General features: G+C 45.1%; 63 protein-coding genes, 1 tRNA gene and 1 pseudogene. 4 read left to right on the forward strand and 61 right to left on the reverse strand.

The window, feature by feature from the left end; translation table 11 throughout:
• Nucleotides 1-342: 342 nt before the first annotated feature.
• The gene (locus B3K42_RS05335; RefSeq protein WP_258367249.1) at nucleotides 343-990 is read right to left on the reverse strand and encodes a PD-(D/E)XK nuclease family protein; all 648 of its coding nucleotides are present in this window, start codon (nucleotides 988-990) and stop codon (nucleotides 343-345) included.
• 437 nt (nucleotides 991-1427) lie between these two features.
• Between B3K42_RS05335 and B3K42_RS13905 the strand changes: the two genes are divergently transcribed.
• Together B3K42_RS13905 and B3K42_RS05345 are read left to right on the forward strand one after the other, a co-directional pair.
• Nucleotides 1428-1544 (forward strand): four helix bundle protein, encoded by a 117-nt coding sequence (locus B3K42_RS13905; RefSeq protein ID WP_422655863.1) that lies wholly within the window; start codon nucleotides 1428-1430, stop codon nucleotides 1542-1544.
• A 734-nt stretch (nucleotides 1545-2278) separates the two neighbouring features.
• Nucleotides 2279-3310: a hypothetical protein gene (locus B3K42_RS05345; protein ID WP_258367250.1), complete on the forward strand. Its 1032-nt coding sequence runs from the start codon at nucleotides 2279-2281 to the stop codon at nucleotides 3308-3310.
• 18 nt (nucleotides 3311-3328) lie between these two features.
• Here the strand turns inward: B3K42_RS05345 and B3K42_RS05350 are convergent, their stop codons facing one another.
• The 7 genes from B3K42_RS05350 to B3K42_RS05380 form a co-directional block, all read right to left on the reverse strand.
• The gene (locus B3K42_RS05350; protein ID WP_110990445.1) at nucleotides 3329-4078 is read right to left on the reverse strand and encodes an alpha/beta hydrolase family protein; all 750 of its coding nucleotides are present in this window, start codon (nucleotides 4076-4078) and stop codon (nucleotides 3329-3331) included.
• 14 nt (nucleotides 4079-4092) lie between these two features.
• Nucleotides 4093-5883 carry a CehA/McbA family metallohydrolase gene (locus tag B3K42_RS05355; RefSeq protein ID WP_110990446.1) on the reverse strand — a complete coding sequence of 597 codons (1791 nt, stop codon included), beginning with the start codon at nucleotides 5881-5883 and terminating at the stop codon, nucleotides 4093-4095.
• Nucleotides 5884-5941: 58 nt separating this feature from the next.
• Nucleotides 5942-7192, reverse strand: a complete 1251-nt coding sequence (locus B3K42_RS05360; protein WP_110990447.1) for an ABC transporter substrate-binding protein — start codon at nucleotides 7190-7192, stop codon at nucleotides 5942-5944.
• A 28-nt stretch (nucleotides 7193-7220) separates the two neighbouring features.
• The gene (locus B3K42_RS05365; protein WP_110990448.1) at nucleotides 7221-8051 is read right to left on the reverse strand and encodes a carbohydrate ABC transporter permease; all 831 of its coding nucleotides are present in this window, start codon (nucleotides 8049-8051) and stop codon (nucleotides 7221-7223) included.
• Nucleotides 8048-8926 carry a carbohydrate ABC transporter permease gene (locus B3K42_RS05370; RefSeq protein ID WP_181419072.1) on the reverse strand — a complete coding sequence of 293 codons (879 nt, stop codon included), beginning with the start codon at nucleotides 8924-8926 and terminating at the stop codon, nucleotides 8048-8050. Before B3K42_RS05370 ends, B3K42_RS05365 begins: the two co-directional genes overlap by 4 nt.
• 238 nt (nucleotides 8927-9164) lie before the next feature.
• Entirely contained in the window at nucleotides 9165-11057 is a 1893-nt protein-coding gene (locus B3K42_RS05375) for a histidine kinase N-terminal 7TM domain-containing diguanylate cyclase (RefSeq protein ID WP_258367253.1), read from the reverse strand.
• A 1432-nt stretch (nucleotides 11058-12489) separates the two neighbouring features.
• Complete coding sequence (locus B3K42_RS05380) at nucleotides 12490-12702, reverse strand: transcriptional coactivator p15/PC4 family protein (protein ID WP_110990449.1); 213 nt, start codon at nucleotides 12700-12702, stop codon at nucleotides 12490-12492.
• A 123-nt stretch (nucleotides 12703-12825) separates the two neighbouring features.
• Between B3K42_RS05380 and B3K42_RS05385 the strand changes: the two genes are divergently transcribed.
• Nucleotides 12826-14058 carry a Gfo/Idh/MocA family protein gene (locus tag B3K42_RS05385; RefSeq protein WP_110990450.1) on the forward strand — a complete coding sequence of 411 codons (1233 nt, stop codon included), beginning with the start codon at nucleotides 12826-12828 and terminating at the stop codon, nucleotides 14056-14058.
• On the opposite strand, the gene B3K42_RS05390 is transcribed toward B3K42_RS05385, so the two are convergent.
• Nucleotides 14053-14967 (reverse strand): ABC transporter ATP-binding protein, encoded by a 915-nt coding sequence (locus tag B3K42_RS05390; RefSeq protein WP_110990451.1) that lies wholly within the window; start codon nucleotides 14965-14967, stop codon nucleotides 14053-14055. The two genes, B3K42_RS05385 and B3K42_RS05390, sit on opposite strands and share 6 nt — an antisense overlap.
• A gap of 220 nt (nucleotides 14968-15187) precedes the next feature.
• On the opposite strand from B3K42_RS05390, the gene B3K42_RS05395 reads away from it, so the two are divergent.
• Nucleotides 15188-15263 (forward strand) — tRNA-Pro (locus B3K42_RS05395).
• Between the two features lie 145 nt (nucleotides 15264-15408).
• On the opposite strand, the gene B3K42_RS05400 is transcribed toward B3K42_RS05395, so the two are convergent.
• The 52 genes and pseudogenes from B3K42_RS05400 to B3K42_RS05655 all read right to left on the reverse strand — a co-directional run.
• A complete protein-coding gene (locus B3K42_RS05400) occupies nucleotides 15409-15651 on the reverse strand; it encodes a hypothetical protein (protein WP_110990452.1) in 243 nt (80 codons plus the stop codon).
• Entirely contained in the window at nucleotides 15648-16103 is a 456-nt protein-coding gene (locus B3K42_RS05405; RefSeq protein ID WP_110990453.1) for a hypothetical protein, read from the reverse strand. Before B3K42_RS05405 ends, B3K42_RS05400 begins: the two co-directional genes overlap by 4 nt.
• The gene (locus B3K42_RS05410) at nucleotides 16096-16545 is read right to left on the reverse strand and encodes a glucosaminidase domain-containing protein (protein WP_110990454.1); all 450 of its coding nucleotides are present in this window, start codon (nucleotides 16543-16545) and stop codon (nucleotides 16096-16098) included. Before B3K42_RS05410 ends, B3K42_RS05405 begins: the two co-directional genes overlap by 8 nt.
• Complete coding sequence (locus tag B3K42_RS05415; protein WP_110990455.1) at nucleotides 16542-17015, reverse strand: hypothetical protein; 474 nt, start codon at nucleotides 17013-17015, stop codon at nucleotides 16542-16544. Before B3K42_RS05415 ends, B3K42_RS05410 begins: the two co-directional genes overlap by 4 nt.
• A gap of 20 nt (nucleotides 17016-17035) precedes the next feature.
• Nucleotides 17036-18130 carry a metallophosphoesterase gene (locus tag B3K42_RS05420; RefSeq protein ID WP_110990456.1) on the reverse strand — a complete coding sequence of 365 codons (1095 nt, stop codon included), beginning with the start codon at nucleotides 18128-18130 and terminating at the stop codon, nucleotides 17036-17038.
• Between the two features lie 23 nt (nucleotides 18131-18153).
• Nucleotides 18154-18405, reverse strand: a complete 252-nt coding sequence (locus B3K42_RS05425; protein WP_110990457.1) for a hypothetical protein — start codon at nucleotides 18403-18405, stop codon at nucleotides 18154-18156.
• 1 nt (nucleotide 18406) lies between these two features.
• Nucleotides 18407-18760, reverse strand: coding sequence for a hypothetical protein (locus B3K42_RS05430; protein WP_110990458.1), 354 nt, complete (start codon nucleotides 18758-18760; stop codon nucleotides 18407-18409).
• Nucleotides 18757-19071 (reverse strand): hypothetical protein, encoded by a 315-nt coding sequence (locus B3K42_RS05435; RefSeq protein WP_110990459.1) that lies wholly within the window; start codon nucleotides 19069-19071, stop codon nucleotides 18757-18759. The genes B3K42_RS05430 and B3K42_RS05435 overlap by 4 nt, the downstream gene beginning before the upstream one ends.
• Before the next feature lie 4 nt (nucleotides 19072-19075).
• Nucleotides 19076-19573: a hypothetical protein gene (locus tag B3K42_RS05440; RefSeq protein WP_110990460.1), complete on the reverse strand. Its 498-nt coding sequence runs from the start codon at nucleotides 19571-19573 to the stop codon at nucleotides 19076-19078.
• 40 nt (nucleotides 19574-19613) lie between these two features.
• Nucleotides 19614-20294 carry a hypothetical protein gene (locus B3K42_RS05445; RefSeq protein ID WP_110990461.1) on the reverse strand — a complete coding sequence of 227 codons (681 nt, stop codon included), beginning with the start codon at nucleotides 20292-20294 and terminating at the stop codon, nucleotides 19614-19616.
• 55 nt (nucleotides 20295-20349) lie between these two features.
• On the reverse strand, nucleotides 20350-20850 hold the full coding sequence (locus tag B3K42_RS05450; protein WP_110990462.1) for a hypothetical protein: 501 nt from the start codon (nucleotides 20848-20850) through the stop codon (nucleotides 20350-20352).
• Nucleotides 20851-20969: 119 nt separating this feature from the next.
• A complete protein-coding gene (locus B3K42_RS05455; RefSeq protein WP_110990463.1) occupies nucleotides 20970-22202 on the reverse strand; it encodes a hypothetical protein in 1233 nt (410 codons plus the stop codon).
• A 9-nt stretch (nucleotides 22203-22211) separates the two neighbouring features.
• Nucleotides 22212-22634, reverse strand: coding sequence for a hypothetical protein (locus tag B3K42_RS05460; protein ID WP_110990464.1), 423 nt, complete (start codon nucleotides 22632-22634; stop codon nucleotides 22212-22214).
• 4 nt (nucleotides 22635-22638) lie between these two features.
• Nucleotides 22639-23184: a hypothetical protein gene (locus tag B3K42_RS05465; RefSeq protein ID WP_110990465.1), complete on the reverse strand. Its 546-nt coding sequence runs from the start codon at nucleotides 23182-23184 to the stop codon at nucleotides 22639-22641.
• The gene (locus B3K42_RS05470; protein ID WP_110990466.1) at nucleotides 23181-24254 is read right to left on the reverse strand and encodes a baseplate J/gp47 family protein; all 1074 of its coding nucleotides are present in this window, start codon (nucleotides 24252-24254) and stop codon (nucleotides 23181-23183) included. Before B3K42_RS05470 ends, B3K42_RS05465 begins: the two co-directional genes overlap by 4 nt.
• The gene (locus tag B3K42_RS05475; RefSeq protein WP_110990467.1) at nucleotides 24251-24481 is read right to left on the reverse strand and encodes a hypothetical protein; all 231 of its coding nucleotides are present in this window, start codon (nucleotides 24479-24481) and stop codon (nucleotides 24251-24253) included. Before B3K42_RS05475 ends, B3K42_RS05470 begins: the two co-directional genes overlap by 4 nt.
• 1 nt (nucleotide 24482) lies before the next feature.
• Nucleotides 24483-24770 carry a hypothetical protein gene (locus tag B3K42_RS05480; protein WP_181419073.1) on the reverse strand — a complete coding sequence of 96 codons (288 nt, stop codon included), beginning with the start codon at nucleotides 24768-24770 and terminating at the stop codon, nucleotides 24483-24485.
• A complete protein-coding gene (locus B3K42_RS05485; RefSeq protein ID WP_110990469.1) occupies nucleotides 24758-25744 on the reverse strand; it encodes a hypothetical protein in 987 nt (328 codons plus the stop codon). The genes B3K42_RS05480 and B3K42_RS05485 overlap by 13 nt, the downstream gene beginning before the upstream one ends.
• The gene (locus B3K42_RS05490) at nucleotides 25741-26109 is read right to left on the reverse strand and encodes a hypothetical protein (protein ID WP_110990470.1); all 369 of its coding nucleotides are present in this window, start codon (nucleotides 26107-26109) and stop codon (nucleotides 25741-25743) included. The genes B3K42_RS05485 and B3K42_RS05490 overlap by 4 nt, the downstream gene beginning before the upstream one ends.
• 4 nt (nucleotides 26110-26113) lie before the next feature.
• Nucleotides 26114-30250, reverse strand: a complete 4137-nt coding sequence (locus tag B3K42_RS05495; RefSeq protein ID WP_110990471.1) for a phage tail tape measure protein — start codon at nucleotides 30248-30250, stop codon at nucleotides 26114-26116.
• Between the two features lie 154 nt (nucleotides 30251-30404).
• Nucleotides 30405-30701, reverse strand: a complete 297-nt coding sequence (locus B3K42_RS05500) for a hypothetical protein (protein WP_110990472.1) — start codon at nucleotides 30699-30701, stop codon at nucleotides 30405-30407.
• 81 nt (nucleotides 30702-30782) lie between these two features.
• Nucleotides 30783-31253 (reverse strand): hypothetical protein, encoded by a 471-nt coding sequence (locus B3K42_RS05505; protein WP_110990473.1) that lies wholly within the window; start codon nucleotides 31251-31253, stop codon nucleotides 30783-30785.
• A gap of 14 nt (nucleotides 31254-31267) precedes the next feature.
• A complete protein-coding gene (locus tag B3K42_RS05510; protein ID WP_110990474.1) occupies nucleotides 31268-32647 on the reverse strand; it encodes a phage tail sheath C-terminal domain-containing protein in 1380 nt (459 codons plus the stop codon).
• A gap of 12 nt (nucleotides 32648-32659) precedes the next feature.
• Entirely contained in the window at nucleotides 32660-33142 is a 483-nt protein-coding gene (locus tag B3K42_RS05515; RefSeq protein WP_110990475.1) for a hypothetical protein, read from the reverse strand.
• Between the two features lie 4 nt (nucleotides 33143-33146).
• Nucleotides 33147-33671 (reverse strand): hypothetical protein, encoded by a 525-nt coding sequence (locus B3K42_RS05520; protein WP_110990476.1) that lies wholly within the window; start codon nucleotides 33669-33671, stop codon nucleotides 33147-33149.
• Nucleotides 33668-33985: a hypothetical protein gene (locus B3K42_RS05525; RefSeq protein WP_110990477.1), complete on the reverse strand. Its 318-nt coding sequence runs from the start codon at nucleotides 33983-33985 to the stop codon at nucleotides 33668-33670. The genes B3K42_RS05520 and B3K42_RS05525 overlap by 4 nt, the downstream gene beginning before the upstream one ends.
• Nucleotides 33982-34464 carry a phage head-tail connector protein gene (locus B3K42_RS05530; protein WP_292597358.1) on the reverse strand — a complete coding sequence of 161 codons (483 nt, stop codon included), beginning with the start codon at nucleotides 34462-34464 and terminating at the stop codon, nucleotides 33982-33984. The genes B3K42_RS05525 and B3K42_RS05530 overlap by 4 nt, the downstream gene beginning before the upstream one ends.
• Nucleotides 34385-34609, reverse strand: coding sequence for a hypothetical protein (locus B3K42_RS05535; RefSeq protein ID WP_181419074.1), 225 nt, complete (start codon nucleotides 34607-34609; stop codon nucleotides 34385-34387). The genes B3K42_RS05530 and B3K42_RS05535 overlap by 80 nt, the downstream gene beginning before the upstream one ends.
• 11 nt (nucleotides 34610-34620) lie before the next feature.
• Nucleotides 34621-35043, reverse strand: coding sequence for a hypothetical protein (locus B3K42_RS05540; RefSeq protein ID WP_110990479.1), 423 nt, complete (start codon nucleotides 35041-35043; stop codon nucleotides 34621-34623).
• Between the two features lie 42 nt (nucleotides 35044-35085).
• Nucleotides 35086-36183, reverse strand: a complete 1098-nt coding sequence (locus B3K42_RS05545) for a phage major capsid protein (protein WP_110990480.1) — start codon at nucleotides 36181-36183, stop codon at nucleotides 35086-35088.
• A complete protein-coding gene (locus tag B3K42_RS05550; RefSeq protein ID WP_110990481.1) occupies nucleotides 36183-37070 on the reverse strand; it encodes a hypothetical protein in 888 nt (295 codons plus the stop codon). Before B3K42_RS05550 ends, B3K42_RS05545 begins: the two co-directional genes overlap by 1 nt.
• On the reverse strand, nucleotides 37067-38296 hold the full coding sequence (locus B3K42_RS05555) for a phage portal protein (RefSeq protein WP_110990482.1): 1230 nt from the start codon (nucleotides 38294-38296) through the stop codon (nucleotides 37067-37069). Before B3K42_RS05555 ends, B3K42_RS05550 begins: the two co-directional genes overlap by 4 nt.
• A 9-nt stretch (nucleotides 38297-38305) precedes the next feature.
• Nucleotides 38306-39583, reverse strand: coding sequence for a terminase large subunit domain-containing protein (locus B3K42_RS05560; RefSeq protein ID WP_110990483.1), 1278 nt, complete (start codon nucleotides 39581-39583; stop codon nucleotides 38306-38308).
• Nucleotides 39537-39935 (reverse strand): helix-turn-helix domain-containing protein, encoded by a 399-nt coding sequence (locus tag B3K42_RS05565; RefSeq protein ID WP_292597363.1) that lies wholly within the window; start codon nucleotides 39933-39935, stop codon nucleotides 39537-39539. The genes B3K42_RS05560 and B3K42_RS05565 overlap by 47 nt, the downstream gene beginning before the upstream one ends.
• 4 nt (nucleotides 39936-39939) lie before the next feature.
• Nucleotides 39940-41160 carry a site-specific DNA-methyltransferase gene (locus B3K42_RS05570; RefSeq protein WP_292597366.1) on the reverse strand — a complete coding sequence of 407 codons (1221 nt, stop codon included), beginning with the start codon at nucleotides 41158-41160 and terminating at the stop codon, nucleotides 39940-39942.
• Nucleotides 41126-41464 carry an HNH endonuclease gene (locus B3K42_RS05575; RefSeq protein ID WP_292597368.1) on the reverse strand — a complete coding sequence of 113 codons (339 nt, stop codon included), beginning with the start codon at nucleotides 41462-41464 and terminating at the stop codon, nucleotides 41126-41128. The genes B3K42_RS05570 and B3K42_RS05575 overlap by 35 nt, the downstream gene beginning before the upstream one ends.
• A 73-nt stretch (nucleotides 41465-41537) precedes the next feature.
• A complete protein-coding gene (locus tag B3K42_RS05580; RefSeq protein ID WP_292597370.1) occupies nucleotides 41538-42098 on the reverse strand; it encodes a hypothetical protein in 561 nt (186 codons plus the stop codon).
• Entirely contained in the window at nucleotides 42095-42463 is a 369-nt protein-coding gene (locus tag B3K42_RS05585) for a RusA family crossover junction endodeoxyribonuclease (protein WP_292597374.1), read from the reverse strand. The genes B3K42_RS05580 and B3K42_RS05585 overlap by 4 nt, the downstream gene beginning before the upstream one ends.
• A 163-nt stretch (nucleotides 42464-42626) precedes the next feature.
• Nucleotides 42627-43127 (reverse strand): hypothetical protein, encoded by a 501-nt coding sequence (locus tag B3K42_RS05590; protein ID WP_292597375.1) that lies wholly within the window; start codon nucleotides 43125-43127, stop codon nucleotides 42627-42629.
• A gap of 138 nt (nucleotides 43128-43265) precedes the next feature.
• Nucleotides 43266-43688 (reverse strand): single-stranded DNA-binding protein, encoded by a 423-nt coding sequence (locus B3K42_RS05595; protein ID WP_292597377.1) that lies wholly within the window; start codon nucleotides 43686-43688, stop codon nucleotides 43266-43268.
• On the reverse strand, nucleotides 43688-43882 hold the full coding sequence (locus B3K42_RS05600; RefSeq protein ID WP_292597380.1) for a hypothetical protein: 195 nt from the start codon (nucleotides 43880-43882) through the stop codon (nucleotides 43688-43690). Before B3K42_RS05600 ends, B3K42_RS05595 begins: the two co-directional genes overlap by 1 nt.
• Nucleotides 43883-43960: 78 nt before the next feature.
• Complete coding sequence (locus B3K42_RS05605) at nucleotides 43961-44149, reverse strand: hypothetical protein (RefSeq protein WP_292597383.1); 189 nt, start codon at nucleotides 44147-44149, stop codon at nucleotides 43961-43963.
• A 4-nt stretch (nucleotides 44150-44153) separates the two neighbouring features.
• The gene (locus B3K42_RS05610) at nucleotides 44154-44540 is read right to left on the reverse strand and encodes a helix-turn-helix transcriptional regulator (RefSeq protein ID WP_292597386.1); all 387 of its coding nucleotides are present in this window, start codon (nucleotides 44538-44540) and stop codon (nucleotides 44154-44156) included.
• On the reverse strand, nucleotides 44537-45052 hold the full coding sequence (locus B3K42_RS05615) for a hypothetical protein (RefSeq protein WP_292597388.1): 516 nt from the start codon (nucleotides 45050-45052) through the stop codon (nucleotides 44537-44539). Before B3K42_RS05615 ends, B3K42_RS05610 begins: the two co-directional genes overlap by 4 nt.
• Nucleotides 45052-45447, reverse strand: a complete 396-nt coding sequence (locus B3K42_RS05620; protein WP_292597391.1) for a YopX family protein — start codon at nucleotides 45445-45447, stop codon at nucleotides 45052-45054. The genes B3K42_RS05615 and B3K42_RS05620 overlap by 1 nt, the downstream gene beginning before the upstream one ends.
• A gap of 113 nt (nucleotides 45448-45560) precedes the next feature.
• Nucleotides 45561-46091: a hypothetical protein gene (locus B3K42_RS05625; RefSeq protein WP_110991279.1), complete on the reverse strand. Its 531-nt coding sequence runs from the start codon at nucleotides 46089-46091 to the stop codon at nucleotides 45561-45563.
• Between the two features lie 13 nt (nucleotides 46092-46104).
• The gene (locus tag B3K42_RS05630) at nucleotides 46105-46566 is read right to left on the reverse strand and encodes a hypothetical protein (RefSeq protein WP_110991280.1); all 462 of its coding nucleotides are present in this window, start codon (nucleotides 46564-46566) and stop codon (nucleotides 46105-46107) included.
• 10 nt (nucleotides 46567-46576) lie between these two features.
• Nucleotides 46577-46780 carry a hypothetical protein gene (locus B3K42_RS05635; RefSeq protein WP_110991281.1) on the reverse strand — a complete coding sequence of 68 codons (204 nt, stop codon included), beginning with the start codon at nucleotides 46778-46780 and terminating at the stop codon, nucleotides 46577-46579.
• Nucleotides 46777-47097 (reverse strand): nucleoside triphosphate pyrophosphohydrolase family protein, encoded by a 321-nt coding sequence (locus tag B3K42_RS05640; protein WP_110991282.1) that lies wholly within the window; start codon nucleotides 47095-47097, stop codon nucleotides 46777-46779. The genes B3K42_RS05635 and B3K42_RS05640 overlap by 4 nt, the downstream gene beginning before the upstream one ends.
• Nucleotides 47094-47273, reverse strand: a complete 180-nt coding sequence (locus B3K42_RS05645; protein ID WP_110991283.1) for a hypothetical protein — start codon at nucleotides 47271-47273, stop codon at nucleotides 47094-47096. The genes B3K42_RS05640 and B3K42_RS05645 overlap by 4 nt, the downstream gene beginning before the upstream one ends.
• 2 nt (nucleotides 47274-47275) lie before the next feature.
• A complete protein-coding gene (locus tag B3K42_RS05650) occupies nucleotides 47276-47794 on the reverse strand; it encodes a hypothetical protein (RefSeq protein WP_110991284.1) in 519 nt (172 codons plus the stop codon).
• 2 nt (nucleotides 47795-47796) lie between these two features.
• A pseudogene (locus B3K42_RS05655) lies at nucleotides 47797-48257 on the reverse strand (hypothetical protein); the annotation flags it as partial.

The following is a 48257-nucleotide window of genomic DNA, read 5'->3' on the forward strand; positions in this document are numbered from 1 at the left end:
TCCAATAACCAAGGGTCAGACCGAGTACGCGTTGCAAGTTCCACGATGCAAGTTGCAAGAAGAAGCCAGACCTCTATCTGAAAGAGCAATGATATGTGTCATCCCGCTCTCAAAGTCATCCTCTTGCTCCTGTTCAGGATCTGATCTTATGAAAAACCGCGGTTGGGGATAGCGGGTTGGGTGTCGGAAAAGCAGAGAATCAGTTGCAAGAATAAGAATCAAAACCAGAATGTAAGGACCTGGATGTTGAAACAAGTTCAGCATTATGATATCCTGGGCCTAGAACGAAGAACCTGGACACGTAGCGTTGGAACGAAGAACCGCTCTTCTCGGAGGACGGGATCATGATCTTAGCCGAACGAGGGACGTTTGTCCGCTCGTCTCCATGTGCGCCTGCGCTAAGTTCCTGAATACCACTTCCGGTTCGTCGAAGGGAATTGAATTCGAGAATCTATCCAGTGCGAAGGGGATGTTGAGAGCTACAACATCTTTGCTCTTGAGGAATTGGCCCCCGAATTCTATCTCGTCTAGGTCCCTCTTCAGGTTCTCTCCGAAGAGAAGAGGAGTAGGATAATTACCGAGGAAGGAATTGAACATCGCCCTTAAGATGAGGCCGTTGTGTTTTCTGCCCTCTCCATGAGCTTCAGGAAGTCCTTCGAAATAGCGGAGATAGAACCTGTGAGGACATTCTATGAAGGCCTTGATTCGGGAGTAGGACAGTGGGAACGGTTGACGGTTCTCCGTCAGCCGTTCTCTGTTTTGGGATTTCTGAAAAGCTAATTTCTCAGAGAATGCAGGCCCGGTTCTTCCCGACCCGCACTCTGTTGATACTGCTTTTCCTTCCGAAGTAATATCACTGTTGCAGAAACTGTAGACAGAATTAGTCACTTTCTGACTAGAAGTGCTAACATTGATTTGGTTTCTATTTTGTTTTTTTGAGAGCGGATCTCCTGCCAGAGGTCCGTTCTCGTTTTTTACTGCCGGATTCATGGCGAATCACCTTCCTTTCTTGAGTACAGTTCCAATGCCAGAGGAAGCCAGACCTCTATCTGAAAGAGCAATGATTAGTGTCATCCCCCTCTCAAACTTATCTTCCTTCAGCCTTTTATGTCATGTGACAAAGCTCCTGGTCAGAATCTCGGTTCTTGGCTCGAAGATCCGCTCTTCGCTGTATGCTGAACGCTTGGAAGAGCAAGGGCATTAAGAACAAAGTCAACCGTCAGCGGTCCACCGTCGGCGGAATTAGGAAGCTGTATCAGAATACTTAAGAATCATCGGGGTTTGAAATGTAATTTGGTTTCAAGAATCTGGAAGTCTGGAAAGTGGGCAAGTCCTTCGCGAAGGATGTGTATGAATTGACTTCTTTCTTCCCTTCAGATGAGAAATTCAGTCTTGTTTCTTAGTTAAGAAGGGCAGCGGTTTCAGTTGTGTCGAATATAGCCGAAGGAGCAGGGAAGAAACATAAGAAAGACTTTGACCTTTTTCTATATCTTGCCCGCGGTTCTTTGAACGAGACAGTGGTCCAGCTGGGGATTTCCTTTTAGTTTGGATATGAATCGAGATCAGCTTGATCTAATCGAGAACAGGGCTGAAAGCATTAGTAGAATGCTCTGGAAACTCTCCAAGTCTCTTGAAAAATCGGAGGACCGATGACGGCTGAAGGAGGACGGCACTTCACAGCGTTCAGCGATCAGCGAACAGCGGCTCTTCAGGTGCCTTCTCGTGAGGAAGCGAACCTCTCCAGCTATTCTATCTCGACTGATCCTAACGAAGGACGGGTCCATGATCTTGGACGGTCAACGAAGGACGGTTTTTCACAGCGATCAGCGTCCAGCGTTTCCTAGCAAGCGGCTCTTTCAGCGATTAGCGGGTTTTCGTTCTTCACCGTACAGCGGCTCTTAGGTGCGAGATCCTGTGCAGACCCCCCAAACAGGAGACCCTAAACAGGAGCATTCTGGGGCAGGCTTTCAGGGCAGGCTCATTGGGGCAGGCTATACGGGACGACAAAGTGAGGCACTTAAACAAGTCGCTTTGTTAAAACGATGCAAGGAGTCTTCGAAAAGCCGCTACCGAGATAATGTTTTCATCAGCACTGAGAGTGGTAAAGGGGTCAATCGCTTTTCTTCTCGACACCCGAGACCCCATGCTCGACACCCTACTTCACTCTAAATTCGCGTTTGAGGCATAATAGTATAAGGAAGATCTCTTAGCCTCTCCTCGATTCTTAACATTGTTTGTAAAGAACACGGATTTGCTGGGAGTTTTCGGAGGGTCTTTTGTGAATATATCAACCGTTGAAAGTAGTGGAATCGAACTGCTCATGTCTTTGTTCAGGCTCAACAACCACGAAAGAATGATCCATAACGATAGAAGATCTTCTGACTTTCTATCGGAATGGGTCTCGAAGTCACGCCTGTCTATGCCTGCAGATTATCGTGAATGGCTGGAAAGGTTTTTCGGCTGGGAAGCCTTCTTTGGTCTCAGAGTCGTTCCCTATCTCTTCCTTAAGGACTCCCCTTCTCCTTCAGATCTCCTTGGCTTGATCAAGAAGACTTCAGCGGAGAGATTGCTTCATATGTTCTTGAGCAGCGATTTCAAGGAGCCAGATGAATTAGACGATATGATTATTAAGTCTTTCAAACGCGATGAAAAGGCTGCTCTGGATTTTGCCTTCTCAAACCCTACTCTTACCAACCCGGGCAGATACGAAGCTATCGAAATGTTGAAGGATCAGTCAAGAACGCGCGACTCCTTCGTGAAGCTCCTTGAATTCGGTAGGGAAAATTTACTAGCATCTCCGGATTTTACCCTTTCCACTTCCCACTCACTTGGACTTCTCGAAGAAAATCTCAAACAGTTCGGGAGCAGTTTTTTGCACTTTCTACTTGATCCTGACGCTCTTGATCCATCTGTTGAAGAGTTGAGATTACTGGTTACATGGTTTCTTGGTGGTTCCTCTACCACAATCGAGGTCCCCGAAAAGAATTCGATTATCTCTGTTGTCGGCGCCGACAGGATAAGCGAGCGGAGTCTTACGGTCGAAAAGCAAGATGCTGCCTGCATAATGAGTACGATGTCAAAGGAAGAGGCAATTGTGATCCTTCGCAACGTTCTACACTCGAGTCAAACTCTCTCGAGTATCGTAGGTTTGTCTGGCCTACATCGCCATAATGCAATAAACACTCTCGCTGGATTGTCCAGACAGGGGTTGGTAATTTCTGAGACTCACGATGGAGAATTGACTTTCCGATCTGAGATAAAGCTGCTTGACGAAGCTCTTGAAGAGATAAGGAAGCAAATAACCGAATAGCGGGCGCCTTGACGCCCGCTACAAAAGTGTCTTAGCTAGAAAATCAGAGGAAACCGAAAAGAGTTCCTCTATCCAGTCTATCCTCTGATACTTGTGATTGGCTCCCTCTACAGTATGTATCTTCAACCCTCTCCCATCTGCATACTTCTTTACCGGAAGATATGGCACCGATTCATCGTCGGAACCATGGACAATCAAAAGATCTCCTTCATAGTTTCTGAGTTCCTCCGAAGCATCGACACTGCGACCGTCTTCTAAGAAGATCGATCCGAGCTTCAGTCCCAGAACGTCCTTATACTCCTCGCCGTCTTTCAAAGAGTAATCCTCGTGGTTGAAGAACTCCTGATTCATTATTACGGGCGACCACAGAAGCAGTGAACTAATCTCGGGATGTCTCCCGGCAAAAAGCGAAGCAACCATACCACCCAGGCTGTACCCGACAACAGCGATCCTTTCCGAACACCAGCTTCTCGATCTGACAAAAGAATAGACTTCCTCTGCGTCACAAAGCTCAGTCAACGGTGACATCTCGTAGAATTCACCCTCGCTGTCTCCGGAACCCCTGAAATCAAATCTCACCGTTGCTATTCCCTTCTTGACGAGTCTTCTCGAGAGACGGGGAAACTTGAATGTGGAGACTATATGCTCCCCCGTGAATCCGTGGAACATCAGGACGGTGGGGAAACTTTTCCCTGAGGAAGGATACTCACATATTCCGAATATTCTTTTTCCTTCTTCACCAAGTGTGAAACTCTCTAATCTAGACAAATCAATCCCTCACTTCATCTCAAACCTAACTTCATTTCTATATAGCCGATTGTTCCTTCAGATATCGGCTCCATTCCCGTCGCTTCCTCCCAGGTAAGGATTACCACTCCACCCCCATCTTCTATCTCAAGATTTCTGGTACCGGTACCAGAAACAGATCTTCCACCTTCTTCAATTTCGACCATCCAAGGGAGTTTCTCAAACAGAAGCTTATAGCTCTCGATCGCTGGGTGAGTGATCTCCTTCCTTGCAAGTACAATAACGAGGAGCCCGCCGTTCCTAACATAATCAACGATGAAGTCAACCTGTTCTTCAGAAATTTCCATGAAGTCCTTCATGAAAGTGTCGGCATCCGGTAGGGGAAGTATAAGGACTTGACCGCTGAAGGTCGTCTTCTTTATTAGCTCTCCAATTACGGGCTTCACCTCACCACCGAGATCCTCGAAAAGCTGAGTCAACGGCTTCAACTCTGTCAGAAAATAATTTTCATGAGAAGTGTCAAGATGAGCAGTGAAGCCGACATAATCGACGTTGACTCTGAATGCCAGTTCATCATCTACAAAGAAGTCAAGAGAGTCTTCTTCAGTTTTAGAGGTCTCGACGATCTCCTGACAGGTCATAGATGATATCTCGTAGTTCTTTGAGAATACGATAGTCTCTCCGCTCTTCACTTCAACTGAAATCAACTGATCTTCTCTCGAAGAGTTTATCAGGTCGAAACCGACATCAAATGGGAGTCCTTTAACCGGTCTTGGATCGATCGTCCTTGCATTTAGAAGGTATTTGTTCGTACTGCTCTGAAACCAGATTGGAGAAGAGACCAGCTCATTTCCATCGATCTGATCGATCTTGACGAAGTACCAGTTATATGAAAGAGGGTTTTCGACATCTATCTCGACTTCCCATTCATCACCGGAAACATCCAGTTCGATTATTCCGTTGTTGCTGTAGATCGCAGCTCTTCGAACACGCTCACCGGGGTCACTGTACTCAACTTTAAGAGTGGCCCTGGGAAAGTCATACAGTGTATCGCCCATCTTCGCGCCCTCAGCGGAGAATGCTATGAAAGCGTTACGGTCTTCAGTGGCGTATATATTCCTTGTCTTCAGCGCTTCATAGACCCTTTCCGTTGTCAGTTCATCAATTACGAAGGCGGTCCTTGCATCATTTACTGTCGCCCAGTTTTTCTGATGATTGTCTTGATTTGCGGATGCTCCAACATGCCAGCCGCGACTGAGAGCTCGCTGATACCTCTCGAAATATTCTTGCTTTATCACATTATTCGAATTCGATCCGGCACCATTTCCAACTTCAATCGTGTTTATATAAAGATCCACTTCGGGGAAGTATTCAAAATCGAGGAAATCACCGTACTTCCTTCCAGGGTGGCAGAACTGAGCCGTTGCCTGCTTATCCACGATCCACTTGTAGATGTCGTAGAGATCCGTTGTGCTTCTATCAATCCATTCCGAAGTGTCGTATATCGTTATGTGTCCCCGACTGGTCAGCGTCCACTCGAAGCCTGAAATTGCTATGAATTCGCCTTCAACAGTGAATCTCTCGGCCATTTCGATTATTCTGTCCAGTTTCCATGAGCCATCTGGAAGCGGATAGTTCAGATCGTGGTCATGGTCGGTTATTGCCTGTATGTCAACGACATTTGAATTTCTCGCGTGTTCGAAGGCCTCCTCCGGAGTCCCCAGTCCGTCTGAATAAGAAGTGTGGGCGTGAATGTTTCCAAAGAAAACCTGACCGAAAGAGAGCGATGAAACAACTACGAGAACCACTATCAAAATTTTTTTCACGAAATCACCTCTAAAAAAAGGGGCAGCCAACGACTGCCCCCATTTGTCTTGCTATCGATCAAAAGTAGTAATCATCGAGCACGTACTGAGCTTCCTTATGCAAATTCTTCAGAATTGCATCAACATCTTTAGTCGGGTTAGACATTGCATCTTCCCAGGCAGAAGTTATCATTGCATGTACTTCTGGATATGGTCCGTACCATGGTCTCCTCACAGCGCTGTCTCTCAGCTGTTGATAAGTAAGGGCAAATCTTGGATCATCTGTCATGATCTTCTGAATCTCCGGAGACTCGAAGGCGGAGATTCTGCTGGTCATGTAACCTGTTGCAAGTGACCATCTCTTTGTGTTCTCAGTAGAAGTTAGGAATTTCAGAAATTCCCATGCTGCCTGCTTCTCCGCTTGCGGTCTCGCAGAGAACATGAAGACATTCGCTCCACCTATCGGAACAACTTCCTTAACCTGACCGGGCATAGTGGTAGCACCGAGATCGAACTTCGCATTCTGCTTCAAATACCCAAGACTTCCGGTAGAACGGACAACCATCGCTATTCTTCCGGAGAGATCGAGTTCGTTTCCGCCGCTGACTCCGAATATGAATATTCCTTCTCTAACACCCTTCTGGAAGAAGTTCCATGCAGCCACTGTCTCAGGCGAGTAGATCAACATTTCTCGGCCGTCTTCGGAGATTATCTGCCCACCGAACTGCCAAATGTAAGCTTCGAGAAGCCAGTCATCGACACCGAATCTGTAACCGAAAATGTCTTCCCCCAGAGTCTTGATCTGCTTTGCAGCAGCATAGACCTCGGTCCAGGTCTTCGGAGGATTGTCGGGGTCAAGTCCGGCCTGCCTGAAAAGATCCCTGTTGATGTACATCAACGGGGTGCTACAGTTAAGAGGGAATCCAAGGAGACCCTGCTCATAGGTATTAGCCTGAATGAATCTCGGCCAGAAGTCATCGAGCGTTGCCTTGAACTCGGGATCCTTGTCAATGAAGTAGTTAAGATCCTGGAACGCACCGCCGTCGACAAACTGACCTATTCTCGACTGTTCAATCTGTGCGAGTGTAGGCATATCGCCGGCTACCATGGCTGCAAGAAGCTTCTGCATCGTGTCCTGGTAGTTCCCGGTATAGACGGCTTCCACTACGATTTCTCCCTCATGCAGCTTGTTGAACTCTGCCACAATGTCGAGGAGAGTCTGGGAGTATATGCCCGTCTGGGCATACCACATTGTTACCTTCACCGGTGCCGCGAACCCTATCGCAGCAACGGCTACTACTAGAAGTGTGATTAGAAATGTTCTTTTCATAAAAAAACCTCCCCTTTCAAGATTTGGGTCACTCTTTCAACCCTGAAATACTGATTCCTTCCACGAATTGTTTCTGAACAAAGAAGAAAAAGATTATTATTGGAATTACAGCCGTGGTTGAAGCGGCCATCCTAAGAGTCCATTGTGTCTCCCAACCGCTAACAAACTGGGAGATACCAACTTGAATCATCTGTTTCTTTGCATCATTGATTACAATCAACGGCCACATATATTCATTCCAGTGTGCGAGGAAAGTGTACAGGGCCATTGTGTATAATGCAGGTTTAGATAAAGGAAGAATGATCCTGAAGAAGATCTTCATTCTACTTGCGCCATCTATGATTGCAGCTTCTTCAAGCTCTTTAGGAATTCCCATGAAGAACTGGCGAAGCAGGAAAATCCCGAACGCAGAACTCATAAAGGGAATAATGAGAGCTTGATACTTGTCAATGAAGCCTAATTGCTTTACGATAACGTACAGCGGAACCATCGTTACTTCAGGAGGCACCATTAGTGTTCCAATAAGAATCATAAAGACCACGTTAGCACCTCTGAATTTGATTCTAGCGAGCCCGTAAGCGGCTAGTGAATTGAAGATCAACTGGAGCAGAGTTACGGTTAGCGCTACGAAAAGCGTGTTCCCTATGTATCTCGCAAGAGGAATTAGCTCAAAGGCTTTCACGAAATTCCTGAAGTCGAAAATTGTAGGAAGGAAGCTCGGGGGAATTGTGAAAGCCGCATCTTCCGTCTTGAAAGAGGTAACAAGCATCCAGAAAAATGGAAGATTGATAATTACAGCCACGAAAATAATCGCCAGATAGACAATGAGTCTAATAGGAAGGGCCGGTTTTCTTCTCATTGATAATGCACCCTCCTTTTGCTGAGTCTAAATTGGATCAGGGTTAATACAATCATCATCGCAAACATAACAACTGCAATTGCGGAAGCATATCCGAATTTCAAGTACTTGAATGCGTTTTCATACAGATAATAGGTGATAACCTGAGTACTCTTCGCCGGCCCGCCATTCGTCATGACAGATACCGAGACGAAGACCCTGAACGATGCGATGAATTGCATAATAAAGACGAAAAGTGTTGTTGGTGAAAGTAGAGGAAGCGTAATGTTTCTAAACTTATTCCAGGCCGTAGCCCCATCGATCTCGGCAGCTTCATAATATGTCTTTGGAATAGTCTGCAACCCAGCTAGGAAGAGAACCATGTTATAACCTATACGTTTCCAGACCCCGACGATGATCAAAGCAAGGAGTGCATAATTCGGATCACTTAGCCACTTGATGTTGTTAATGCCGAATATTGAGAGAAAGTAGTTAACCAATCCGAAATTAGGTTCATATAACCAGCCCCAAATTACAGCCGCAGCCGCCATAGAAGTGATAACCGGAATGTAGAATAGCGTTCTGAAGATGCCCCTACCCTTTATCCATTCAATATTGAGAAGAGCGGCGAGCAGCAACCCTATAACAACCGAAGGAATAACCGTACCAAGAATGTAGATCCCTGTTACACTCATAGAGTTCCAGAAGTCAGCAGATGAGAATAACCTCTCGTAATTCTGAAACCCTACATACCTCATTGGCCTAATCATATTCCAGTTAAAAAAGGAAATATAGAAAGCCCACGCGAGAGGCAAATAGATGAAGATCACCTGAACTATCAGAGCCGGTAAGACAGTTGCCCAACCGGTGAGAGCTTCCCTGGTTCGACGCCGCAAACGTATCACCCCACTGTTCACAAATGAAAGAATCAGTATCACAAAAATTATGACTCACAAATGTTAATGAAAGATCATCTCAAAACAAAAAAAGCCGCCGCCTAAAACAGGCACGACTTTCTCATCATCTCTGTCACGCTTAACATAGTCTAGCACAATCGGGAATGCAAAATCAACCTAAATGCCACTTACTCAAACCTAGCTTCATTTCTCTTCAATTTCAATACTAATGGTGCAATCAATCATATGATGTAACCCTGTTCTTACCCTTTCTCTTTGACTCATACAAAGCTATGTCGGCGCGGCGCAGCAAGGCATCGAAATCACTTTCATCCTTATGGAGAGTGGAAACCCCGATGCTGATGCTCAGCTTTCCAAAGTCTTTGTGCTCCTTCTCGTACAGCCCCGATCTGAGTTTTTCGGCCATCTTACTTGCGCCTTCCAGATTGGTGTTAGTTACGATAACTAGAAACTCATCCCCGCCCCATCTCCCCAGATAATCGCAACTTCTGATGCTTGACTGAATGTAAGAACACGTAATTTTGAGAGCTTCATCACCGGCTAGATGGCCATAATTATCGTTTATCATCTTGAGATTGTCAAGATCATACATCAGTAGTGAAAGTGGGCTTCCATAACGCCTTGATCTCTCCATTTCGGCTCTTAATAACTCGCTCAGTGAGTATCTATTCATTACACCGGTCAGCATGTCCGTAGTCGCCAGTTTCCTGTACCTCTCCTGGCTTTCACGAAGAGCCTCTTCAATCTGTTTGGTTGGGGAAATATCGATGTGGGTTCCAAGAATTCGCTTGGCCTTTCCATTCTTGTCTCTCTCTGCAGCTTCCCCCCTATCATGAACCCAGACCCACTCACCGCTTTTTGAAAGCATCCTATACTCTATGTCGAAGTAATCTTTCTCTCCGTTGTAACATCTCTCCATCTCTTCAAGCGAAGGAAGAAGATCTTCTGGATGCACAAATTCCTTCCAGTCCTGAAAGGTTATCAGCGAATCGCCGCCAGGATACCCCATGATCTGGTAGTATCGATCGTTTATCGAAAGCTCTCCCTTGTCTATATTGAAGTCCCAAAGACCAACATTCCCGCCCTTCACGGCAAGCGCAAGCCTCTCCTCACTCTGGCGCAGTGCGTCTTCGACCTGTTTTCTTTCTGTAATGTCAGTCAACAACGCGATATGCCCTCTGATCTCGCCTTTGTTGCTATAGATGGGACTCTGCTTTATCTCTATGACTCTCTCTCGCACGTTCAACTCCCTCTTTTCGGAGCCAGAAGTGAAGAAGCTTACAAGAGACTCGATATCGGTGAAGACCTCCTGAACTGAGCTTCCAATAGCATCTGAAGCATCTATGCCCAACATTTTGCAAGCCATCGGATTCAAATCGACTATTCTTCCGCCATCATCAAGAATGACTATCCCGTCTGGAAGCCTTTCTATTACAGTCTCTCTGGCTACGGGACGTATGTCGAACAATCTATATCTGAAAACTCCTGCGGCGGCAAAAACGCCGGCTACTGTAAAGGCAAAAGGAGTCAAATCCAAATATCCTATATCAACAAAGTCAAACAAGTAGTTAATGTTGACCAATATGGGGAATACCGTTCCCAGTAGAGTAATCCTCAACTGACCCTTATACAGACCCGTCGAACGGATATACTTCCTGAAGACAGCAACGATTCCTGATAAAAGCAAGAAATAATTGTACAACATGGCAACCCAGAACAGTGGCCCGTGAACCAATCTCTGCAGGGGGAAAGCCGAAGTTTGATCTAGCTCACTAAGGGAGTAAAATAGCCAGTGTTGTTCATTTGTCCACATCGCAATCAAAACGGCAATGGGCACAATAAATAGCATCACAATCCTCTTCCAGCCAAACCAATCTCTTTTGTCTACAAGCGCCATGGAGAAAAGAAAGTAGAAGACCGAAACGGACATTATTCCTGGATAAGAAATCTTGTTCAGAAGCCTCATACTTTCAAGATCATAAGAAAGCAACTCCAGCGCATAGAAAAGCGACCACCACGCTATAGACAGCATTAGTAGACCAAGAGTCCTGGCTTCCAAAAGACTCCTCTGCCTGAAACAAAGGAACACCATAAAAAAACAGATAGCCACTGGAAAGAACGTCAGAATCGCGTAAATATTCAAATCTCACACCCCGAAAATCTCCTGATAGTCAGATTATAAACGTTTTTTTACGGCTTGACAAAGAGAAGTAAATCATTACTGATGTGACAGGCATTGATCTTCAATGGACCAACGTTTTATGAGAAGAGTAAGAACAGAAGTGAGGCTGATAGCGTGGTAGCAGGTCCGGGTAGGGGGTTGGAAAGACCATCACAAATAATACCCATTTGCTGAACAAACCGGTACGGCTCGCTGACGCGAGGAAGCCTCTCAGGTCAACCGTCAACGGTCCACCGTCCGGGGTTGCAAGTTCCAAGATACAAGTTGCAAGAAGAAGCCAGACCTCTATCTGAAAGAGCAATGATAAGTGTCATCCCGCTCTCAAAGTCATCCTGACAATGCTCCTGGTCAGGATCTGGGCTTGGGTCTTGGCGAAGGACGGGTCCGTGATCTGGGACGGACAACGAAGGACGGGTCTTCTCAGCGTACAGCGGTTCCTAGGTGCGAGATCCCGTACAGGAACACTACGGGATGACAATCTTAGGTGATTCTGTAGGGGCGAACGGCCGTTCGCCCGAAGAGGGGAAGCCCTCTCACAGGCGCAAGACAGAAGCCAAAAAGTAGTCGGTCTGCTGTGCGGGCCAGTCACCTTCGGTGGCCTGTCAGGCTTCGCCTGGCCAGTCCCGGCTACGCAGAGCTAAAACAGCCGCTGGGATAAGAAAGGCTGAAGGCTGTACGCTGGAAAACGAAGGATCGGTTGGAAGAACGGGTCAGGAAATACGGGTTACTAGGAGCGGGTTACAGAGCGCGGGTTAGAAAGATCGGGTTACGAAGAACGGGTTAAGAAAACCGGGTTGATGAGAGCGGGTTTTGCTAGATAAAAGAAGTGTTTCAGGAAGTGATGCTACCAAGAATACTAGACGCGAGGCTGGGTGAGAACCTCTGAAGAAGTGATGCTGGGAAGTACATCCCAGGAAGTGAGGCTCGCTGCGCGAGGAAGAATAAAACAATGCACTGAAAAGCATCAGTGGACGCAAGGCCCGCTTCGCGGGGAAAGATCCTCAAAGCCAGTCTGCTACGCAGGTAGATCTTCTCTATCTGTGATCCCATTAAGAATCGCGAAATTCTTGTAGGGGCGAACGGCCGTTCGCCCGAAACACGTTCTCCCAAGCGTGAAAAGTTTTCTACCTTGACCAAGAACGAAAAACTTTCCTACTTGGCATGCTCCAACACACAACCGTACCTGTAGCCACGCTTAGGCTCTCTTATCCTATGCTCTCCGTTCGCAATGAGGGAAAAAAGTGCGGAGCTTATGAACAACCAGAGAGAAGTAAAGAGAAGCAAGAGTACAAGAAGGGAGGTGGAAGAAAAATGCAAACATCTTCTAACCTCCCACTCTTGCCTCAATTTGGCAAAAAGCTCACTCTTTTACAGGCGCCGAATCCTTCTCCTTATTGAGGGCGTCGATCAATTCATCGACGAGTTTGGGATTGATTGTAATTCCCTTTTTAGTTGGTTTGTAGTCGCCTTCATCATCTTGATAGTAGATCCTGAGATCAAGGAATTCGTGGCCTTTAAACTCTCTCTTCGAGACACGAACGATTTCAGTGTCATTTCTCTTTATGTCTGTCAAACTCTTCACTCCTTTCAAATTTAATCTTTCCTTTTATATCACATCAAGGAGAATTTGACTATCTTCCTCCATAAGAATTGAGTGATAGAATCGGTTCAGTGAAGATTAAGGTGGTCGATTCTCTTGATAGATCTAATAATGGTAGGCGCGGGAAATAGAGGGTATTTCGCGTATGGTCAGGCTGTCTTTTTAGTAGACGGTGCGCGCGTGGTTGCTGTGGCTGAGCCTGATGAGTTTAGAAGAGAGAGATTTGCAAAGGATCACTCTATTATTCCTCAAAATGCTGTGGCTGAATGGAAATCGCTCCTTTCACGACCCAAGTTTGCAGATGGTGTTATCGTTGCCTCACCTGAGGCTGTGCATGTAGAGCCGGCAATCGAAGCTCTTAAAAGTGGCTACGCAGTTCTACTCGAGAAACCGGTCTCTGCCGATTTGAACGGCATCAGGGATTTGATAAGCTCCGGCGCAGACACATCGAGGCTTTTTCTTGCCCACGTTTTGAGATACTCTGGCTTCTTCAAAATGATCAAGTCGCTTCTTGAATCGGAAGCTATCGGAAAGCTAATTGCAGTTGAGTACACGGAGCAGGTCGCCTTCTATCACTTCGCTCACTCCTACGTAAGGGGAAATTGGAGAGACTCGACACGTACAGGTCCTTCCATTCTCTCAAAGAGTTGTCACGACATGGACATCCTTACCTGGTTGCTTTCCTCTAGAGCACTCTCAGTCGTTTCCCACGGTGACCTCAAGTACTTCCGTAGAGAGAACGCGCCCGCAAGTTCTACAGAAAGATGCCTGGACTGTCCTCTCAAAGAAACCTGCCCGTATTCGGCCGTGACGCAGTATCTTTCGGATAATACCTGCTGGCCAGTGAATACGATTGGAAATGATATGTCACTCGAAAAGAGAAGGGATGTTCTTCGTACCGGCAGTTACGGCAAATGCGTTTTCAGAAGCGACAACAACGTTGCAGATTATCAGAATGTTCTAGTCTCGTTCGAAAACGGCGCGGAAGCTTCTTTCTCCATGAATGCCTTCACAAGTTCAAAGACAAGGAAGATCTTCATTAGCGGAAGCGACGGAGAGGTCTACGGAGACTTTGAAAGAGACAGAGTCAAGGTGAGACTCTTCTCAGGAGAGACGAAGATTTACAAGATATCACATGACGGGTCAAGGCACGGCGGCGGCGACATGGAGATTACTAGAGATTTCGTGAGATACCTGAAAGGCGAAACGGGAGGACTGTCAACTTCGTTCAAAGACTCGATTCAGAGTCACCTCATGTGCTGGGCTGCAGAAAAGTCAAGACTTGAAGGTGGTTCGAAAATCGATCCATGGAGTCTTCTTGCTCTATGATTTCTCTCCGGTAAGTTCGACGAATACATCTTCAAGAGAAGGTCTTTTGTGCTCAATATCAATCACTTCAAGTTTCATCCGCAAAACCGTTGGAAGGACATCCTCGATAGTCCACCCCGGCTGGAAGTTTATCTTCACTGCTCCATCAACCCTGATTTCGCTTTGATACCCCTCGATCTTTTCTAAGGAGAAATCAGGTGAACCCTTCACCGTAACGGTAACTCGATCTCTCTTCATAGAAGCAAGAATGTCTTCTAGTCTCCCACTAGAGATCAACTCTCCTCTGTGCATTATGCCAACTGACTTCGCAATGCTCTCAGCCTCACCCATTACGTGTGTAGTTAGGATTATTGTTATTCCCGATTCATTGAGCTCTCTCACCATGTTCCTAATAGTCCTCGTCGAATGGGGATCCAGTCCGAGGGTCGGTTCATCCATGAATAGTATCTCCGGATCATGAAGCAAAGCCCTTATAAAATTCACTCTCTGCTTCATCCCAGTCGAAAAGACTCTGACCGGCTTGTTTTTCCAATCAAGCATATCTACCTTCTCGAGGAGATCGTGGATCCTCTTCATCGCGTCCTTTCTGCCAACACGGAGCATCGAAGCAAAGAAAAGCAAATTTTCGATGGGAGTGAGTCGATCATAAAGAATAACCCGCTCCGAAACAAGTCCGACCTTCTTTCTAATCTCTCTTGCTTTACTGTTCAAATCCATTCCTGCGACTCTCACGTTGCCCGAAGTAGGCTTCATCAGACCTGTCAGGATCCTTATCAGGGTTGACTTGCCGGCCCCGTTCGGTCCGAGAAGGCAGTAGACATCACCACTCTCTATTGAAAGGGACACTTTGTTCAGAGCTTCAAAAGAACCAAACTTCTTCACGAGATTGGATGTAACAATCGCAGCCAACTATTACCACCTCAATAAATATTCTACTACATTTCCTGTAAATGGCTCTTGATGTTTCCCATGTTGAACCACATGATTGCCGTTCAGTCTAAATGATAGCCTAGATCTTTGACAAGCTACTGGGAGTGGATTTTTCTATCTCTATTCTCCGTTCAATTCATTACTCTGATTCTGTACTATTGACGGCATCCCTAAAATCTGATATATTTAGATTCGTGAGCGGGGAGTAGCGCAGTTGGAAGCGCGCCTGTCTTGGGCACAGGAGGTCGCAGGTTCAAATCCTGTCTTCCCGACCAGCAGTTAGTACCGCGATGATAGTTCTAATACCCTACCAAAGTCTATTAGACGCGATGAGAGTCGCGTCATTTTAATGAAAAAAGTCCCTCCCATATCGGGAGGGCTTTTTCATCAGGTCTAGGAGGTTTAGAATGAACGCGTCTATTAGAATCTCAATTCAAATCCTATGAGTAGATCGAAATATGTTATGCGAACGTTCCATGCTCCGCCGACGTGAAAGTAAAACGGCGGTTTGATTCGGAAACCTAACGTTCCCCTGAACTCTTTGGAATCGAGTGAAAGGTTTATGCTGAACCAGTCCTTCTCGTACACAGGGAGGAAGTTGTACTTGAAGTCCGTAGTCGTCAGCTCTGGCAGTTTTATCCTAACTCCTGTTACTTCGTTCATTTGTTAAATAAGAATTTTAACGCAGCCTCTACAATATCTGGCATCATCTCTTTCTGATCTGGAGCAAGCTCCTTCCCATCAGAGGTTGCCAGCTTCTCGGCCAGCTCAACGGCTTTAGTTTTAATTGAGTCGTTTAACGCGATAATATCTCCGCCGTTCTTTTTCAGCTCTGCCTTGAGGGTTTTGTACTGCTGTTCCATAGAAGCAACGCTAATAGTCGCGTATTTCATAAGCATATCTACTACGCTATCATTAGCAGGGTCTTTATCGAATTTCTTCACGATAGAGGCCACAACGTCTGTTATTACCTTCGTTCCTGTCGGTATCATGTCTATCATCATCTGATTGACAGCCGAAGTCTCTTTGTCTCTCGCCTGAAGCAATTTAACGATCACGAACGTGAATACTAGAACAATTGCAAGATAGATCAGAAAGCCTACAACATCAGTCATTATCTTCCCTCCATTTCGGAAGACTCTTATATACGCTTATGCAAAGCGCAGTATAGTTTGGGTCAGTTGCATAAGCGCCGAATCTTCCATATTTTAGGCTGTCGAAGTACAGTAGCGGATTGTACCTGTACGACCAAGCCACATCGTAGTGTAGTCGGATTTTCTCGCAGTACTTCAGCATACATACCAAAGGAGATGTGTAGGAAGCGAACCTTTGAACCTTGCTCACCATATGGCCCATCTCCCACTCTTTTGTCGTTTTCTCGAAGTACGGCTCGCCCTCTCTCGCCTTTATCCCAAACAGGTTGTTTCCATACACGTGTTCTCCCCAACCCGTCTCCAAAGCGCTCTGAGCAAGAATCAAGTCAGCTATAAGCCCTGTTGCCCCTTCTACGAGCAGTGCGTCCTTTCCATATATCATGCAGAAGTCGTTTTTTGTCATTTGAATAACCCCGCTATAAACTCAATCACTTTTACTCCAAAAGCTCCAAAGATAGCTACGAGAACGAATTGCCACATCTCTAATCTCTTAGTCTTTACCGACGTTGAGAGAGCCTCTTTCTTTGTGGCCTCCTCCATTTGCATCTTCTTTAGATCATAGTTACCGTTTATCACTTTCTCCACAAGACTTTTGTTCATCTCAAAGATTGCTTGCGTGAAATTTGGCTCGAACTTATCTCTGAAGTATGTTATAAGCTCCTCTCTGAACTCTTTGAGAGTCTCGTCTTGAATCTTCTTGAAACTCTCGATAGCCTTCGCCTGTTCCATCTTGTAATCATCGAACTGCGAAAACAGAGAGTCATATTCAAGACGCAACATCTGCTTCACCTTCTTTAAGATCGACTCTTCAAACATCTGCTTGTTCTTCTCGAAGTTGCAATCGGGTGGACAGCCTTCTTTGTTCTCGTCCATAGTCTTCTCCTTCTAAAGGCTTACCATTCTTTGCGGTAGTCGTTTTTGATTTCTTCGCACTCGATTAAAGTTACAGTCCTCATGAGAAGGTCTCCCTTGCGCTCCAACCTTACGATATGACCGCCTATAACAGGTTCAGCGAAAGCCTTTCTGGCAGCGTATGGTGTCCTTCCCTGAAAGCTGGCAGGGTGCGCGCAATAGATACCTCGTATCATCATTGATATTTCTGTGTGGTAGTGGCCTTGTATAATCACATCAGGAGTGTCTGGCCCTGTAAAAGTCTCTGCAAGTTTTTGCAATTTGTACGATTCCGCATACGCGTTGCCGTCTCCGTGGTGTAGGTAGAACTTGAAGCCATTCTTCTCTATAATTCCCGAGTGCCTTCCTATATAGATTACGTCGTCTCTTCTCATCGTCGCCTTTTTCAGGAAGTCAGTCCCCGAAAGTTTGAGGTAGGACTCAGGGTGATTACCGAGAATCATGATCGTCTTGACACCTTCACGCTTTGGATATTTCTCTACGAAGTAATCTTCTTGATCGTCCTCTGTTTGGAGGAATACTTCAGGCGTGTGGAGAGGATACACTTTGAAACCATCTACCCCGTCCCCACCGTGAAAGACGTACTTTATCCCTCGTCGCGCGACCTCATCATAGAAGAAGTTTAGAGCCGTCAATTGCTGATACTTTGAACACAAGTGAGTGTCTGCTATTTGAGCGTACTCAATATATCCGTCGTCTTCGCTCTCGAGTTGAAGGACTGAAAACTCTTCACCAGAATTGAAGAGTACGGCATTATTTGTTATCGAAATGTCCTTTCCCTGTTCCATCATCTTCTGAAGGAAGATAACGAGCTTGCTTCGAGTCGTCTTAGTCATATCGGCAAGCTCATTTATAGAAATAAATTGCCTCCTCTTGAGAATCTCGAAAATCCTTTTGAAATCGTCTTCATCTCTGTGCGGATTCTTGTTCAAGTACCTCCATCTGTTTCTGATGTTTTCCATGTTCCTGTTGTTACACTTAGGGTCGTTACGAAATTCTTCCTGAATCTGCGCGTAAGAGCGTTTATTCTTCTTTCCTTCAACTAATACCGTGTCTTCGTGAATCGTCCACTTCATTTCGCGCTCCTTGTGTTAGTGTATTAACCCCATGTTGCGCCTGAAGATGATGCCGAAATGGTTACCCAATCCGTGCCGTTCCACAACTTTAGCGTGTCGTCGTCCGTATCGTGCCAGAGAGTTTTTCCTGCTACCTTGTTTGTAGGTTCTGCTGACTGACTGTACAAAACAGGCATTGCGTCTATCTTGTCGAAATTTGTGTTGAGGACACTAACATCAACGTTGTCCGTTCCAGCAGGTTTAGTTAGTCCGTGATTTGTAGTAGTTGTCGGCATATTAACTCTCCCTCAATGACCAGTTTCCGCTCGTATCTTTCGCATAAACATTTATCGTGTTTGTGCCTAAATCAAGTTCGGCAGCGTTTATCTGTGCCACCACGTCCGTACCTGCGTCAAGTTTCAAAAGCTCGTTCCAGCTCTTCGTACTCTGCGCTCCCCACGTTTCATCTGAGAGGTTAGACCAGTCTTTGGTAAGCTCTTCTAAGAGCGTTCCTGTGTCGTATGAAGAACCGTCTTTCATTATTCGCCATGCGGTTAGGTCAGAATCAGACTCGAAAGTTACCAATGCGGAATCGAATCCGCTCATGTATGACAATCTGTATCTGTTAACAGAGAGTATCGAAACGCTCATACAAAGCTCACGTCCAGCTTCGCTCGCTTTAGAGAGACAGAACCTCTTATCTCCGCGTACCATTCATAGTAATACGAGTACATGGTGATAGGGTCTGTCGGGTATGCGCTTTCTGACTGAGCAGGAAGCTGGTAGATGTAGAAGTAACTTCCGGCAGCGAGCCTATGCTCAGCTCCGATAGTTATAGTGTCCAAAAGGGTCAAGTTGCTGTCATACACTTTCAGCCTGACGAGATCAGGGTCAACCGCATCGCCAGAATAGTCCTTGAACGTTGCATTTAGTTTTATAGAGTTACCTGATTGATAAGGCATTGTCTCACTCCCACTCAACAGAAAGTTCTATCTCTCTAGCACTTTCGCTTGCCTTAATGTCCTGAGTCTCTTCTGCCGAAACGAGAGCCATAACAGCCTCAGATAGTTGTATCGGCATAGTTGCCTCTGTGATTTGCAAGTCTGCTGTCTCTTCGCTAATAAGGATTTCAAGAAACACCTCGGCATCAGCCATAACCACAATGGATTTCTGAGCTATGTTGGATACGTTGAAGACCTCATCTCTCGTCCTAGCGAATATCGTAGCCACTCCGTGATGAACCTCGTTGAAGGAGATAAGACCTTCGAACCTGTCTCCGTTCAGGGTCAGTATCACGTTGTACCTAGCGCCTTGAGAGTCTATGATGAATACGTCGTGCCATGAATCGAGAGCTTCGTTAGCTTGAATGATGATCGGTAAAGGCTCTCTCTTTGTCGTGTAGTCAGGACACTTGATCTCTATTACAGGTGATGTGGTGTCCAGTTCCAATATGAAGTAATTCATACAATCACCCCAAAAGGAGAGAGGCTAACGCCCCTCCCCATTAAGCTGACCAGTTTCCAGCGTCATCTTTCACGAACACTTTTATGATCTTTGCTCCGTCTCCTCCGCTTGCAGCCTCGAGATCAGCTCCTTTTATGGTAACGGTTATTGGAGTGGCAGAAGGATAGTTGCCAGTACTTCCAGAGACGTTTACAGATCCTCCTGCTGTTCCAATCTGCGTACCTGTGTCGTGAGCAGCTCCAGACGTGGCAACGACTTTCACCTTGTACTCGTCAAATATCGAATCAGAAGAGAACTGGAAAGTCATACTGTTCTTTCCAGCAACCTTCGAAATTTTCGTGGCAGATACGTTGGATACAGTTACGACAGGCAGCGTCATATCCAGAATGATGGTGTCGCTTGCCTGAGAGCTTTCGTTGTAAACGTCGTCTCTTATCTTCAGATAGACGGTCTTGCTTCCGTCTCCAGAAGATAGCTTGACCTGTTGAGAAGTTGAGTATGAAATCCACGACGACGCGCCTTCTGTTGCTTGAATACTCGGGTTGTGGGTATCGTCCACATCTCCCCAAATCTTCATCTGATAGCCAGTAGTGGGGCTGTCAGTCGTTCCGATAGTTGCTGTTACAAGTTGAGCCGTCGCATACTCAGCACCGCTATCCAACGATATAGACGGACTCGCAGGGCCAGTAGTATCCAACGTTAACGTAAAATAACTAGCCATCTCTCCACCTCATTTGTGAACTGTTGCTTGAATTGTGTTTTAATGTTGAGAATTGTTAGAAGTAATAGCGGTTTCCACACGCGCCGAGAGAAAGTTTTTTTCTTATGCTCCTGTTAAAGAAATCTACGGAAGTCCACCATATTACATATGATGTTGTAAATTCGCTCAAAGGCACACTCCATATAACTTCGGATGTTCCAACTGGCGGATACTGAGCATAAGGGCCCGCATAAAGTGAAGGTCTTTTCGTCCTAGGATCTCTAGGGAGAGCATACTTATTGTCAGGCGTAGTGAAATAGATAGCCGCTTTGTGAATCTCCCATTCAGGTATTAGAGAAACTATCTTGATATAAAGGTTTACACCATCGTCCCAAATATAGGAGTTTCCTACGTGTCCTACGCCTCTAAACTGAATCTTTTTTACTATTGGTTTGTTCTCTGTTGCTCTCTGAACAGTGTATTCTTCGTTGATTGTAAGGGGCTCCTCCGAGAACAGACAGCCTGCAGTTGAAATTACAACAAGAACAATCAGAAGTGCCAAAACCATTTTCCTCATTTTTAACCTCCATCAAGAAGTTTCTTCTGCAATTACTCAGAAGTGTTCTTCACAATCATTTATTGCCTTTTTACAGCTGTTAATCAGTAGAATCAATGCCTGTAAAGCACAACAATACTTTACGAGATAGCAATTTCTGTCACGAACATACTGAAATACCCTCTCGCCTCAAACGACAAGTATTGGACATCAGTGTATCCAGAAAGATCTATGGTGATTTCTTTTCCAGTAGTGCCGTAGTAGTAAGTATCAGCTGTGTTGCTTTCATACAAAACTGTTGTGCCGTTTACTGTAATCCTTGCTGCGTTAGAAGAACTAGAAACGGATCGTATAAGTTTAACTCTGCAAGTCAAAGTATTGATGTTTGTCAAATCCCAAGTTGAAATCCTAAAGTAATTATAGGTGGTGTTTGTAGACTCAGGTATGAGAAATCCATAATAAGCATCTGCGTTACTTACAGATACAGCCCCATTCTTAGTCAATGAATCTAACCACAGTTGCAAAAACCCAGTTGGTCCAGAGTTTGACGACCGCCAAAATAAGTAAGGATAGTTTATCCAGTGTTTTACCCTAGACGAGTTATTAAACACCTCCCCTCTTGCTGTTGAGTTTGATTTATACACTTCTTTTATTTCATCGCAAAACAACACACTCGATATTAAGAGCGGAGAGTTATAAATAGCCGCGCGTCTGGCAGATGAGTTAAAGATGTGTGCTGCACCACTTGTAGAACTTAAAAGCGGGAGCCACAGTTCTATCGGAAGATCAGCAATAGAATTGTATAAATCGTCCAACGTATAGCCAGATATATCCGTCAATCTGCCATCTAATTTATTCCAATTAGCTCCGTCATAACTCTTCAGTTTATTCTCTGACTTGTCATACCAGAGTTTACCTTCTACTGGCGCTGACGGAGCTGTATCGTCTATTGTTGTAAGCCCATCATCATTTGAAGCTGCAGCGCCTACGTCAGCAGCCGAAAGGCTTACAGCTCCAGTTTCCCCGTTTACGCTTGATACTGATTCAAGTGCTGCTATGGCTTGTGAAGTCTTTAGCGGAGTCATGTACTTAACGTCGCTTGTACCAGCTTCAGCTTCAGCCTGTGAGGCTACTTCGTAAGTAGGCGGGAACTTTAACGTTACGTATGCTCCACTAATGCGCATTCTTATCTCTTGCTCTGTTTTTAGTATGAACCAGTCACCTTCGTCTAAGGTAGATACATCAGGAAGGTTAGCTGCAGATGCCACCACTCCTCTGTAAGCACCTAATCTTTCAAGATGAGACTCAACCTTGTCTCCCCAGCTTGCTTCTATTACAGATCCTGTAACTATGTCCACCGCTTCGTACGCCATAATTTCACCTCAACAATTTATTTCCCATTCTACGTAAAGCGACTCGTCAGATGCCTTAACTATTGCTGTGCCTAGAACTATCCTTGAGAATAGTGTTGTGCCTGCAAAAAGGCCTGCCTCGTTGAATGTCCCAGATATTTCTCCTGTCCGTATAAACAGTTTGCACAGAACCTGCTTTGATGACACAACTTTTTCTGTAATGTTCTTTATGAATGTCTGAGCCTCAAGCCCTGTATCTGCTGCCGTTGCTGCTGTTGTCCCTGTTCCTAATGCTATTCTGCTTAGCGAAAGACCAGAACCTGTATTTAGGAGATCCCTCACAACGTTCTTTCCAGCATCTACTATGAGATTCTTGTATTCATACTTTCTTATCCCTCTCGGGCTTAACACCACGAATCGTGCCGCTCCGCTCATTGAAAAATTATCATTCATTGCATCAGCTCCATTCAGCAAATTCCCATTCCGCTGTATCCCAAACGAAAGGAGGCATTATCTCAGATATACTCAAAGATTCCGTCATTGAGTAAGTGTCAATAAGACCAGTAAATTGTTCGTACAAGTCCTCTACCCCTGCCACCTTTGCCATTCTGATTCTTGTTTTGAGTATGTCTGCCTTCCCTGTCGTTGCGTTCGCCTTTGTATAAACCTTGATCTGCCCTGCTGCTGGTTCAGTTATGTATGCCTCGTTGTTTGTAACCTCTTTCGCTATTGCTTCGAGGGCACTCATAACACCTGCTATTCCGCTTATCCTAGAAAAGATAGCCGTTTTAAGATCCTCGTCAGTTTTTCCCTGCCGTATCTCTCCGCAAATAGTGGCAATGCGATCGAGATCGCTGCCAGAAGCTGTGTCGATGTACCATCTCAGAATTTCGGAGTCTCTGAATGTTTGGAATAGTTCCATCTCCGTTATGAAGGCGTTTAGGAGTGCTTCTATTTCTCTCGACTCTTCAAATATGAAGTTTGGAACGTATTCTTTTATCATGTAATCACCGTGCCTGTTACCGTCCCCGCAACAATCTTCTGAGTAGATGTGGCATCTATATCTGCTGTGCCTGAATCTATGAAAACGTTTTTTACATTCACAACGCCATCTACGTCTAGGAGCGCTTTTACTACTTGCGACCAGTAAGCCGTTCCACCAATCACGATTTTGTTAAGATACTCTTCTACCGCTGCCTCCGCTGCCGCTTTGACCGTTGCCTCAACAGCTTCTGGTTCTAGGTATAAGTCAAATGTGCAATCGACTGTCAAGTGTGTTGCTGCAGAGACCGTTACCTGTATCCCTGCTCCCTTGTAATCCTCTATTACGGCCTCCACTTCGTCTATTGTTTCCGAAGGGACTGTTCCGCTGGCGCTCGCAACTATGAGCGTTGCCGTTCCTGCAGTAGCTCCGTCCGTGCATACTGCGTCCATAATTCCGTCAACGGTCATTGCCGCGCTTTCCAAAGAGTCAGAGGTAGCCCTCTTTAATCCGCTCAGGTAAAGAGGTATTCTCGCCCTGTAATGATCGTCTGTCTCTTCCGATGTACCACCAGACGTGGCAGACTGGTTTGTGCATGAAGTTATTCCTGCTATCGGGGTCTCTATGATTATCAGGGAGCTTGCGGCGAGGTTGTATGCTTCTCCAACTTCTTCTGCTTCCACCGCAACGTCTATGTACGTTGTACCTGCAAGGAGTGCAGAGTCGGAAATAGTCAAGAACCTGTACCTGTTTCCGTTTCCATCGATTACGGTAGATACCACCGTGCCTTCTGGTATCGGAATGTCGGAAGCAGGAGCGTACTCTGCCGCAAACCTTACTGTCCCTGTTGACTTAACGCCTGATTTTCTTGTACAACCTATCAATGCGCCTATCTTTTCTAGGTAAGAACCTGTCGCAGTGCCACAGTACCCCTGATCTATGATTGTAGTCATGGTGTCATAAAGACTTTTGATCTCGATAGCGAGAGCTTCTATTATCGTTGAGAGTACCCCCGGCTCAGTGATTGAGGCAAGGCCAGAATTTGCAAGAAATGACGCTTTCATTCTGTCGTAAATTTCTTGAATTGTCATACGTACACCACCGTCACTTCGTCTATACGAACGGAGATCACATCATCTCTGTAGGTTATGAAATTCGGTATCCCATACTTTACAAGCTCCATCTTTAGCAGCCCACAGTATGTAGGAAGATGATCTCTGAATCCGATTCTCTTTGCGAGAAACCTTACTCTGTTCTCTACTGTGTCCTCCGTCGCTATGTCGTTCCCTAACATTTTGAATGGGATACTAATATCCATGTCAATCTCCTTCAAACACTGATAGGATAATCGGAGACGTTGCTGGATTCAGAACAACTGCGTATTCACCTATGAATCCCTCTATCTCTGATTGCGTGAATCTATCTACTGTGCTTCCACCTATCGTGATAGTTCCATTCATGTATGCTGGTATAGAACACACCGCTTTGCGCGATGTTTTCAAGAGATGAATCGAAAATGTTTTGTCTGTGCTGTCATATCCTTCTATAAGCCCAATGTCTATTGTTATTTGTGAATCGTTCTTGACTAAGAGCCTCATGCCTCGCATACAGTAATCACCGTTCTTTCGCCACCTGCTGCTATGTAGTGCTTGACAGCAACAACTTGATACAACGTTCCACCTATGTACGCTTTGTCAAGAGGGCCTATGTCTGTAAGACCCACAAGCTCAACCTCTTTAGTAAGCGACGCTTCCCTTATCTCCAATACTCTCTTGTGTACTGCGCTTCTTAGGCCGTCTGTAGTATTTACATATGCGTTGTCTTCTACCGTAAGAACGTCAACAAGCTCTACCGAAGACTCGAACACATCTTCTTCAACGGTCATCAGTTCTGCTTTCTTGCCGCCAAATTCGGAGTTATCTACTATCGCCCTTCCGAGAACTTTAGTGTAAACTTCCGAACCGCCATATAACTCATAGGTTATATTTCTCACTTCGTCGTCTGTGAATGAGTATGTTATTGAACCTTCTTCAGGAAACTCTTCGTCTATGTAAACTTTCCAGCCGTTAACGTACAATTTCAGTTTGAAATGCTCCGCTATCTCTTCGAGAGCTGACATAATCATTTTTCCTATGAAAGTGTCGCTCTTAAACATTTTGTCTGCAATGCTTGTGCTAAATGTGAATCCAGAAGGAAGAATAGCTTTTAGTACGTCAGATACCCTCGTGTTTTGAATAAACGCAACCTTGCACTCGTTCCTCGAAAGAAGAATGGAAGGAGACGCTATTGTATATTGAGCAAGGTTTCCTTGAATCTCTATCCGCGTGCAAACACCCTGAAAGTGTATGATTGGATTGTAAACAGGGTAGTCAACACAAGCTGGCATGAAAAGCTCGTAAGGCTGAAACGTTTTCTCGCAAGTTACTATGCAGGTATCATTACTCTTGTCCCTGCTTATATCAACCTCGATACTGCTTATCCTGTCCATAGCGTCTCTCTGCTCCATTGACTGAACCGCATAAGACGAGGCAAGAATGTTCTCTGCGCTTGCTACCGTCTTTGCCGTTGTATCCAAGCTCATTGCGTTACCTCGATAATTCCTTCGCATTCAACGAGACTCAAAGCACAGTTGAAAAACTCTCCGTCATCATCGTAAGAGTATTCTTCGATTACTACGCTGTATAATTCAGGCTGGCCCGAAATGTCTTCGATACTCAGGACACAGAGTCTCGCTTCGGTAAACCATTCATAAAGAGTGTCTGCAATGCTTTTTTCTGTAGTGTTTATATTCATTCCAAATGTCTTAGGCTCGTTTCCATCGTAAATGAAGTAATTCTTTCTCGATAACGATGTAAAACACTCTAAGCGCGGCTTGCCTCCACCGCGCTTGAGTGATTCAGTCTCTATCTTAATAGGAGTTTTGCCCTCTGGACAAAGTGTAATCATGCTATCACCTGCTCTTGAGTGCTTCTAGGTCGATCTTCCTTTGTATGAACCGCCATATTCTCTCGGGGTCATCTGATTGAATGTTGTATGTGTTGTTCTGATTTATAGTCTTCCCTGCGGAATCAACGTTTGGCGCGTTCTGCTGAACAACGTTCTTAAAGGAATCGAAGTTGTTCGTGCCATTCTCCATGATGCTTGCGCTTGCTGCTTCGGTCTCTTCTTTCGGCTGGAATATCTTTTGCCACCACGGAGTCCTGTCATTTACAAACTTATTTATAACCTGCTCTATGGTGCTTGTTATCCCTTTTATTAAGTCTGCAATCGCCTTGAAGAAACTGCTTAATTTCTCAACGATAAACGCGAGGAACTTTATTACTGGCGACAGAACAACAGCAATCATCTTTAGTGGGAACAGCACTACCCTAACAAGAGTGTCTAGTCCGAAATCGATGAGCGGTTGGAAAGCCTCCCATAGCTCTGCAAACGCCTCTCGTATTGGTGAAAATGCTAATTTGAAATCGTCTCTTATCTTTCTGAACTGCTTTGCAATAGGGTCGAATATCTCCTTAGCAACCTTTAGTATTCTGTCTAGCCATTTAGAAACGGTCTGCACTGTACGAGAAAGTCCACCGAGAATCGGATTTGCCATGATAAGAGCTTTCAAGAGTTTAGGTATCGCTTCTCCTATTGCAGGCGCTATATTTGAAAGAATGTCTCCAACTGGTTTGAAGATCGCGGTAAACATATCCCATATTTCACCGAGACTGTTTAAGATCGGGCCAGTCAAGTCTTGAAACCACTGCTGATCTCCGAACAGCGCAAAGGCCGCAGTTATTCCTGCAATAGCAATTCCTATTGGCCCGAGTGCGGCGGCAAGCCCTGTAAGGTCTGCCCCTATCGCTGCACCAAATGTTGTTATGATTCCTGAAAGATCACCTATCTTTCCTCCGAGAATCGCCTGTATTCCGCTAGTTATGTTTCCTAATAATCCACCAGTAACTTCATTTATGGAATTTCCTAACTCAGAGTTCTGCAGGTTATATACAGCAGCAAGCACTTTGTTTATTTCTGTGATAGCCTCGTCCATACCTAGACTCTTGAAGAACCTAGATAGAACGTCCGCAGTCCTCGAGTTAAGGGTATTATCAAGTGTAGTCATGATCGTGTTCCCTAGCGTTTCCATAGCGTCTTTAGCCTTGTTCTTTTCCTTCTCTATGTTCACGCTGAGAATCTCTACGATCTTTCTTCCTGCTTCGTCCAGCTTTGTCAACGGCCCTTTCTTAGCAGGAGACTGAGGGAGAAAGAGCATCATTTGCTCAGTTATATACTCCATTGCATCATCAGCTATTTTTTTCCCGTCTCGTATTTGGTCTGCGAGCACCGCCACTATTCTTGATTGTGCTAGGGCTTTTTCTGTCGGCGCAAGGTCTATCCATTTCTCGCTAGCGATTACAAACCTTTCTCCAAGCGCCTCAATGATCTGCTGAAGCTGGTCAGGCGTTTTAACGTTGGCCTCAAATATCTTATATAGGTCGCTCTGAACAGCCATAGTTCCTCTTACTGTATCTGTTTTTGCTTGCAACTTATCTAATTCGCCGTTCATTCTAGCAAAATGATCTTCAATCGGTTTGAATAGCATCTTGAAGAAGTCGGCAACTCCCCTGAATATGTTCTTCAGATTGTTGAACATTCTTCCTATCCACTCGGTAACCTTGCCCCAATTCTTAACTAAGGCAATAATCCCAATTATTGCCGCTGAGATAGCTGCGAATATAAGTACGGCAGGGTGCGCCATCATGAGGCCGAATACGTATGAAACGCCATTCCACATTCCCAACACTCCTGCCTTTATATACGCGAAGGCGGCCACTCCTAGAGCTTTGATCGGAGCAAATATCTTTCCGATGAGCGATGAGACTTTGGATAGGTACATTCCTATTCCCATAACATACATCTTGATCTTTCCGATAACGAGGTGCGTCATGTTGCTAAAGAACATTCCTATGCCCTTTAGATACATCTGAGCTTGAAACTTCAATCCGCTAAATAGTCCTTTGATTCCCTTTCCAACGGCTGAGGGTAGCTTGTGCATATTGTGCCAGACAACTTTCGCGCCAGTCGCAACGTCATTCCCGAATGTCTTAGCCCATTTGAACGCTCCACTTGCTTTATCTTTTATTACTTCAAACGCGTACTGTATTTTGAACAGGAGTCCGTCTTTCGCTCCTATCAGCTTGAGCCTTGTTGCCAGCTCTTTTGCCATTATGAGAGCTTTAATTCTCATAACGAGAGCTATGATCTTGATCGCCTGACCTCCGATAACTCCTAATACTGTTGTAAATATCAAACACCTTGCTATGAATCCTTGCATCATAGGAGTCAGTTTGGAGAACCATGTAGCAATCTTTGAAATAAACGCAGCAAGATCAACTACTAGAGGCTTGAGCGCAATACCTATCTGATAGAGTGCAGCGACGATCGCGTTCCTAGCCATAATCATCTGAGCAGCCATTGACTCGGTTCTTATGTTGTACTTCTCCTGCAGAAGGCTTATGTCGTATCTCTCGGCAATATCTAGCAATGATTGTTTTAGTGCCGTAGAGTCTATTGCAGGTATGCTTGCAACTTCAAATATCTCCTGCATTAAATCCGTGAATCCTTCTTTGGTCTTGAGCATTCCGCTTTGAAGGGCGTTGTTTAGAATCGTGTCAACATTATCTGCAAGCTCCGTAAGCTCATCTTCTGAAATCTTCGAGTGATCTATTGATATGCTTATCGCCCTGCTGATAGTCTCTGCTCTTGTCTTCTCCGTTGGCCACGCTTCATAAGCAAGCCCCCTAACTTTCTTAAGAGCATCTACCTGAGTCTTCAACTTCTGAACTGCTTCAGTACCTCTTATGTTGAATATGTCTCTCAAAACGCTCTCTATTGGCGCGCCTATGTCACCAGCAGAAATAATGTCTTGAAAGCTTTCGAAGAGTGTGCCTAGCTCGTCTAGCTCTCCTTCTTCGAAATACTTCGAGAAGTTAACTTCGCCGCCGAGCTTTGCCATCTGTTCTTCTGACTTCTTCGCAAACTGTCCTAGCACTTCAGCGAGAAGCAGCACAGGGTCTTGAATGAACATTGTCTGGTATTCTCTGAGTTTGTCTTCTGGTACTGCCGTACCGAGCGAATAAAGGCCCTTAGTAATTGCTCCAGCATCAGGAGCTGACTCTTTCAATGCGTCAAACGCAGCGAAGTCATAATCGTAGTCTAGGAAGGCGATAATCTTTCTCATCTTGTTTACATCGGCAAGGTCAATGAAGAGCCTTCTCGTAGCAGTACCTGCTCTCTCAGCAGTCATACCCACCTGTATAAGAGCCGTGTTGACAGCAGCAATATCTTGAGGCGAAAGTCCTTCTGCGATTTTACCTGTCCTGAACATTGCTTCAGCAATCTCGCCAGCATGAGCTGGTGTGCTTGTAGCCAAGTAAGTTAACATAGATGCGAAGTCGTCCATGTCTGCTGTCGTCAGCGCAAATGTCTGTCTGAATTTAGCGAGGTATTCGGCCCATCTTTCAGGAGAAAGGTTCTGGTCGATAGATGCAATCTTTGCTACCGTGTCCATGAAGGTCTCCATGTCGTTTCCAGTCAAACCCAACTGAGCAACGACAATAGCAAGATCAGCCAGCTCTTCCGTTTTTATAGGTGTTGTCAATCCTAAGTTCTTAACATATGCGTCTAGCTCGGCCATGTCCGCTTCGTATTGAATTTTGTATGCTTCGTCTCCAAACGGATTGTAGGAGATCGCTCTTACCCTCGCCATCTTGTCTTCTAAACTTGCTGAAAGGTTTACTATGCCAGCAGTGGCGACACCCGATGCAATCCCTATACGAGTCATCGTCGTGCCTATCATATCCAGCTTGCTTGCGTTAACCAGCAATCTGTTTATGTCATCGTGCATTTGTCTGAAAGACGCGCTGAACGTTTTGCCTGACTTAGCCGCTTCTCGTTCAAACCTAGCTATCGCTCTTCCAGCCTTGTTATTGAGCTGAAAGGCCATTGACTCTATTCGTCTGTTTATCGCGTCGAAGGTTCTACTGAACCTGTCAACTGTTGTTATCACTATTGATAGCTTCAGAGCGTCGCCTAGCGTTGGCATAAACTCACCTACTTTTTATTTTCCATTTCAACAATTCTCTTTGCAGCTTCGGTATAGATAGCAAGTTCTGTTGGACTCATCTCGATTACCTCTGTATAAGAAAAATGCAGGTATCGACAGATCATAGCGATCTGCAAATACACCGCATTTTTCCTTACGAGTTTTTTACCGCTGCTTCGTCAACGTTTACACCCGAGAAAGAGGTAACAGCTTCAGATACTTTTGTGAAGTCGTCCAAGTCCCAATTGGCAATGTCTTCAAGTGCGGATAGCTTTCTCTGTTCACCATCAACCTCGACTATCGCCATTGCAACAAGTTGCATACTCTTGAGCGTTGCGTCCTTTGCCGTTGCGTTCAAGAGATCGCGCATCTTTAGCTTTCTTGCTTTGATTACTGTACCGTCGCTTAACATGACTTCGATAAGAGCCTGATCTGGTGCTTTTTCCTTCATAAATACCTCCATAAGAAAACGACGGCAGGTTTCCCTGCCGTCTCAATGTTTATCTATAACTATTTATGATTCTGGAACTGCTTATGCTTTTGGAACTGGGCCTACTTTCTCCATTCCGTTTGCCGCAATATCCATTGAAACTACTATAACATCTTCCTGCGGATATGATAGTTTCAGTGTCTTCACTTTTACGTCTGTCAACTTCCACGACCCGCCACCACTAGGCTCATCGAAAGTTATGCTCAAGGCGGGCTGTTCTTGAACAGCAGTTATTAGCGTAGAGTCATCTATCTTTGTGAGCTTAGCTCCGCCAGAGGCAAACCAACTAATAACGTCGTCCCAAAGTGTCCCATTCCTTGACAATCCGTCAATACTGCCAGTTACGTTTACCACTTTTGAGAGAACGTGCTGTACAACCGCTTTGCCCCTAACTCTCTTCTCGACTTCGTTCTTTTCGACGTTGACTTCAATATCACCGTCTGAAAGTAATTCGAGGCCGCTAGAACTAATGGTTACCTGCACATTCTCGCCCAAAAATACTTGAGTGCCCATCTTCTACCTCCTTACTACGCAGTCCGTTCTTCAACTGTTATTGAGATTACTTTGTTAAGCTCGACCTCGATGTAGTGAGCAATGTATCTCGGCTTAACGTAAGACTGAGCAAGGAGTCTGCCAGTGCTTACCACTTCTGCCGTGTTAATGCTCGCGTCGCAAACGTTTGAAAATTCCTCTATCCAATCTGCTCTCTTCAACCCATTCAAGTATCCGTCGCAGGCGGTTGTTACTTTCTTCCAGAGGTCTGCCCCATTAGGCTCTCCTACGTAGGTATCAAGAATCCCGTCAAGGTCTCTTGCTATGATGTTGAATACTCTTCTGACTCCAATCTGTCTCCAATCCGGAGTTGAGCTGAGCATAAGTCCGTGCCTTACAGCATATCCAGTACCCTTTAGCGTAAGCGGATTGACGTAAGCCACGATAAGCTGTTCCATCTCAGCAGCCGTTAGCCCTCTGTCTGTGCCTACACAGCCAAAGACAAACTGGTTTGCCGTAGATCTGTGTGGGTCCATCCTTCCAGCGATACCAGCGTAAACCATACCGCCGTTTATCGTGTAGTATGTCCCATTGATCTCGAACTTTGGATTAGGATACATTGTTGTGTTCTGACCGTCTGCGCTAACATAACTTGACACTTCTGTTATTGCCGCTGCAAGTGTTGAAGCAATTATCGGAACAGCGGCTATCCTGTTGAGACTGGAACAATGTTCCATCAGAGCGGTGTTCTTCGCTGATGATGGAGTTCCACCAATTGTTACTATGTCAATGTCTGCGTCAGTCTCAAAGAGAGACAGCCCTGTCCTTGTGTCCGAACTAGAGTCGAACCCACCGATGTAGGAAGCATCATTTACAGTACCGTCCGATCCAAGAGTGAAAGCCGTCGGCGTAATGTCATCAGGAACGACAGACCCATCTTTGACAGCAGTAACGAGAGTGCTTGTTGCGTTTATGAGCTCGACAAGACCATCAAGAGTTGTGAATGAAAATGTCTCGGTAGTCGAACCGTAAACCAAAGTAAGGACTCCGTTTGCAACCGCCACGGTGATGTTGTTGCCGTATGCTCCTTTGTACTTTGCTGTAAGCGTGAGAGCTGTCTCGGCTCCAGCACCAAGCGCTTTGGACGCATACTCTGCAGCAGAGCCAACCACTCTTACAACTTTCAACGCTTTCGGTTTCTGAAGGAGAATCGCATACAACGCTCTTGCGTCAGCTTTTGTCAGACCTCCGAGCTTTGTATTTATCTCTCCTGATGTATTTATTGTAATGACTTCGTTTGTCGGGCCGAAAACGAAATCTCCGACAAATCCTACTGTTCCTCCGTTTCCAGACACATTCGGAGCGACTGGAAAGGTGTTAACTGATACGGTAACTCCGGGTATAATACTCGACATTGTTGTGCCTCCTTATGTCTTCGTTATGATTGAATCTGCGTCTAACACTAGCTTTGATTCTTCCTCGTACATATTGAATCCCCAAAACCTGCAATCAAGAGAAAAGCGATAGTAGTCCTCGTCGTTTTCAGTTTCGAAGTGTGTTATGTGCCTGAAGAATATCGGATCGAGAAAAGTTGCATCTCTTATCGTCTTCATAGCCGAGTGCAAACTGCTGAACAGAGAATCTCTTTCTCTCGATGATTTTGCGAATATGTCCAGTTGAAAGAGAATCGAGTAAGCATCTGTCGATCTAAGAAGCGTCGCAGCAGTCGCCGTCTTGCTTTCAATAGTTATGGTAATAAACTTGACAGGCTGACCAGAGACCCTCGTAACCACTATGCTAGGCATTGACTGCTGCGCTTTTGTGTAGTCGGTTATTACGTTCGCGGATACCGAGTAAGTTGTAAAGTATGCTTTGATTTGTCTAATGAGGCTATCAATGAACTTCTCCATACGATCACTCTCCGTAGTATCTTGTGAACGACCTTCCTCCTACACCAGAATCCTTAGAGAAGCGTCTTAGGTCTTTCTTCAGCTTCACTCTCATCTTTTCAAAAGCTGGTCTCATGAATGGATAAGGCTTCGTGCCTCTAGTACCTATTGTCTTTTGAATTTCTACCGCCACTGGCCATGCTTCTCTTTCTGATAAACCGTGTTTTCTGACAACAAAATCTATCAACGCTCTCAACGGAGGATAGTGAGGTCGCGTTCCCCTCTCAACATACGGAGCGTGTGGTGCTGTGTTAGTCAAGTACCAAGAGGTTGTCAAGTGGCCTCCTTTTGTCTTGACTATATCGAACGAGCTTTCATTTGCTAATTCGTGAGTAACAATGTTGTCGTTCTGCTTCAGCGTGTCGATGGCCTCATACTTTGCCTCATTTAGTCTGCCCACTATTATTGAGTCAACGTAAGTTTCAACCGCTGTAAGCGCCCTCGACTTCCAAGACGCGAGCATTCTGTGTCCAGAAAGGCTAACGCTCATCTCAGCACCTTCGCATAACATTTGGAGATTGATTCGCTTGGCTGCACTCTTACAATCGAGTACGTACTTCCTCTCCAAACAACACTGTCGTTCTCAAGAATCTCGTCGTCCGTGTACAAAACAATAGAGTCGTTCGGCACAAGTCCCTGTATGACTGAAAGTGTGTCTAGCGACGCGAGTCTGACTATGGCTTTTATGCGTCTCCTTGTCTGACCGACGACTCTAACTTCGCCCCTTATGGAGTCTTCTTCTACAACGTCTCTTAATACATCTACAAGTTCGCCTTCTCTTGCTACTCTCCATGCGAGGCTCATGTTCTCACAACCTTATAAAGATCGATCACAGATGTATCAAAATCCTCATAGTACGTTCTCAGCTCCGCTTCGCCAGTCCCATGAACACCCATCGGCTTGTTCCACATATACTCGCAATACTGCATGACTCCGAGTTTCAAATCTTCTGGAATTGTGTTGTATCCACCTTTGTATGCAACTGTGAGAATGTCGTTAGTCTTTGTTTCCAGCTTTATCATGCAGAGGTTTGTGGTGTACCATACCGTGTAAGTGTTATCCATAGAATCAACAACGGAGACGACTTCATCAATTGGAGATTCGTTGATGAACCCGACTCCGTTTACAAACTCTACCTGTTCCGTGTAAGTTCCATATGTGAATTGACGACCGCAGTAAGACTTTACAAACGCTATTGCTCCCCTAAGAAGCGCGTTTAGTCTTAGATCGTGCTTGTCGTCTTGAATCGCTAGGTGATTTTTCAGTTCCGTCAGCGTTACCATCTTTGTCATTCCCTTCTGTCGGTTCGACTACCTCAAGATATTCCTCTCCAAATGCCTTGTATATGTCGTCGTCTATGTTTAGAATCTCTCCAACACTTATTGTCGAACCCACAAAGATGGGTCTCTTTACCTTTACTGTCTTCATAAGATCTCCCCTTAGAATGGGGCTGAGTCTTTTCCATACAAGATTCCAACAACACCTACCGTTAAAGTTGCAGATGGAGTTAGTGTGAAGGTTATAAACGGATAGTTAATATCCTTTGCAATCTCAAGTTCAAACCAGCCAACGTTATCGGTAATAGCAGTTCCTGTATATGCCAATGTCTTCGTTCCAGCGGCTGTCTCTGATTTGTAATACTTGACGATTACGGTCGTTGTTGTTGCTGAAGCCGTTAACTGGCCTACAACGTGCATACGCTCATAACCGCGAAGGTCGACGGTCGTGGGAGTAGCAAGGGCTGTTATGCTTGTCAAAGGGTAAATCTCAAACGCCTTCGTATTATCGAGTATTGTGAACCCGAACAACGTAGCGAAAGTAACAACGAGAATCATTACAAGTGTCAGTTTGGTTCTCTTCATTTCATCACCTCATGAAAAGAGGGGCTTTCGCCCCTCGTATTATTAAGCAGCAGCGGTCTTCAGGACGGCAAATGCTTCTGGGAAGGCGATGGTGATTGCTACCCTTTCAATTGCTCTTATTGCCATCATGTTCGTTTCAAAGAGAGCGACTCCACCAACGGTTGCCTGATCTGCAATCTGAAGAGTAAGCTCCTTCTTCTTTCCAAAGTAAACGTAGCCGAGGTCTCCGTAGCACATGAACTTTGTGCTTATCGCACTTGCGGAAGCAGCAGGGAGCAATGAACTCTTGGAGTATGGATATTCCCAGATCGTGTTACCAGTGAAGAGATATGGGCCAGTAGCTCCGTTTGTCAGCTTCTTCACGATGTTAAGCACCGTTCTGTGCATGAAGTATCTTGCGTTCTCTTCTGCGGCTTCGTGTACAGCAGCGTTCAAGTCAAGAAGATTATTTGCTGTAATCTGAGTGAAAGATGTCTTAGTGTCTTCCATAGTAACTACTGGAACATCAGGGTGGTTCATTATGCCAGTAAAGACCGAGCCGTCTCCGTTGAATGTCTGATAATCTTCCCCTCTTGCGAACGCCCTTCCGAAGATTCTCCCGAGAATCGATGTTATGTCTATTTCCGAATCCTCAAGCAGATCGTTTGTTATCGGGACGATTATTGCAGCGTCCTTGATGTTGAGCTGAGTCAATCCGAAAGTTGGCTGACCTGTGGTTATTGTGCCGCCTTCAGTAACCCACGACACGGCAGGTTCAGATGTGAGTTTAGGAATCTTTGCTGACCTTCCACCCATTTTCATCTGATTTGCAAACTGTCTTGTCAGTCCGTATTTGTAGGCGAGTTCATCAACTCTCCACACGAAATCATCAGGAACAAGATACCCACCAGTCGCGTCGCCCTGACCAGTAAGCGCCTTAGCTACCACGTGATCTCTGTTAACTATTGCTTTGACGAGTTCTCGAAGTTCCTTCTCCGTTGACTTTGAAACTGGCGTTTCTGGAACAGGTGCGCCGAGAGCCTTCTCTTTGAGATAAGCGTCTATCTCGGCTCTAATAACTTCTGGCGTAACCGTTGCAATGGTTTTCACCTGATTTACAATGTCTGTTTTCATGTTTTCGAGAGCTTCTGTTATCTCCATTACCTTACCTCCTTAATGCTTCGTTTAATCTCGTCCAATGCGGACTTTAGCTTTTGCGACAACTCGAAATTCTGTATATACTGAAGTGCCTTGTTTATTTCATCTGCTTTCTCTTCTGTCCACTTTCGGTATTCTTCGATTGCGTTCTTTAACGGCTCGAGAGCCTCTTGCATTTTCTCTACATCTATCCCTATCTTCATAGCGGCAAACTGCGGATTGATTCCCTTTCCGTACAGACTCATAGCAAGAGCCGCAGGGTGAGCTGGAACGTTCACAAGAGAAAGTTCGAGAAGCTCTTGCTCAATGAAGTGTATCCCCCTGTAACGGCCATTCTCGTCTTCAATCCAATCGTATTTCAGAGGCAAGAACCCAACGGAAGACGCTCGCATGATCTTCAACTTGTAAAGGTTAAAGAGCTTGTCGGACAGATCGTTGACTCCTTCTGGAGGAAACTCTATAAGGAACGTGAGCTTATCATCTTCCTTCTTTACTTCCTTTGCTCTTGCAACAGCAGGTATCCACGTGTCGTGTCCGAACAGGATAACTGGATTCTTCCTGTAGTTAGTGAGCTTCCAGCCTTTAACATCTATGATGTCTCCCATTCTGTCAATTTCGCCTGTTGAGCCTACCATTCTGAGCGTCCGCTCTTCGTCGTTGGCCTTGTCAACCTCTGTTTCCATGTCGCTGATTACACGATCGATAGTTACTTCCTTTCCGATGAGGTCTTTCAAGTCTTTAGATTCGAGAGCCGTTTCATCTTCAACCGAAAACTTTATTGCTGTTCCGTATGAGAGAATCGAGAACGATTTGCCCTCTGAAACTACTTCAGCGTTTATATCTCCGAAGAGATGATCGATCTGCTGTTTTACAATCTCTTCGATCTTCAAAGCATCACCTTCTTTCCATCTTCAGCTTCTTTTGCTTCCTTCGGTTTTTCTCCATCTTCAGCTTTCTTGAATGGCTCGTTGCCCCACGGTACTGGCTGCAATCCCATTTCGTCTCTTACTTCGTTTATTGTCAAAACACCACGGTCAAGATATTGAGTATTCTTCGTTGTCTCAAGCATCATGTTCTTTGGAATAACGCTGTCGTAGAAAAATACTTTGTCTTTGATTCCGTTGTCTCTGAGAAGCGCTTTCGTAAGCGTCTCCGCTATCATCACGAGCTTCGGAGTAAGCGTGTCCTTCGCGTATGTATAATCTAATTGCTCCGCACTCGCTCTGTTAACGTCCTCGACGATACCGAGCTTCGCCAGAGGGAGACCGTATATCGCCGCTATCTCCTGCCTGTTGTACTGTTTAAGCTCAAGAAGCTGCATATCCTTCATAGGCATTGTTATAGGCTTGAACTCCAACTTGTTCTCAAACAGCATTACCTTATGCGCATTGGAGACACCGCGATATTTCTCGTCTATCTCAGCTTTCAACCTTTTGAACTGCGCATCTGACAACGTTCTCTCGGCTTGTATTACAGCGGACGGAACGGCTGAGTTCTTGAAGAAGTTCTTCTGCCATTTCTCAACGTAGTACGCTGTGTCAGTTGCGTCGGCAATAGCAGATATTGGAGAAAGACCTCTGAACACGTTGCTAGGATTCGGGTATTTGATTTGCAGAATATCTGAGTACTTGTATTCGGTTTCAAATGATTGGCCAGCCTTGTAAGACCTGTATATCCATTTGCTAGGCCAACCTCCTTCGAGTTTCAATTCCAAGCTGAGTGGGTTAAGAGGGTAGAGTCCAACCGTTCTTCCGAACAAGTCATTTATCCTCAACAGCGTTGCTTCACCTGTCAGCTCAAGGAATTGTCCTATGAGGAAGAACAGCTCTGTTCTTGACATATAAGGATTGGGACTGTTTATGAAATCGAGAACTGGATCGCTCGTAATCTCGTCCCAAGAGCCATCTTCTTTTGTCTTGTATAGCCTCAGATTCGCAGACAAAATGCTTGCGGATATGAATTTCACGCAAGCATATACCCAAGAGACTTTTTCATTAGCTCTCAACGGCCTTCTTGCAAATTCCTCATCTGATGAAATTGATTCGTACAGAGGAAGCCAGCCTTGCATTGAGAAGCTCTTTCGCAATCCTGTAAACATCTTCTGTAATATGTTCATGCTCAGCTCCTACAAGAGACGCACCGAAGGCTCGCCTTCCGAGGAGTTTCCCCATGCTGCCAAAGCCAAAGCTATAACGCAGTCGTCATGCTTTCCTGCTGGCGCGTTCATCTTCAGCTTCCCTGTCGGAGTCAAGTCGTACTGATAGAGCTTTAACTCATATATCAATTCAGGAATGTTTGGGTAGGTAATATCGTGTTGTTCTATTCGCATCGCCAAGTTGTTTATGATGTTAGTCTTCGATGACGAAGTGAACTTCACGCCCTCTACCCATATCTCCCTAGACAGGTCTTCGAATATAGGGTCTCCTATACCAGTCGAGTCAATAATCACCTTCGCGGCCATGCTTCGGGCAGCCTCTATGATTCTTCTTTTCTGTAAAGCCCAATCAATCTGATTGAACCTGTCGAAATACACAACCTTTCCAGAACCATCTATCCCGACAAGCACGGTAAAGTCTTCGTACTTAGCAAGGTCAACGCCAAGAGTTACAAGCCCTTCCGTTGTCGTTGGAAGCGAATACGGTCTTATGTTTTCGTCAACGTATCTGAAAACACCGCCAGTATCATCTAGGAACTCTGCCAGTATCTCCTGACGGAATACTCTTTCTGGTAGCGTCCTTTTCAAAGCGTCGATTTCGGCAGGGTCTATGTAAGGATTCTGGTAAGTTGACATTTGCCACGATTCAAAGTCTTCCTGCTCTCTGTCCTGACCGTTTATCCACAAGTGATAAAACCAGTTCTTGCCCTTCGGAGTTCCTATCGCAAGTAACTTTCCTTTTCTATCCGAAAGAGCTGGCCGAAGTGCTTCGTACCATGCCTCTTCTGACATGAAGGCAGCTTCGTCTATCGTTACCCAACCTAAGCCTTCTCCTCGCAAGTTGTCTGGTCGCTCGGCAGAACGAAACTCTATCGTTGCGTTGTTGTGAAGAATGATCTTGAGGCTCGCGCTGTTAGCGTTCTTGATGAGATCAGGAAAGCTGTTCTTTATCATCTTGAATCCGATAGCCGCTTGAGAATATACTGGCGCGACCCACCACGTCGTCTCTCTAGGATTCTCGTAAGCGTACTTCGTAGTCTCATTCGCGGCCATCAGAGACTTTCCGAACCTTCTTCCACAAGCTACTATCCTGAATCTCTTTTTTGACTTGTGTATCTTCCATTGAGCAGGGTGAGGCTCGTATAGCTTTATAAGCTCTTTCTCTAGCTTCTTGTTGACAGCTCCCTTTGGCCTTCCACCTTTATTCCTTTGGGGCTTTGCCCGCGAACTCTGCGACGTATTTGACATTCTTTCTCTCCTGTATATCGAGTCGTTCTTTTCTGGCGTAATCGTTCGGGTAACGTCTTTCTAAGAACCACGCTGCCGCTTGCCACACACCGTCTTGTGCCGCCCTCTGAATGATAGCGATGTTCCTCGCTATTGCCTCTCCCTCGGCTTTTATTATGCTGTCGTACAAGCGCCTCTCTAATGTTCCTTCTGGCGAGTTTTCTCCTAGCTCAAGCCATCGATAGTAGGTCGAAGGAGAGAGGCCCAACGCCCTTGCCGTATGCTCTCTCGTCATACCAGCCCTCGCCATGTTCTCGGCTTCAGTTACTGTCTGCTCTTTGAGCTTGTACGTTCTCTTTATCTTGCGTCCCATAAAATCACCTCTTAACTGCGGTTTTCCCTGTGAACTCCTCCCATCGCCTGATAATCACGTCGCAGTATGTTTCGCTTATCTCCATCATCATGCAGTCTCTCTTGAGCTGTTCGCACGCCATTAGCGTAGAGCCAGAACCTCCGAAAAGGTCAAGCACGCTGTCTCCCGAATTTGAACTGTTAGCTATACCTATCGCGCACAGCTCTATCGGCTTCATGGTAGGGTGAAGCTCCGATCTCATAGGTCTATCTACTTCCCAAACCTCTGTCTTGTTCCTTCCAGCAACAAAGCTGGATTTTTTCTTCCAGCCATAGAAACAAGGCTCGTACATTCTCTGATAGTTTCCTCTTGACATTACGAAGGCGTGCTTCTTCCACACGATAGTTGCAGACCAATGGAGGCCAGCATCTATGAAGGCAAGTCTTTGCCTCATACCATCAGGGCCGGGCGCACCCCACACGTACAAGTCTCCATCGCAGAACTCAATCATGATTTCAGCTAATGTCAAGTTGAATTTTCGCCACTCTTCTTGAGTCATCTCGTCGTTTATGATTGCTTTGTGTTTTCCTGACTGATGCGAAGTGTATTTCTTGTTGTTCGGGTTAACGTACCCAACATTGTAAGGAGGGTCAGTGAAAATCATGCTTGCCTTTCTTCCGTTCAGCAGCGTTCTCACATCTTCCTTGCTTGTTCCGTCTCCGCACATGAGCGTATGATTGCCGAGAATGTAAACGTCTCCCCTTACAGTCTTCGGCTCGTCTATCTGCTTCTCTGCCTCGTCAACATCGAAGCCGTCATCTGACGCGTCAGTGGTATAGTCAACAAAACTCTTTATCTCATCGAACGAGAACCCTGTAATCTCTATATCGAACGCTCCTGTATCTAATTCCACAAGAAGCTCTTTGAGCTTTGCAAAATCCCACTCACCGCCGATTTTGTTCAGCGCTACATTGAGTGCTTTCTCTCTGTCGTCGTCAAGGTCTTCCTCTACCATGTCGTACTTTATGTTCCATTTTTCGGGATCTTCCTTCGCAAGCTCTCGGAGGGCGGTGAGCCTCTGATTGCCACCGACGACAAACATATTTCTCTTGTTGTATATGATCGGGTCAACGTATCCGAACTCCGAAAGGCTTCTCTTGAGTTTTTCTTTTTCTTCGGGGCTTATTTTGCGAGGGTTATACGGAGCGAGCTTAACGTCCGAAAGTTTCCGCTGTACGATTTTCACGTTTAGTCCTCCTGAGATTCATAACGGCCATTGATTCTTTCCATTCCTTTATCTCCGTCTGAGATTCATCGTCTGGCGGTGCGTTGTGTACCTTCCAATGACACTCGGGGCAGAGATAAACGAGATTAGCTTCGTGGTTTGGGTCATCATCAGGAATTTTCAGCCATGCTGGCACTCGTACCCTTCCATAGAGATGATGAACGTGGCCACTATCCGTCCTTCTTCCGCATCTTCTGCACCTGCTGCTGTCGCGCTTTATGATTTCCTCTCTGTTCTTTATGGGTTTCAATCCAGACTTTTTCATTCGATCTCCAAAAAAGTGGAGCGTCAGCCTAAGCTACCGACGCTCCATAACTCACAACCATCTTTCGGGGGGTTCACTGCATAAGATTTCGTCCTATGTTTCGAGCCGAGTAGATCATGCAGTTTGTTGCCTTTATGTCATCGAATTTAACGTTGATCGCGCTTTGGTATTTATCCTCAAAGTAGGTTCTAGTGAATTTAATTGTGCCTGTCGCAATCCTCATCAGAAGCATGGGCACATTCACAACGACTATCTCAGTAAATATGTCAGTGTCGTCGTTGAAGTATCCATAAACGAAAAGGTTTGAATGAAGTTTGTACAATTCGCCCTCGAGTCCAGAAGCATTGTTCCATTCCGTTATACCTATGTCTCTGAACTTCGCGTGGCTCGGTTTCCTGAATCTTTCCTGAACCGTCAGCTTTATCGTGCTGTTCAGAGTTTCGCAAGGAACGTTGATTATCCTGTCTATCGCTAGCTGTCCGTCGAGAATCGTCTCGACCTTGCCTGTTCCAAGAATCGTGTCTCTTATCGTTATTCCGCTATTCCTGAAAACCCTCGGATATACGTATCTCTTAGCCGCATCATGAGCCTTGTTTGTGAAGATTTGATTTTCTATTGTGTACGGAGTTTTCATTTCAGATATGCAACGACTTCAAGGCGAGGATTGTCCTTGTCAATTCCAAAGTCCATTATTCTCGGCAAAGCCCAGTAATCATCTTCGTATAAGATTCCTTCGAGACTGTCCATGAGAACCTTCAGCGTGTTGTGCGTATCCTTCTTTCGCCTATTCGGAAAGTAGAAGTAGAGAAGCAAAACCACTTTCCTTCCGTTAACGATTTTCCAGTTTGCCTTTTTCGAAGCGATCTTGGCCTTTAGCGCGGCCTCCGTCATAAACTCTTTTGCTTCTTTCGTTAGTATTCGCCTATGTCCTGCAGTAAAGAAACAATGATTTTCACTTGGAGGTACAGGAATTGAGAATGTAACACGATTCTTCGGCAAGATTCCCACCTCATAATAAAGGGCAGGGGGTCGGTCCTGCCCTTTGGGGGTGATATAAGTTGCAAAAAAATACAGGAGCTGTCAGCTCCTGTATGACTTCCGCAATCGTAGCAATTATACTGCATATTTGTGCGGAAAGTCAATCGGATTTTTCAGAATTTTTCTAACAACTGTTTTCTATCGCGTATTGAATGTAATCTCTCAACAACTCCCATTCGCCGCCTAGCTTTTCCCATGCGCTTATTAGACGATCTCTAAATGTTGAATTAGGAATACTCAGCATTTCTGCCAGCTCCCTCGTACTTGCATACCTCTTCTGATTTCTAACAACAGTATGAGATCGGTCAATCAATCGCCAGAAAACAACTTCTCTTTGCTTGTCGGTTAGCGACTTCAGCATCGCGTCCAACTTCATAGCGGCAATTATGAGAACTGCTTTCTGTCCGTCGGCCATTCTCTTAGTCTGTATGCACCCCCTCAAAGTGTCTTTTGAATAGTTGATTGTCTTTGGTGGAGATTCAAAGTCTATGTCTCCGTCCTTGAATGTAAGGGTTACTTGCGTCTCAAGGATTCTCGACCATATGCTTTGGTAATTTCTCAACGCCCAGAGAAGATCTTCGCTTGAGTAATTCTCCGTCAGCGCGAATCTCTCTAGTGATTTCATTGTTCTGCCTCACGAGTTCGTAAGAGTTCATCTCTGGTGTAAGCTGTCTTCCGCACGAGCATTGCCAGATTCCCCCCTCATTACTGCTGAAGTATTCTTTGCCGCACTTCGGGCATTTTCTCCCTATCATGTCACACCTCAGAACGGAATTTCGTCAGAGCCGCCATCGTCAGAACCGAAGAACACCGTATCTTCCTCAAGCTGTTTGTCTGAGTGCTGAGCCGAGTTGCCGTTAGACGCGTTCTTCTTTTCCATGAAGTTGAATCTGTTAACGACGACCTTAGCGAACGTTTTCTTGTTTCCTTCTCTGTCCTGATAATTGTCGATATTGAGCGCGCCCTCCACCAGAATGAGCGAACCTTTGTGAAGGAAGTTGTTCATAGTCTCGGCTGTCTTTGCGAACGAAACGAGCGGAATAAAATCGGTCTCGTTGTTCTTTGCAAACTCCCTATCGACTGCGATTGCGCACTTGCATATGGCAGTTCCTGTCTGCGCGTAGCTAAACTCGGGATCTCTAACGAGTCTTCCTACGAGTATTATTCTGTTGTAAGCTATTCCCATTATTCCTCCTCCAGCGATATGCCTTCTAAGAATCTGTCAAAGAACTGTATGGGTGTTTCTCCGCTGTTTGTCATAGGATTTGCCGCGATCATTTCATCATCTCCGATGATTAGCACAATCTTTTCGTTGTCAACCAACATTCTGCAAGCTGGCTCACTTTCGGTTACTTTCCATTCGATTTTTCTTTCTTCCATGATTGCCCCCTTAAAATGCGTTATAACGCGTTTTCTTTTTTCAGATACATATTTAGTCGTATAGCGCAGAACAACGCGTTATACCTTAGATGTGCGCGTATCTTCGACAATCTTGTGGGACGTCTTGATGTAGTAATCGCCAGCTTTCTTTCCGTTAAATTCCAATGCTTTCCTTGCCCTTTCCCACGCCTCTGCGTGTCCTGATGCTTCTACTCTTATTTTTTCTGTTGTACGAGTATTCTTGTTCATCAACACAACTTCAAACATTTCATCACCTCTTGAGTATTTGCATTACCTGAGTAAGGCACTTATGCGCTTGCTCGTCGATCTCGGCATCTTCACTATCGATTCGTTCTATGAAGTTGTTTGTTGCATCTACAACTTTGCAAATAACGTCTAACCTCTCTTCAACTTCTCTCAATGCCGCTCTTAATAAATTCACCTTATCCATCGTTCCGTCAGTTCCGTAAATCTCTGAAAGATCGACCTCGAGAGCATCGGCTATTCTCTGACAAGTATTTTTCGTCGGTTTATACTCGCCAGCCTCAATACGTTGAATTGCGTCCTTATGCAGTCCTGACTTTCTGCTAAGATCCCTTCTGTTCAGTCCTCTGCGTATCCTGAACTGTCTTATTGAATCCGTGAAGACTACGTTCATATGAGCATCACTTCGAGCGTGTTCGGGTTAATCCTTGCAGACAGGTCTATTCGCACTATGAAGTCATCTTGGTACGGTTCGCAATCGACAGGACAGTACATCGAAGTGAAATCCAGCTTAGCGTGAATGTCTGTGTTTATTGATTCAGCAGACGATCGGTAACGCTTCTTCTTGTCTCCAGAGGTCTTTATAACTATTTCGCGTCCGAGAACCACGTAAGACAGCATGTTGTCTTTTGTCCTGTTGGCCGCGTGCTTGAGCATCTTTGCAGCCGTTCCATAAACAGTAAGTCTGTACCTCGTTTCGCTTATCTGATTTATTGCGGAGAATGATTCGTACTTTTGCTTTAGGAAGATTGTATTTGACTTGCTTACATCATCTAGTCTGCTAACCAAAACTTTCTTAGCTGCCATCTCAAGTCTGGCTATCCTTTCGTTAGCCTCCTTCTTAAAGTCTTTGAAATTGTCCTCGAGCAAAGCGAGGTTTTCTTTTAGAATCTCTATTTGCTCCATTACATCACCTCAACAGATTCTGCAATCAATTTGGGATTCCGAAAAACATCGCCGAGAACTTTGACGGAACACTTGACTTCATCGAACATTACCTCTCCCTTGCCGAACAGGTTGACTACATACGCTCCGCGTGTTGGCTGAAAGTACACTACCCCCCTCCCTTTTTCTGTTTCGAGTATGTCCTGATCGTAGATTTCTTTTCCTTCGCCGTCTCTAATACCGACGTTTGCCATGAGCTTGAATTGCTCAATACCAACCAGCTTGTTATTCATGAGTGTGCGGTGCTTCTTTCCGTCGAATATCTTCGCTGTGGTTTCGGACATACATACTTCAATCTTCGTAGGAGAATACATTTTCATTTCTGATAAGCTCCATATCCTAAACTTCCAGTTCATCAATCCACCTCGCTTTGCAAAATAATAGAATAAGGTAATTCCTTGTCTTTGAAAAGGTTTCTGTTTAGCATAACTGTGCTCACAAACCCTAAGAAAATCTTCAAATCAGCACATCACTCTTTAGCGTATTGTTCGAGTTTCCCCATTCTGTCGAAGGCAAGCCTGCAGATTGTTTTGTACTGTTCTTCGCTTAGAGCGTCCTTTGCAACTTCAACGAAGAGCCTTTCGTAAGTCTTACCTCTTGTGGCCTTGATCTCTGAATTGATCTTGTGCAATTTGCGTTGAATACGAATGATCTCTGCTCGTTTTGCTTTCTTCGCGTTCTTGGCCGACATAAACCACTTGACATCTGCGTACTCGCCTGTCTCCACCTTCTTCTCGATAGCACAAGAAAGCTGATGATCTATGCTCTGAATCTCTCCTGTAAGTAAGTCAATTCTTTCGAGCATTTTTTCCTTTTCTTTTTCGAGTTCAATGATGTGTCTATATACAGGAACGAACACAACAAGAGATTTGTATTCATTGAGCAGCCTTATCGCAACTTGTCCTGCAGATTCTCCACGTTTCTTACTCCCCTTTCCAATCTCGTCAGGAAATTCTTGAACTATAAACTCAATGAGTTTTTCATATTCTTTTTCGTACATTCATCTGCCTCCGTTAATCCCAATCAGAACGAGTAAGATAGCGGTCTAACCCTTCTTTGAAGTCCCGATCGTCTCCGTCTGGTTTCCAATCTCTGCCAGTTACTTCTTCTTTCTCTTTTTCTGCGTCGCTCATGACTTCGCTTTCATACGTTCCGACACATATGTATGCCAGTAAAGCCTGAGCCATAATATCTTCTGCTTTCTTTTTGCAATCTCTTATGGACTGAAGGGCTTCTGCGTACGTATCTTTTTCTTCTTCGTAGATCATATCCATCAGGTTATCTACCAATCGCTCTATTTTCATAACAGGTACGTCCGTTGACATTTGCCAGTAAGGCTGGTTGCTGAAGCACGGCTTTGCGCTCTTCGCGTATTCGGAATACTGCTTTTCCGCTTCAAGAGACACCCTTTTAATGAGATCGTTGAAAAAAGACGCTTCATGCCCTTTGCTTAGGAACTCGTCGGTATCTGTCATATATTCCTCCTCACACTTCTATGTTAGGTTTGAGAATTAAGTAAGCGGTTTCGATGTCGTTTGCCACTTCCTCAATAGCCTCGCGAGCCTTTGCGAGAGGTTTTAGTGCTTCATCAACGCACTCCTTAACGTCAACGCCATCTGTGTAACCAATTGCATTGTGAAGCGCGTCCTGCGCCTCGTCGATAAATGCTGCTGCATCTCTTAAAGTCATCTGTTCACGCTCCTTTCTGTCTCAAATCCGTAAGGGTATCTCTCGGCCCTCTTCGCTACGTTGTATTTCATAATGTCTTCTATGCGTATTCCAAGCGTTTCAGATAAATACGCAAAGTAGAACAGAACGTCTCCAAGCTCGTCTTTCATCTTTTCCGTGTCTAACCTGTGACCCTGAAAATAGACTTTCTTTATCGCGTCAGCAAGTTCTCCAGCTTCACCGACAAGCCCCATGATTCCGCACAATATGTGGTTGTCCTCATCTAATCCGTGATTTATTGTCCTGATAACATCTTCCGCAAATTCGTTATAAGTCATTCGCTACCTCCTTTCAATTCATTTCGTCTGACAACAAGAAGAATCAGTGTGATAGGCCACATGATAGATAATCCGCAAACAACCATCACATTGAGCCAAGACATTTCGTTCCAAGTTACTACCGTTAGGAAGCCTAAGAAGAAGATTGCGATTAGTACATACGCGAATAAGATCACTACTACCCCTCCAATTGTGGCAATGCGCCTATTGATTGCAGAAGAGCCTTTAACTTTGGGTCGTTAGTAACGAGAGCCTCCTTCTCTCTTTCCTTGAACTGGTTATATATTTTGATGAACTGCGCCCTTATGATCGGGCGGTTTTCGCTCGTCATATCCCTAAGCTCGAGAGAATTGAATGATTCGAGCGTCTTGTTTATCTTCCAGTCCTGATAATTCGGTGTACCAAAGTAGAAATTACCTCGTCTAATATCGTTGACAACAATTCCCCACGCTTCCTCAGCTCCCAAGAGAGGTTTTGTAGATACAAGCGCTGCCTCTCGAATGTCTGAAGGCTTAGGAGCGAAATGAAACGTCTTCATGATGTGTACTACTCCCTCTTTGAAACTCTGATCGTCAAGATCGGAGAGTGTCCTGTACCATAGGGCCGAGGCAAACTCATCATCGGCAACCTTTTCTATCTCCTTCCATACAGAAGCCATTCCCGCTAACGCTTGAGCGAAAACCTTCTTGTCGAGCATCGTCACCACTCCAATTCATTTACAAGAGTCTTCAGTCCCTTGTTCTTCTCCCTGCCGTTGTAATTGCCCTCAACAACCTTTACGAAGTTGTTTGGTCTGATGAGCCAGTCAAAGTTGGCTTTGAAGTCGTTTACTTTTCCGTTAAGGAAGTTGCTCTTTGATACCGTCTCAAAGAATTGATTCCAGAAGTCTAGCGAAGGGTATTCTTTCCATCTTGCATTAAGAAACTTCTTCCTTTGATCGGTTACTTTGATTACTCTAGGAAGTTCAGGGCATTTGCTGTTAAAGATTTCAACGATTTCATCATACGGAATTTTTGAATCTCTTTCTTTGTTAGTTTCTTTCTCTAGATCTAGTTCTTTCTCTAGATCTAGTTCTAATTCTTTATCTATTTCTATATCTCTATATCTATATCTAGAAGCGTTATTTAACGTTACGCTGTTTGCTGCAGAATATAAGTACC

It is taken from the genome of Mesotoga sp. UBA6090 (assembly GCF_002435945.1).
Lineage (GTDB): Bacteria > Thermotogota > Thermotogae > Petrotogales > Kosmotogaceae > Mesotoga.

Coding starts and splice junctions, on each gene's coding strand:
- B3K42_RS05365 (WP_110990448.1), bottom strand. CDS start 8,051: ATGAGAAGAAAACCGGCCCTTCCTATTAGACTCATTGTCTATCTGGCG.
- B3K42_RS05475 (WP_110990467.1), bottom strand. CDS start 24,481: ATGGATATTAGTATCCCATTCAAAATGTTAGGGAACGACATAGCGACG.
- B3K42_RS05575 (WP_292597368.1), bottom strand. CDS start 41,464: ATGAAAAAGTCTGGATTGAAACCCATAAAGAACAGAGAGGAAATCATA.
- B3K42_RS05405 (WP_110990453.1), bottom strand. CDS start 16,103: ATGACTGATGTTGTAGGCTTTCTGATCTATCTTGCAATTGTTCTAGTA.
- B3K42_RS05565 (WP_292597363.1), bottom strand. CDS start 39,935: ATGGGACGCAAGATAAAGAGAACGTACAAGCTCAAAGAGCAGACAGTA.
- B3K42_RS05490 (WP_110990470.1), bottom strand. CDS start 26,109: ATGATTACACTTTGTCCAGAGGGCAAAACTCCTATTAAGATAGAGACT.
- B3K42_RS05635 (WP_110991281.1), bottom strand. CDS start 46,780: ATGACTTTAAGAGATGCAGCAGCATTTATCGACGAGGCGCAGGACGCG.
- B3K42_RS05560 (WP_110990483.1), bottom strand. CDS start 39,583: ATGTCAAATACGTCGCAGAGTTCGCGGGCAAAGCCCCAAAGGAATAAA.
- B3K42_RS05425 (WP_110990457.1), bottom strand. CDS start 18,405: ATGCCGACAACTACTACAAATCACGGACTAACTAAACCTGCTGGAACG.
- B3K42_RS05605 (WP_292597383.1), bottom strand. CDS start 44,149: ATGTTTGAAGTTGTGTTGATGAACAAGAATACTCGTACAACAGAAAAA.
- B3K42_RS05515 (WP_110990475.1), bottom strand. CDS start 33,142: ATGGAGAAGTTCATTGATAGCCTCATTAGACAAATCAAAGCATACTTT.
- B3K42_RS05580 (WP_292597370.1), bottom strand. CDS start 42,098: ATGAAAACTCCGTACACAATAGAAAATCAAATCTTCACAAACAAGGCT.
- B3K42_RS05595 (WP_292597377.1), bottom strand. CDS start 43,688: ATGGGAATAGCTTACAACAGAATAATACTCGTAGGAAGACTCGTTAGA.
- B3K42_RS05485 (WP_110990469.1), bottom strand. CDS start 25,744: ATGAGCTTGGATACAACGGCAAAGACGGTAGCAAGCGCAGAGAACATT.
- B3K42_RS05510 (WP_110990474.1), bottom strand. CDS start 32,647: ATGTCGAGTATTATACCCGGAGTTACCGTATCAGTTAACACCTTTCCA.
- B3K42_RS05460 (WP_110990464.1), bottom strand. CDS start 22,634: ATGAATGATAATTTTTCAATGAGCGGAGCGGCACGATTCGTGGTGTTA.
- B3K42_RS05420 (WP_110990456.1), bottom strand. CDS start 18,130: ATGAAGTGGACGATTCACGAAGACACGGTATTAGTTGAAGGAAAGAAG.
- B3K42_RS05600 (WP_292597380.1), bottom strand. CDS start 43,882: ATGGAAGAAAGAAAAATCGAATGGAAAGTAACCGAAAGTGAGCCAGCT.
- B3K42_RS05530 (WP_292597358.1), bottom strand. CDS start 34,464: ATGGTAACGCTGACGGAACTGAAAAATCACCTAGCGATTCAAGACGAC.
- B3K42_RS05455 (WP_110990463.1), bottom strand. CDS start 22,202: ATGGCGTACGAAGCGGTGGACATAGTTACAGGATCTGTAATAGAAGCA.
- B3K42_RS05620 (WP_292597391.1), bottom strand. CDS start 45,447: ATGAACTGGAAGTTTAGGATATGGAGCTTATCAGAAATGAAAATGTAT.
- B3K42_RS05400 (WP_110990452.1), bottom strand. CDS start 15,651: ATGAACGAAGTAACAGGAGTTAGGATAAAACTGCCAGAGCTGACGACT.
- B3K42_RS05465 (WP_110990465.1), bottom strand. CDS start 23,184: ATGATAAAAGAATACGTTCCAAACTTCATATTTGAAGAGTCGAGAGAA.
- B3K42_RS05335 (WP_258367249.1), bottom strand. CDS start 990: ATGAATCCGGCAGTAAAAAACGAGAACGGACCTCTGGCAGGAGATCCG.
- B3K42_RS05470 (WP_110990466.1), bottom strand. CDS start 24,254: ATGACAATTCAAGAAATTTACGACAGAATGAAAGCGTCATTTCTTGCA.
- B3K42_RS05640 (WP_110991282.1), bottom strand. CDS start 47,097: ATGACTTATAACGAATTTGCGGAAGATGTTATCAGGACAATAAATCAC.
- B3K42_RS05555 (WP_110990482.1), bottom strand. CDS start 38,296: ATGAACATATTACAGAAGATGTTTACAGGATTGCGAAAGAGCTTCTCA.
- B3K42_RS05540 (WP_110990479.1), bottom strand. CDS start 35,043: ATGAAGAGAACCAAACTGACACTTGTAATGATTCTCGTTGTTACTTTC.
- B3K42_RS05450 (WP_110990462.1), bottom strand. CDS start 20,850: ATGAGGAAAATGGTTTTGGCACTTCTGATTGTTCTTGTTGTAATTTCA.
- B3K42_RS05630 (WP_110991280.1), bottom strand. CDS start 46,566: ATGACAGATACCGACGAGTTCCTAAGCAAAGGGCATGAAGCGTCTTTT.
- B3K42_RS05500 (WP_110990472.1), bottom strand. CDS start 30,701: ATGAAGGAAAAAGCACCAGATCAGGCTCTTATCGAAGTCATGTTAAGC.
- B3K42_RS05480 (WP_181419073.1), bottom strand. CDS start 24,770: ATGCGAGGCATGAGGCTCTTAGTCAAGAACGATTCACAAATAACAATA.
- B3K42_RS05625 (WP_110991279.1), bottom strand. CDS start 46,091: ATGTACGAAAAAGAATATGAAAAACTCATTGAGTTTATAGTTCAAGAA.
- B3K42_RS05440 (WP_110990460.1), bottom strand. CDS start 19,573: ATGAATTACTTCATATTGGAACTGGACACCACATCACCTGTAATAGAG.
- B3K42_RS05545 (WP_110990480.1), bottom strand. CDS start 36,183: ATGGAGATAACAGAAGCTCTCGAAAACATGAAAACAGACATTGTAAAT.
- B3K42_RS05590 (WP_292597375.1), bottom strand. CDS start 43,127: ATGAAATCACTAGAGAGATTCGCGCTGACGGAGAATTACTCAAGCGAA.
- B3K42_RS05615 (WP_292597388.1), bottom strand. CDS start 45,052: ATGGAGCAAATAGAGATTCTAAAAGAAAACCTCGCTTTGCTCGAGGAC.
- B3K42_RS05445 (WP_110990461.1), bottom strand. CDS start 20,294: ATGGCTAGTTATTTTACGTTAACGTTGGATACTACTGGCCCTGCGAGT.
- B3K42_RS05650 (WP_110991284.1), bottom strand. CDS start 47,794: ATGCTCGACAAGAAGGTTTTCGCTCAAGCGTTAGCGGGAATGGCTTCT.
- B3K42_RS05415 (WP_110990455.1), bottom strand. CDS start 17,015: ATGGACGAGAACAAAGAAGGCTGTCCACCCGATTGCAACTTCGAGAAG.
- B3K42_RS05610 (WP_292597386.1), bottom strand. CDS start 44,540: ATGAACGTAGTCTTCACGGATTCAATAAGACAGTTCAGGATACGCAGA.
- B3K42_RS05435 (WP_110990459.1), bottom strand. CDS start 19,071: ATGCCTTATCAATCAGGTAACTCTATAAAACTAAATGCAACGTTCAAG.
- B3K42_RS05525 (WP_110990477.1), bottom strand. CDS start 33,985: ATGAGCCTCGCATGGAGAGTAGCAAGAGAAGGCGAACTTGTAGATGTA.
- B3K42_RS05520 (WP_110990476.1), bottom strand. CDS start 33,671: ATGAGCGTTAGCCTTTCTGGACACAGAATGCTCGCGTCTTGGAAGTCG.
- B3K42_RS05535 (WP_181419074.1), bottom strand. CDS start 34,609: ATGAAGACAGTAAAGGTAAAGAGACCCATCTTTGTGGGTTCGACAATA.
- B3K42_RS05410 (WP_110990454.1), bottom strand. CDS start 16,545: ATGACAAAAAACGACTTCTGCATGATATATGGAAAGGACGCACTGCTC.
- B3K42_RS05430 (WP_110990458.1), bottom strand. CDS start 18,760: ATGAGCGTTTCGATACTCTCTGTTAACAGATACAGATTGTCATACATG.
- B3K42_RS05360 (WP_110990447.1), bottom strand. CDS start 7,192: ATGAAAAGAACATTTCTAATCACACTTCTAGTAGTAGCCGTTGCTGCG.
- B3K42_RS05495 (WP_110990471.1), bottom strand. CDS start 30,250: ATGCCAACGCTAGGCGACGCTCTGAAGCTATCAATAGTGATAACAACA.
- B3K42_RS05505 (WP_110990473.1), bottom strand. CDS start 31,253: ATGGGCACTCAAGTATTTTTGGGCGAGAATGTGCAGGTAACCATTAGT.